Below are 47,351 nucleotides of genomic sequence, written 5' to 3' on the forward strand. Positions count from 1 at the left end.
AATTTTCAACTTTGATTTAGTTGCTTGTCAGTATTTCAGTGAACGTTTGTGCTTATTGCGGGTGCAAAACTACACCCTTTATTTACATTTACAATACTTTTTGTTACATAATTTACATCTTTTTTAAAACTTTTTCTTAACTCACTGGTAATGCAAAACTTATAATTTCTGCTATTTTAGTAATTGTAGGATTTTTGAGGGGGTCATTTCTGTTTTCGCAATTTTTGGGGGCTTAAAACTTGCCGTTTTATGGACTTCGCAGGTTTTATTCCTTATAATTTGTTTTTTTCTTTCACGCAAATGCGCTAAGGTGCTAAGGTTTTTTCTTTTTTGTGTTGTTGTTCTTGGCTCAACTGCTCCCATAGCCCCGATGGAAGTGGAAATCCTTTCGCTTTTTTCTTTAAAAAGCGAAAGATTGTAGCGCACAGCGGGAAACAGCTCCTGAAAAATATACTTCTTCCTTATATATCTACTATATCAAACCTAACAGGTTTGGGAAACCTGGTAGGTTGTTGGCTCCTTTATATAGTACTTCATAAGTTGGACTTATTTAAACCTACAAGGTTTGGGAAACCTTGCAGGATTATGAATAACATACTCCTTATATATAGGTACAAAAAAACCCGAGTCGCTTTTGCAAGCTTTCGGGTTTTTGATTTTAATCTTTGTACCTAGTATATAAGGTAACATTTTATTGAAAGCTTGGAATTACTTTATGATAAGTTTTTCTGTCGCGGTTTTACCATCTTGTTCTACATTTAATATATAGACACCTGTTGATAATCCTGAAAGGTTTATTTGTTGATCTTCTGTTTGTAGAGAGAAGACTTTTTTACCTGACATATCTGATATTCTAATATTCTTAGCTGTAGCAGATGCTGTTTCAACATATACTTTTCCGTTATTAACCGGATTTGGATAAATTACGAATCCTTCAATCGCGTTGGTTGGTAAACCTAAACTACAAGCTGTAGTTGAAACATTTACTGTACGTGTTATTGATGCTTCGTTATCTTTTCCATCTTTTACTGTGTAAGTCAAAACATAAGTACCTGGTGTATTCACATCTACTGTACCAGACACAGCAATAAATACAGTTAAATCTATATCTAAGTTGTCTTTTGCCGTAGCTCCCGGATCAGTAAACGGACATCCTTTATCTAATGCAACAACTGCATCACCCAATAATGTAATTGTTGGTTTTGCATATTCTATTGTTACTGTCCATTCTACTACATCTCCATTTTGTGCTACTACTTCGTAAACTACAGGTAAAGTATAATTCAATGTAGTTACTCCACTAATTTGAGGATCGACTCCGATTTGCAATGTTGCTAAATTAGATAACTGGAAAGTTGGAACTAATGCTGCAAAATCAACTAAGTTATCTACTAAAACAGTTACCGTTTTTGCAACCGGATCTATAATACTTGATCCTACTTGGTTTTGTACTGTATAGTTAATAATATTTGCTGCATTATTTTTAGCATTTAGCGTAACTACATAGTTTGTTACTGAAAGTTTATTTTCTGAAACTACGGTTACTACAAAACTATTTGTGTAATCTGCTGCAATTGTTTGCGAGTTTGACTGTAACACTCCATCTATATAAAGCGAAGCTCCTGGCGAAACTACGAAATCTGCAATTAAATTAGCAATATCAACTCCAAATAATACTGTTTTAGTAACATTACTTCCTACGATATCGGTATTGATTTCCTGAGCCAAAGTTGAATTCGCTGTCGTTTTGAAATCATACGAAAGTAATTTACTTTCATTACTTAAACCTGTAATGATTTTAATTGTATAATTTTCTACAAGTCCTGCATTAAATCCTCTTCCTTCTACTGTAAAAGTAACTGGATTTGTATAATCGTTTGCTGTTACTCCGTTTACTTGCTGATTTCCGTTAATTGTAGCAATACTATTCATCCCTAAAGAGAAATTTGCAACTGCACTTGTAACATCTGCACCATCGTTTAATACTACTGAATATGTTTTGGTTGTCGCATCATAAGATGATGATAATTGATTTACAAAATCTATACCTTGCATCAAAACCGGAACATTCCAGAATTTACCTTCTCCTAAACCATCTGTATCTGCATTTGTTACTACAGCTGTATTATCACTAATGGTACGATCGAAAACAAATTGCTTGTTTCCTTCTGAAAAAGGATAATAAGCTAATAATCCCGGCTCGTCTCCAATATATTTTGTTGTAGCATTAGCGATAATTGTTGCCTGACTACGAACACCTGACCAGATACGAACTTCATCTATGTTTCCATTCAAACCACGTGCTAAACCTGCATTGTTTCCGATATATGTCGCAGCTGATGCATTTGAACTAGCTGCTCCTGCTGTACCCGTACTTGTGTATACTACTTCTACTCCATCGATATAAACTTTGTAAACATTGGCCGCACTTACAGTGTAAGCAATATGGTGCCAGGTTTTTTGTTTAATAGAGTTTGCAGCTGTATTGATTACATACGAACCTGCAGCAGTAGTTATTGAAACTACTAAACTATTTTCTTTGTAGATACCTAAGTTACTGTCGTTATGAATAAATGCTAACGCTGTACTTTTATCTAAAAGTCTTCCGTATACTGTTGGCGCTTTTTGGTTTACCCAAGCTTCAAAAGTATAATCGTTTGTCAAGTTTAAAGCTGGCGTAACATCAGTTTTGATAAAATCATTTATTCCATCAAAAGTTCCTGTAACATTGGTTGCATAATCTGGAACATGTGAAATAACAATTGATTTCGAATCATTAGTTGGATCTGTGTCACCTGCTAACTGAGTATAAACTTCTAATGTATAATCCCCAGGTGTACCTAAATTAGCTTTTGTCGGGAATGTATAATTAGCAACTGAACCTGCAGGGATAGAAGCTGTAAATGTTCCTACAACTTCAGTACCTCCATTAATTTTATAAGCTACCGGGAAATTAGAAATTGGGGCATTCGATAAATTACGTATTACGGCAGTTACATTTACGGGTGCTTTTCCTGGCTTAAATGGTGCTGAAATTCTTTCTACACTTGCATTTGCTTCTGTGTACGGCAGTACGTTAACTGTATATTCCTCTACTTCAAAATCTTCTCTTGAGCTTGTTAACCCATCAAAAGTTGGCCCTAAAACCACATTGAAATATTCCTGTGATGAACGGAACATGTGTATTACACGCATTTGTTTTTCACCTGCTGTTGTTCCTGCCGGAATTGTCAGACCTCCCACAAGTGAGAAATTATTTCTAAAATAATGTGTACTAGTCGTTGAAGGAATTGCTGGCGATGCAGATGTCTGCAATGTGTTTACCCAAAATGTTCCTGCATAAAACTCATCTGTTAGGTTTCCATCACCATTTAAATCAATAACAATCATGGTAAATACCCCAACATTAGCTACCTGATCTCTGCTTATTGGCGCTTCTGGTTTTGTTATCGTTACTTCTGGCTGGTATGTAAATCCTGCATAAACAGGAATTTTAACTGATTTGAAATCCGAATAAGCTGTTGTTCCCGACGTATTTACAACATTATCCCATTTCAATTTAGAAATAGCATATCCATTTGTATTAGTGTGCGTTGGCAAGTCATTTTTGTTATATACCTTTTTTGCACGAATATCGTTACTTGCGTTATCATCTGCAATATCTACACCGCTTGTAATAATAAACTCTGCGTTAGCGGCTGATAAATCTGCTTTAGCTGTAAAAGTATAATTTACTGTAGCATAAGCAGCAATAGCTGGAACTAGTTCTGTTACTTTAGCTCCATTATCTACCTGATAAAATACCGGATAATCTATTAATGCATTTGGACCTAAGTTAGTAACTCTAATTGTAATATCATGTGCATTAGATTTCTTTCCTAAAACTTCCGGAGCTACTATCGAGGCAATAGTTACATCATTAATAGCTAGTTTAGGAACACAAGTTATAGCGGCAACCCATCCTTCTTCATTATAAATCTGATCAGAAACAAATCTAAATGTTAATTCTCCATTTATTGCAGAAGAAGTTAATGATGTAGGCAAATCATTACCTGTGAATGATCCTAACAAAGGTGAAGCAGTATTTGGCCCGTTATAAACATATAAGTAGTCGTAATCTTGTTCTAAATCAAATTCACTGAATTCAACTTTTATACTGCTACCTGGAGTTTGTGGCACAAAAGTAATCGTCTGAGTAAGCTGATCTCCATAATTTCCATAGCGAGAACCGCCGTCTGTAAATGCCGCTGAACAAGTTGTAAAAGTAGGTCTTGATCCCATTAAGATATCTGAACCAATATTGAAAACTTGTTTACTTAATGTATTATTGTCTTTCACTGCATCGTTAGGAAAATCTACATTTGCTATTACTGTAAAAATACCTTCTGCCGAAAAATCTGCTTTTTGAACGAAATCATAAGATACCTCGCTTAATGGAGCGATTGGACCAGCGATTGTTTCTGTTACTTCAGTTCCGTCATTAATTTTATATGAAACCGGTACATTGCTTACTGCAGCTGGTGAATGATTGTAAATTTTAATTTTTACTGTCTCAGCATTAGTATATGCTGCGTTAGTAACTAACGATGATAATTCAAGATCTGTTGAAGTTGCTTCAAAAATATTTACATTATCAATATAAACCGCACTGTAAACATTTTCACTGCTAACTACAATAACATCATTATCTATAACTGATTCAAAAGCTACACTAAATGTAGTTCCTGCGTAAGCTGATAAATCATATAATAGTTCTGTATCTCCTGATAAAGCTGCACCACCATAAACGGTTACGTTTTGAGTGCTGGCAACCGGAGTTCCATTTACTACAAGTCTGAAGAAGTTTTTATTTGCTGCTCCTACACTGCTCCAAAGTAAATTGAACTTAAGACGAAGTGCTTTTCCTGTAAGCGTTGAAGCATCAATATCACAAAATGATACCTTTTTTATATAATCCGGGTTGTTTGTAAATGCATCTGCAATTGTACTTGCTACCCATGGAGAAGCAGAAGGAGTTCCTGATCCTGCCATTTTTGCAGCATCTAATCTTACTGCATCAATATATTCATATTTTACTAATCCTGTAGATCCTGTTGAAAATACATAATTAGATGCTTTTCTTGAATTGAAATCTTCAATGAAAGGTAAGTTTACTGCGCTTAAAACCGGTTGAGAAACTGGCTCTACGTTTACCGCTCTTACTCTTTCAGAAACTATTCCAGTAGCTATATCAATAGCGCGTACAGAAAACCAGTTGTCCTCTCCTGGTGTAAGGTTCGGAAAAGTATAGGTTGGACTTGTAACTGTTGCTACTACATCAAACTTGTAACCGTTCATTTTTAGAACTTCATATTTAGAACCCGGAATTGCATCCCAATCTAATTGGTAAGAAGAAGTTCCACAAGCAGAAGGAGCAATAACTAAATTTTTCGGTTCTTGGATGATATTAAATACCTCTTTTGAAACGTCTACTTTAGAACCTGCGATAACTCTTATTTTGGCATTAGCAATTATTCCCGCAGGAACTTTCCATGCAAAATTTCTAGCTGAAGACGGAATATCTTTCGCAATTAATTGGTAGTTTACTCCACCATCAACAGAGTATTCAAGAGTGAAAGGTTTTGAATCTCCTTCATAATCCCAACGAATATATTCTGTTGTTTCTGTGTTGAATTTTTCTCCACCAACAGGATACGTTAAAATTAATTCCGGAGCTACATAATCGTAAACAACTGAAAATTGTTGTGTACCAAGAGGCACACGTGTTCCAGATACAATAATTTTGTAAATTCCCAGAGAAGGATTATCTAGTGTAATCTGTTCGATATTATTCATCTTGTCTACCCCACGTATTGCATTTGCATTTGGAGTTGTAGGATTTAAAACCCAAGGTAAAGTTGTAACACCATCTTTTACAATCTTAATGTCTAAGTCATTTACCTGAACTGATGTTGCTCCAGGAGTACCTTCAGTATCAGAATATGCAAGAAGTACTTTTAGCGAAACTAAACCTGCAGGAACAACAATATCCTTTTCGTAAGTAAGTCCATTACCAACTTCTGCTGTGTAAAACATATTTTTGTCCAGAACTTTAACTGCACGTAATCCGTTTAGATTTCCGAAGCCGTATTTATAATCAGGACCTGGATTTCCGGCATCTTTTGCTGTATTGGTAACCAATGCTTTCATTAAAGAAGCTAATGGTTTTTCACCATAAATATTTTTATATCTTTCATACAGTAATGCCAATGTACCTGTCGTTCCAGGTGTTGCCATGGAAGTTCCACTCATTACCTGATACGAGTTGCTATAATCCAATGAATACACATCTGTTCCTACTGCTGCGATTTGAGGCACTAAACGTCCGTCGATTGTTGGTCCGAAACTGCTATAATTACTAATTAAATCATTAGGATTGTTAGCAGCAACGTGCAATGAGTTTTTTGAATTTTTTGTAGAAGTATTAAAACCTCCCCCTGCCGGATAAGCAGCCTGCGCATTTCCATTAGAATATACATTTAGAAGATAGGGAAAATCTACTGTAACTTTATCATCTCCAAAATCACCAGTATTATATCTTCCCACATTAAAACCTGACGTTAAGTTTACTCCATAAGAATTTGAAGTCAATTCAATTCCGTCTTGAGTTGCAGCCAGTCTTCTTTCGGCTTGCACAGACAAATTGTTTGATTGTGTATTAAAATTCCATCCGAACATTTGTACTTCAGGAGCCATTCCTCTTGCTTTTGGATCTAGTAAACCGGCACCTCCTATAGTACCTGCTACGTGATCTCCGTGAGAAGAATTTGATTCATACTCTCTGTTTACAACTCTTCCTGTATGATCTTTATGCGGCTCAAGATTTCCGTCCCAAACCCCTACTTTCACACCTTTTCCTGTTAGGCCATAACCTAACCCCGGAATCGTTGAACCCAAAATATTTGCTTTGTGCGATGTTAATCCTGGTTTATTATCGCTTTCAACTGGTGGAGGAACTAATTGAATATTTTGAACCCAATTCAGTTTAGCTATTTCTAAAAGCTTTTCTTTAGGAACCTGTAAATAAACATTATTAAAATATACTTCTATTTTATTTGATTTAACAAACAAACCTGTTAGATCCTGATTAATAATGTTTGTTTGAACTCCTTTAAAATAAGTAACAACGACTTTTATACCATTACCTTCTGAAGCATAATCCGGAATGGCATTATCAACAATTAAAGGATCTATTTTAAAAGCAGGATCAACTGATACAATCGCCTTGATGTTATCCACCGTACTGCTTTTACTGTAGAAATCAGAGCTAATAGCAGCATAGTACGCATTTCCTGATAAATAGCTAAGCAGTGATATTCCTTGATTTTTTAATTTTTGTTGTTCTGCAACAGATGGAATTTTTGTAAATTCTAACAAAGTATATTCCATTTTCGGAATTTGTTTGTTTGTGCTTTTTTTAGCTTTAATCTGTTCTTTAAAATTTGCGGTAGTTTTAATTCTATTTCCATTAACAGAAATAGTTAAATCATTGTCTGACGCTTTCTGAGACCATACTGAGACGGCGAAAAGTATCATGATCTGACTAAGTATTTTTTTGATCATTAAATAGTTATTTTGGTTAATAAATTGTTAGGAAAGAGTAAACCTACAAATTAAACCATAATAAACAAACTAAATTTTAGATATTAATTGTTAAATATCACTACTTTATTTAAATTTAATGATAAAAATGTAACAAAATCGTAGTCTTAGAACATTTTTAACGAATAAAAACAATAAATATTTAAACACGTAAATTCCTTCAATTTATCAATAGTTGTAATCCAACAATTCCTTAAAACCAAAACAAAAAAAAGACTTACAAATCAATTGTAAGTCTTTAAGAAATTTGGTGTATTAAACTTTTAATTTTCTACTGGCTTAGGCTGACTGGCTTTTTGTTGCCAATGGTTTATAAGATTGTCATAATTAACAGGATTTGCTGCCTTTTGATTACTCAACCTACCCGATTCGAAAGCGCGAACCAGAATAGTTTCTATCAAATAATCTTCGTTTACATCATACGGTTTGTATTCTGTTTTTAAACTAATACTGAACATATTAGCAGTTGTATTAGAAACAAAAGCTTTGAATCCGCTTTTTAATGTTTTTATAAGATCGTAAGTTGTTGTTCCCGTTTGTCGGTGTACTAATTTGACCAAAATTTGACCTTGTTTGCGAGAAAGTTTTTTAAGTCGGTCTTCAAATTCATTATTCAAATAATCTTCTACGATTTTAAAATATTTCTTTTTTTCACGATTGGTTTTCAAACGTTCCATGCCTTTGTTTAAAGCTGTTAATCTATCAGCCGCTAATTTTGCATACGGATAGGTTTTGTAAACTCTATTTTGAAGAATTAAAAACTGTTTTTGCGATTCGGGATCCAGTTTTTCCTTCGTAATTATAATTTCTGGTAATTCTATTGTATCATTTGAAATAGAATCGTATTCGGTGAGTATATAACCCATTTCCTGATTTTCTTTAGGAACAACTTGTGCCTGAGCACTAAAGGAAATCAATATAAAAAACAAAACAAAGTAAGTAAATCTCATAGAGTCATAATTTAAATGTAAAATTATATATTTATATACAACTCTAATACCAAATTTATAAATTAGCAAAAAAATATTTTTATGAGCACTCCATCTATCTTAAAAGATACTTCTATTGCTTTCCTGGAAAGCTACCTTAATAATGCCTCACCAACTGGTTACGAAAGTGAAGGTCAAAAACTATGGATGAATTATTTAAAACCATACGTTGATACTTTTATTACGGATACTTACGGAACTGCCGTTGGTATTATTAATCCTGATGCTCCTTTTAAGGTTGTTATCGAAGGACATGCTGATGAGATTTCGTGGTATGTAAATTACATTACAGAAGATGGTTTGCTTTACGTTATACGAAATGGTGGTTCTGATCACCAGATTGCACCATCAAAAAGAGTAAACATTCACACCAAAAAAGGAATTGTAAAAGGTGTTTTTGGATGGCCAGCTATTCACACCCGCTTGCGTGATAAAGAAGAAATTCCAAAAATAAGCAACATTTTTATTGACTTAGGCTGTGAGACAAAAGAACAAGTTGAGGCTATGGGCGTTCATGTAGGTTGTGTGATTACGTATCCTGATGAATTCATGGTTTTAAACGAGAATAAATTTGTTTGCCGTGCTATCGATAATAGAATGGGCGGTTTTATGATTGCCGAAGTGGCACGTTTATTACATGAGAATAAAAAAACATTACCGTTTGGTTTGTATATCGTAAACTCTGTTCAGGAGGAAATTGGATTACGTGGAGCGGAAATGATTGCGCAAACGATTAAACCCAATGTTGCTATTGTTACAGACGTTTGTCACGATACAACAACTCCAATGATTGATAAAAAAGTAGAAGGCGATCTTAAAATGGGGAAAGGTCCTGTAATCGCTTATGCTCCGGCTGTACAAAATAAATTACGTGATCTAATTGTTGACACGGCAGAAGAGAACAAAATTCCGTTTCAACGTCATGCGACTTCAAGAGCTACAGGAACAGATACAGATGCTTTTGCTTACAGCAACGGCGGCGTTGCCTCTGCATTGATCTCATTGCCATTACGTTATATGCATACAACTGTAGAAATGGTTCATAGAGAAGATGTTGAAAATGTAATTCAATTAATTTATGAATCGTTATTGAAGATTGAAAATAACGAAACCTTCTCTTATTTCAAATAAGAAAAATTAAAATAGTAATTCGGTTATTATAAACTGTAGTAACCGAATTAACTTTATAAAAAGCAAAGCATGAAAATTCTATTACTCGAAGACGATTTTACTTTATCAAAAGAAATATCAGCATTCTTTACTTCAAAGCAATTCGAGTGCTTTCCCTATTATGATGGATCTCTGTTATTAAAAAAATATTTTCCTTACGAATATGATTTAATTATTCTGGATATCAATGTTCCCGGAATTAATGGTATCGAAGTATGCAAGGGAATTAGGGAAGTTGATAAAAAAACACCAATTATTATGCTAACGGCCTTCAGCCAGATTGAGGATAAATTGGCTTCGTTTAATAATGGTGCAGATGATTATTTAGTGAAACCTTTTCATTTTGAAGAATTATACGCTAGAATATCATCACTTTTAAGACGAAAAGAAATTCCACAACAAGTTGAGAAAAAAATTATTGTAAACGATTTAGAGATTCAGGAAGAGGAAATGAAAGTTTTTCGCGCAGGCGAAGAAATTAAACTGACACCAAAAGAATTTAAATTGATTTTGATTTTAGCACATGCGAAAGGCAAAGTTTTATCGAAGCAGTTTATAGCTGAAAAATTGTGGGATTATCACATCGAAACCAATCAAAATACAATTGAAGTTTATATTAATTTTTTAAGAAAAAAAATCGATAAAGATCACGAAATCAAACTTCTTCGTACGAAAATTGGTTATGGATATTATCTAAGCGATCACGAATGACATTAAAAAACCGAATATCACTTTTAGTAAGCCTGTTGTTTACAATCCTATTTGGATTGGCTTCTACATTGATATTCATTTTATACTCTAATTTTAGAAAAGAAGAATTTCGGGAACGATTACAGATCAAAGCTTTATCGAATATTAAACTTTTAGTGAACGTTAAGCGTGTTGATAATCAGCTTTTGAAGATGATTGATCAAAACTCCATCAATAAACTATATGATGAGAAAACATTAATTTTTGATTCTCATTTTAAACTCATTTACAGCAGTATTGATGATGCTAAAATTAACTGGTCTATTGACGATTTAAAATATCTGAAGAAAAATAAAACCTTTTTTAAGCAACAGGGAAATTATGAAGTTTATGGTGTGTTTTATGACACTAAAGACAAAGATTTCTATGCTTTAATCTCTGCTACTGACGATTACGGAAAAAGAAAATTACTTTTTTTACGCTACACACTAATTGTATCTTATATATTTTTTACTTGTTTGTGCTGGGTTGTTACTTCGCTTATTGTTAAAAAATTAATGAATCCACTGGGTGAGTTTCATCAGAAAATAAAAAATATAAATGAGAATAATCTGGATACCCGAGTTCAGACTAAAAGAGACAAAAATGAGATCGATTTGATTGCGAATGAGTTTAACTTCATGATGGACCGAATTGAAATCTCTTATCAAAAACAAAAAGAATTTACAGCTCATGCTTCTCATGAACTCAGAACACCCTTATCCCGAATTACGGCTCAGATTGAGAATACGATAACGGATAGTACAACTTCTGTAAGAACTAAAAACTTCCTGCAAAATATTTTATCTGACGTTAACCAATTAACGGCACTAATCAACTCTCTTTTAGTTCTTTCTAAAATAGATACAAATAAAAATGAAATAGCAGAAGTACATCGTATGGATGAAATTTTGTTTTCTGCCATAGCATTTTTAAAGAAAAGTTTGCCCGATTCTGTAATTCTATTTGAAATAGAAGAAAATGAAAATCTGGATCAGGCTTTAGAAATAGAAGGCAACAAAAACCTACTTGAAATAGCATTAGGCAATGTTTTGAAAAATGCTTGTATCTACTCAGACAATAATCAGGCTAAAGTAAAAATTAGCTGCGAAGAAGACCTTCTTATACTATCCATTTCAAATACCGGATCTACTTTAAGCCAAGAAGAGCAAAAAAATCTTTTTCAACCCTTTATGCGTGGTAAAAATGCCAAAGATACATCTGGATTTGGTTTAGGCTTGCGTATTGTTAACAGAATTCTGACGCTTCACAATGCTCAAATTTATTACAGCATTCCGGAAGAGAATACCAATATGTTTCAGCTTATTTTTGAATCAAAAGTATAATCTTTTCTTAAAATTACCTTTTTTAAGCATTTTTTAAGCTCATCATTAAGGTGTCTTAAAGTCTCCTGATAACATCTTTGTATCAAATAAAAATGATACAATGAAAAAGTTATTTACAGTACTATTTCTGGTTTTGATTTATCAGGTAGGTTTAGCACAAAAGGCAATCACTTTAGAAGAGTGTGAAAGTCAATTTTTAAAAAACAATCTCTTTTTACTGGCTTCTCAGTACAATATTGACGCCTCGAAGGCTTTGACTATTCAGTCGCGTATCTGGGACAATCCCGTAATAACTGCAGAGCTAAATGCTTATAATCCTGAAAGAAACAAATATTTTGATATTGGAACACAAGGTCAAAAAGTATTTGGAATCGAACAAATTATTCATTTAGGCGAAAAAAAACGTAATGAAATAAAGTTAGCTCAAACCAATGAAAAACTGGCTGAACTACAATTTAATGACTTACTACGAACTCTAAAACTACAATTACGTAAAAGCTTTTACACTGTATTCTATAATAGCAGAAGTATCGCAACTACCGATAAACAAATTGCTCATATCGAATCTTTAATCAACTCCTACTCTATTCAGGCCGAAAAAGGAAATATTCCTTTGAGAGACGTTGTACGCTTACAATCTTTATACTTAAACTTTAAGAATGAGCGTATGGAAGTTGTAAATAGCAATATTGAAGAGCAATCTAATCTTCAATTGTTATTAAACACAACCGAAGATGTAATACCGGATGTGCCTAAAGGTGAATTCGATAAGTACATACAGGAAATACCTTTTGATCTTAAAAATTTTGAAACCGAAGCTATTGCTAATCGTCCTGATTATTTAGCGAAACAAAAAGATATAGAATCAAACGAATTAAATGTAAAATGGCAAAAGTCGCTTTCTATTCCGGATATTACGGTTGGTGCTACTTACGATCAGCGAAGTGGAGCCTTTAATAACGAGGCCAATGTTCATGTTGGAATTCCTCTTCCGCTTTGGAATACCAATAAAGGAAACATTAAGTATGCTAAAACCATTTTGGAGCAATCAAAAATAGAAAAGCAAAATTTTGAGTTACAATTAAAAACTGAAATTACAGCTGCATGGCATAAATGGGATGAATCGAGAAAAAATTACATCGTTATAAAGCCAACTGTAAACTCAGATTTTGAAGCAGTTTATAATGGAATCTTAACCAATTTTCAAAAAAGAAATATAAGCTTACTTGAATTTACTGATTTCATGGAAAGCTACAATCAGGCTGCTGTACTCGTAAATGAAATGAGGAAAAAAGTAGCCTTCTCCGCTGAGGAATTAAATAGTACAATCAATAAAGACTTATTTTAAAACTAAATAAAGATGAAATATAAACTAATTATAGGAATTGCTCTTGTGAGTTTGTCAATTGCAAGCTGTAAAAAAGAAATCGAAAATCCGGACACTAATACGACTTTTGCGCTTAGTGATAATATGCTGCAAACCACAACAACTGCTGCAGCCAAAACACAGCCTGTAAAAAATGAACTAAGCTTTTATGGGAAAATTACGGCTGACAACAACAAAATGATTGATGTCTATCCGCTTGTGGGAGGAAATGTTATTAAAGTAAATGTTGAACTTGGAGATTATGTGCGTAAAGGACAAGTCTTAGCTACAATAAAAAGTACTGATGTTGCTGATTTTGAGAAACAATTCATTGATGCAAAAAGTGATCTTCTTGTAGCCAAAAACAGTTTGAAAGTAGCTCAGGAATTATTTGACGGTAAGTTAAATTCTGAAAGTGACGTACTACAGGCTAAAACAGAAGTAGAAAAAGCACAGTCTCAATTAGGTAAAATTCAGGAGACTTATAAAATTTACAATATCAAAGCGGGATCTATCTATGAAGTAACAGCTCCAATTAGTGGTTTTATTATCCAAAAAAGCATTAATCAGGATATGTTATTAAGAAGCGACCGTTCTGAAAACATTTTTGATATAGCAGAAATTAGTGAAGTATGGGCATTGGCAAACATTAATGAAACGGATATCAATCAGGTAAAAATGGGTATTGATGCTGCTGTTACTACCTTAAGTTATCCGGATAAAGTTTTTAGTGGAAAAGTAGATAAAATCTTCAATGTTATTGATCCGGAGACTAAAGCAATGCAAGCCCGTATCAAGTTACATAACCCTGGATATTTGCTTAAACCTGATATGAACGCCAACATTAAACTTTCTTATAACGAAGGTCAGTCCATGATTGCTGTTCCAAGTAAAGCAATTGTTTTTGACAAGAGCAAAAATTTTGTAATGATTTTTAAAGATCGTAACAATATCGAAACCAGACAAGTTGAAGTATACAGACAAGTGGGAGAAACTACTTACATCTCAAGCGGTTTAAAGGAAAACGAAAATGTTATTACCAACAATCAGTTATTTATTTACCGCGCATTAAACGAATAAGACATGAACAAATTCATAAGAAATATTATTGCTTTTTCGCTTAAGAATAAAGCATTTACCTTTTTTTGGGTCGGGTTACTGGCTGTTGCAGGATTTATTTCCTTTAAAAACATGCCAATTGATGCTTTTCCGGATGTAACAAATACGCAAATTATTATCATTACACAGTGGAATGGAAAAAGTGCTGAAGAGGTTGAACGTTTTGTAACTTCTCCTATAGAAATCTCGATGAACTCTGTGCAAAAAAAGACCAGTGTTCGTAGTATTACTATGTTTGGATTATCTGTTATTAAAATTATTTTTGATGATGGTGTTGATGATACATTTGCCCGTTTTCAGGTAAATAATCTTCTAAAAAATGTAGCACTCCCCGATGATGTAGAACCGGACGTTCAGCCTCCTTATGGTCCTACGGGAGAAATTTTCAGATATTTAGTAAAAAGTGACAGCAGAGACAGTAGAGAATTGCTAACCTACCAAAACTGGGTTATTGACAAACAATTGCGTGCTGTTCCCGGAGTTGCAGATTTAAATGTATTTGGTGGACAAACTAAAACATACGAAATTGGTGTTGATCCAGTAAAATTAGCAAAATACAATATTACACCTCTTCAGGTTTACAATGCTGTTGAGGCTGGAAATTTAAATGTCGGTGGAGATATTATTGAAAAAAACGGACAAGCATTTGTGGTTCGCGGTGTTGGACTTTTGCAATCTAGAAAAGACATTGAAAACATTATTGTTGATGATGCTAACGGAAATCCGATTTTAGTAAAGAACCTTGCAGCTGTTTACGAAAGTTCGATGCCAAGAGTAGGACAAACCGGAATTGGAAATAATGACGATGCTGTTGAAGGAATCGTGGTAATGCGTAAAGGCGAAAATCCACAGGAAACTTTAGCCTTAATTAAAGCAAAAATTAAAGACTTAAATGAAAATGTCCTGCCAAAGGATATCAAAATAGAAACTTTTTATGATCGTGATAATCTGATGAATTTCACGACAGAAACGGTAATGCATAATTTATTTGAAGGTATCATACTTGTTACCTGTGTTGTATTTCTTTTTATGGCCGACTGGAGGACTACTTTCACGGTTTCAATCGTTATTCCGTTATCGTTATTGTTTGCCTTTCTGTGCCTGAAAATGATGGGAATGAGTGCAAACCTGTTAAGTTTAGGTGCAGTCGATTTCGGAATTATTATTGATGGTGCGGTGGTTATGGTCGAGGGATTGTTTGTTGTTTTAGATCGCCGCGCACATCAATTAGGAATGACAGCCTATAACAAAATTGCCAAAGGAAGTCTGATCAAAAAGACTGGAGCAGAAATGGGTAAAGCTATTTTCTTTTCTAAACTTATTATCATCACGGCTTTATTACCCATTTTTGCTTTCCAAAAAGTTGAAGGAAAAATGTTCTCTCCTCTTGCCTACACATTAGGTTTTGCATTAATGGGAGCATTACTTTTTACCTTAACATTGGTTCCTGTGTTATCACATATCCTTTTAAATAAAAATGTAAAAGAAAAAAATAATCCTTTTGTTAATTTCTGGGATCGAATAGTTAGCAAAGGTTTTGCCTGGACTTTTAAACATAAAGTAAAGGCGTTAATTGGATCTACAGTTTTATTAGTTGCTGTTTTCTTTTCGGCCACATTTTTAGGTACTGAATTTTTACCGCAATTAAATGAAGGAGCTTTATGGGTTACTGCTGAGTTACCTATGAGCTCATCATTACCGGAAAGTGTAAAGACTGCAGCTATGATTCGAAAAGATCTTGAAAGTTTCCCGGAAGTAAAAAATGTACTGTCGCAAACCGGTAGAAGTAATGACGGAACAGATCCGAATGGATTTGGATTTATTCAGCTTCAGGTAGATTTAAAACCTAAATCAGAATGGACCAGAAAAATCTCTATGGACGAACTGATTAATGAAATGGATGATAAGCTAAAAATCCACCAAGGTATAACCTATAATTATTCGCAGCCTGTAATTGATAACGTTGCAGAATCAGTAGCTGGTTTTAAAGCTTCAAATGCCGTGAAAATTTATGGTGATGATCTTGACAAACTAGATGAATTATCAAACGAGGTTTTAGCTCAAATAAAAGATATTCCAGGTATCAAAGATTCAGGAATTCTTAGAAACGTTGGACAGCCTGAAATTAGTGTAATTCTTGATCGTGAAAAAATGGCTGCTTATGGTGTAACTTTAAGTGATGCTCAGGCTGTTTTAGAATTAGCTTTTGGAGGAAAAACGGCTACTCAAAAATACGAGGAGGAAAAGAAATTTGATGTACGAGTACGTTTCTCTAAAGATTACCGTAAAGATGAAAAGGATATTAGCGAATTAAAAGTTCCAACTATTAGTGGTGCAAAAATTCCATTAAAAGAAATCTGTGATATTAAAACGGTTACTGGACCTGCATTCATTTACAGAGATAATACGAAACGTTTTATTGGTGTAAAATTCTCTGTTCGTGACCGAGATTTAGGAAGTACCATTGCAGAAGCGCAAGCCAAAGTAGCAAAAATGAAACTTCCGGCTGGATATACTGTGGGATGGACGGGAGAATTTGAAAATCAGGTTCGTGCCAGTGCGCGTTTAGCTCAAGTTGTGCCAATAAGTTTAATTGGAATATTTGTTTTACTGTTTATTCTCTTTGGTAATTTGAAGGATTCATTATTAGTATTAGCTAATGTTCCGTTTGCCATTATTGGAGGAATTATCGCTTTACACCTTACGAGAATGAATTTTGGTATTTCGGCTGGTGTTGGATTTATTGCTTTATTAGGAATATGTATTCAGAACGGAGTAATTCTGATCTCCGAGTTCCATCATAATCTTAAAGCAAAACTTTCGCTCGAAGATGCCATTTTTACGGGAGTAAAAGCCAGAACAAGAGCTGTGGTTATGACAGCGCTTATGGCATCGATTGGTTTATTTCCGGCAGCAATTTCAACAGGAATTGGTTCTGAATCTCAAAAACCTTTAGCGATCGTTATTATTGGTGGATTAATAACTGCAACCATACTGACGTTATTAGTATTCCCGATTATTTTCTGGGTCTTTAACAGAAGAAAACACGCTCCTATTGAGTAACGATATTTAAGATAAATTAATTGAATGTTCAATTGATTGATTTGGTTTAAAAAAAGAAAAAGCATCATTGTATAATGATGCTTTTTTGATTCTATTAGTTTTAGTTGGTGGTTGGTGGTTGGTGGTTGGTGGTTGATGGTTGGTGGTTGATGGTTGGTGGTTGATGGTTGATGGTTGGTGGTTGGTGGTTTTTGGTTTGTGATTTAACTATTTACTTCTTAAAGCTATAAGCTTAATGCTTATAGCTCTCGTTATATTACAAACAAAAAATGCCCCTCATTTTCATGAGAAGCACTTTTATATACTAATTCAAAATATTTCTTATTTTACGTCTTTTAAAAGAGCGATAACTTCTGTAGCGTTAGATAATTGCGCTAATTTTAAAGCTGTGTAACCTTTTTCATTTTTATCAGTTGTACGAGCTCCGCTAGCTAATAAAAGTTTAACGATTTCAACTTTGTTATAACGTGCAGCAGTCATTAATGGAGACATACCATCTTCTGATTTCTCGTTTACATTTGCACCGTACTCAATAAATTTTTTCACTGTTTCAACATCTCCTTTTACAACTGCTACGTTTAATGGTGTTGCGTCATAAACTGATACTACTTCTTGTTTCGCAACAACTTTGTGACCTGAAGCCATTGAAACGTTTGCGAATGCTACTAATGCTAATCCTAAATAAATTACTGAATTTTTCATAATGATTTTGTTGTTTAATTGATTTGAATATATTTGATTGATAATGCGTTACTTCTTATTATTTGTAAATGTTAATTCAAAATTAGTAAATTGTATTACAAGCTACTATGTTTTGTTTAGCACTTAACTTTTTCTTAATGAATTCACAATATTATGTCCTCCTACTACTAATTCTCTACCAATAGACGCTGCAAATGTATAAATGTTACACCATATCGAATATTTTTTCAAAAATAATTGTCGCATTTTATCAAAAAATTAAAACCAATACTGTAATCTTTTAACTTTAGAATAATAATATGTATAAAAAAGTGCGAATTTGTTCATTAAAACTTAGCGATCGCCACTTAAATTATACATTTATCATCTAAATAAAATATTTTCAAAAAAATCTACAATGAAAGAAAATACTTAAACTAAAACGTTGTTTTTTATATTTCCATTTGTCTTATTTTAGTATTTTTACAACCTAATAAGACTTTTTTAATATCGAATTCTATCCATTCATCTGTTACAGGCTATTCAGTTCACCTTAAAACCAAAAATCATGAGAATATTAAAGAAAATTCTAATTGTACTTATTTTACTTTTTTCGATTGTATTAATTACGGCTTATTTTATGCCTAAAAAATATGAGGTAACAAGAGAAATAGTAATCAATAAACCTGTTGACAGCGTCTTTAATTATGTGAAATATTTAAAAAACCAAAATGAGTTTAGCGCCTGGGGAAAAGCAGACCCAAAAATAAAATTAACTTATACCGGAACAGACGGAGCTGTTGGAGCAATCGCGGCATGGGAAAGTAAAGTGAAAGAAGTTGGTGTTGGAGAACAAGAAATTGTAAAACTTACAGAAAAGAAACGTATTGATTATAATTTGCGTTTTAAGCAACCTTTTGAAGATACAGCAGCAGCCTTTATTTCAACGGAGAACATTGATTCTAATCAAACTAAAGTAAAATGGAATATTAATGGTGTTATTCCGTATCCTATGAACATAATGCTTCCAATGATGAATATGGATCAAATGCTTGGTAAAGATTTGCAAAAAGGACTTGAAAACCTTAAAACCAAACTAGAACAATAATTTATAAAATATAAAATCCGATACACTAGTTTATCCTTGAAGGATTTAAAAGTGTATCGGATTTTTTTGCTTAAAAAATAAGCGAATAATTATTCTTTCGTATTAAGATAGTCAACTACGTTTTTCTCAATACGCTCATCAATATTAGTAATATCTGCTTTTACGAATTTTTCTCCTAAGATGTTCTCGTATAATTCGATATATCTTTCAGAAACTGATTCGATATAAGCATCTGTCATTTCTGGTATTTGTTGTCCTTCCTGACCTTGAAAACCGTTCTCGATCAACCAGCGACGTACAAACTCTTTAGACAATTGTTTTTGCTCCTCTCCTTTTTCTTGCCTCTCTTTATAACCATCGGCATAAAAATAACGAGAAGAATCCGGTGTGTGAATTTCATCAATCAAAACAATAACACCTTCTTTAGTTTTCCCGAATTCGTATTTTGTATCTACTAAAATTAAACCACGCTCTGCAGCAATTTCAGTTCCTCTTTGAAATAAATCACGAGTAAATTTTTCTAAAACGATATAATCTTCTTCCGTAACAATTCCTTTAGACAAAATAGCTTCTCGAGAAATATCTTCGTCATGAGATCCGTTATCTGCTTTTGTAGTTGGTGTTATGATTGGTTCAGGAAATTTGTCATTTTCTTTTAATCCTTCTGCCATTGTTACTCCGCAAATTTGTCTTCTTCCGGCTGCATACTCACGAGCAGCATGTCCTGAAAGGTAACCACGAATAACCATTTCCACCTTAAAAGGCTCACATAAATGACCTACAGCTACATTTGGATCCGGAGTTGCAATCAACCAATTTGGTACTATATCTTCTGTTAATTCCATAAATCGAGTAGCAATCTGATTTAGAATTTGCCCTTTGTACGGAATTCCTTTTGGTAAAACCACATCAAAAGCAGAAAGTCTGTCTGTTGCTACCATTACCAAAAGTTCGTCGTTTATATTGTAAACTTCTCTAACTTTTCCGCGGTAAACTGATTTCTGATTTGGAAAATTAAAATTTGTAGTTGTGATTGTATTGCTCATTATGCTTAGTTGTGTTTTGTTTTATCCTGCAAATTTAAAATTATTTCAGAGAGTTGTGCTATGAAAACTAAGAGATACATCAATAAATATAATATTTTACCAATTTTAAACAAAAAAACCCTGAAAGTGAAATCAGGGATTGTACATTTAGATAATTTAAATAACTGTAATTTATGATGTTATGACCTTTTTATTTAAAATTTCGGAAGCAATATATCGTGCTACTCCATCTTCTGCATTTGTTTTTATAACTTCTAGTTCTGGTAATGTTTTTTTTAGTAATACAGGAGCGTTACCCATGATTAATCCTTTTCCGGATGCAGCTAACATCTGAACATCATTAAAACCATCTCCAAATGAAATTGCCTGTTCTAATGTAAATCCTTCTTTTTCTAGAACGCGTTCTATTGAAACTGCTTTATCAATAGATTTATCCATAAATTCCAGACATGTTGGCAAACTAAAAGCATGATGCAAAGTATCCGAAGAATTTGCCAAAATAGCATCTTTTACAGCTACTAACTTTTCATGATCATCACACGAGAAAAATATTTTAATAGCACCAAAATCTTCCAGTGTTTTATAATCTACTAATTCCGGAAGGTATCTTAAATCTGCCTGATATTCTTTTAATTTTTCGCTAATTCTGTTAGTCAGATAAATATTTTCTCTAAACAAAACTACAGTTACTTCAGGATCGATATCAACATTTAATGCTGCTTTTACGATATCACTTTCCAGATTAAAAGAAAAAAGTTCTTTATGATCGGGACTGTGCACTCTGGCACCGTTGGAACTTACTAAGTAAACAGGAATTTCAAGCGTTTCAATAATTGCCATTGCATCCAGATGATGGCGTCCCGTAGCCACCACAATTAGAAAACCTTGCTGATGTAATTCCTGAAAAATTGATTTGGTGTAATCTGATATTCTGTGTTGAGGATTGAGTAAGGTTCCGTCTAAGTCGCTTACTACAACTTTTATGTTTTGATGTTTTGAAGTCATATTTAAAATCGAATATTTATGATATGTAAATTTACTAAAATAAGGTCAGAAGAACAAAGTTCAGAAGCCTTTCCTACCGTAAATAAACTAAGTTTATTATTTATTTAACTATTTGATTAAATATTGAATTTTAAATAATTAAACTTTAATAATTCCCGATTTGTATAAATTTATTGCTTTCTGTAAAATCAATTTTATTTTTTGCAAAGGTAAATCTTGATCAGAATCTAGCATCATTATTTTCATCCTCGAACGATTTTCCTGTATCAAAAATGATTCATCAAAATGTTTTCCTTCTACAATTCCAATATACGGTTTTTGATTTTTTCTATTAATCCATAAGTAACAGAACATTTTTCCTTTATAACAAAAAAATGGCATTCCGTATTTCAGGACATTTGTTATGTCTTCATCCTGATTTAAGATAATTTCTTTCAATGCAAGAAATACACCTTTTACAGGCTCTTCTTGTTTTAAGTAAAAATCATCTATGTTTTTCATTGCTTTTATTTTAAAAAAAATATTCGTTTTATTCATTTCTAAAAAGAACAGGAATAAAACGAATACTAATAAATATCAAAACACATTTTACGATTTACATTTGATATTTGGGAAAACTAAACTTAATCGTGATTTTCAATTTGTTTATAAGCGTCAATTACTTTTTTAACCAATCGGTGACGTACAATGTCTTTATCATCAAGATAAATGATTCCAATTCCGTCTACGTCTTTAAGAACTAAAAGCGCTTCTTTTAAACCCGAAATAGTTCTGCGTGGCAAATCGACCTGTCCGGGATCACCTGTAATCATAAATTTGGCATTTTTTCCCATACGGGTCAAAAACATCTTCATTTGTGAATGTGTCGTATTTTGAGCTTCATCCAGAATTACAAAGGCATTATCAAGTGTACGTCCGCGCATAAAGGCCAACGGTGCTATTTGAATAATTCCCTTCAAAATGTAATCTTCCAGTTTTTCATTTGGGAGCATGTCACGTAAAGCATCGTAAAGAGGTTGCATGTAAGGATCTAATTTCTCTTTCATATCACCTGGCAGAAATCCTAGATTTTCTCCTGCTTCTACTGCTGGTCTGGTTAGTATGATCCTTTTTACTTCTTTCTCTTTTAATGCTTTTACAGCCATTGCAACACCAGTGTACGTCTTTCCTGTTCCGGCTGGCCCAACTGCAAATACCATATCATTTTTTTTAATGGTATCGACCAACAATTGTTGGTTGGGCGTCATTGCTTTTATTAATTTACCGCCAACTCCATGAACCAGTATTTTGTCATGATCGTATGCCTTTTTATCATCCTGACCATCACTCATAATTACGCGTTCAATTACATTATCATCAATGTTGTTATATCGGGTAAAATGCAACATTAACCTTTGGAATCTCTTTTCGAATTCATCTAAAACTTCTTTTTCGCCAAATGCTTTCAAAGTCGTCCCTCTCGCTACAATTTTAAGCTTTGGGTAGTACTTTTTGATTATTTCAAGATGAGTGTCTTGAGCGCCCCAAAAGTCTTTTGGAGCGATGTCTATTAGCTCGATTATTCTTTCGTTCAAATGCGGTAGTTTTAAATTAAAATTAAATCTTTTTTATTAGTCAAAGGCTGTCGGGTTTGTCTTTTTGTTTGCTCTTACATTAGTTGCAATATGTTGTACAAATCGTAGTTTAATAACAAGAGCAGAACTGCAATTTTTTAATAGCTATTTTCAAAACATAATCCTTTTTGTACAAACTAAAAATGAAACGCTTTTACTAGTCGTTCTATTTTAAAAAACACAATTTGTTTTTTGTTTCTTGCATTTATGAGATTAGTATTATTAGCTTTGCATCTCTCAAATTTAATAAAAATTAGATTTAAATACTATCAATAGTTATAAACAAAATGATGTCAATAATTACCCTCACTACTGATTACGGCTTAAAAGACCACTTTGTTGGTTCGCTAAAGGGTAAGATTTTATCTGAGTACTCTGATGTTCAGATTATTGACATTTCACACGATATTGATCCGTTTAATACCGCCGAAGCAAGTTACGTTATAGGAGCATCTTATCTAAGTTTTCCAAAAGGAACTGTACACTTAATTGGTGTTGATATTGAACGCAATAAAGAGAATCAGCATATCGCCATGCAATGGAACGATCACTACTTTATATGCGCTGATAACGGAATTTTGAGCATGCTTACGCAAAAGATTGTTCCGCAAAAAATTGTTTCGATAAATATTCATGATCGTTTTCCGGTAGAATCTACCGATTTGGATATCTTCATTCAGGTGGCCTGCCATATTGCAAAAGGCGGTTTACTAAATGTTATTGGTAAAGAAATTTCGACTATCAAAGAGGTTACAGAATTACAGGCTGTGGTTGCCAACGATGGAAACTCGCTAAAAGGATATGTAATCTACATTGATCATTTTGGGAATATTGTAACTAATATTTCTAAGAAACAATTTCTAGAAGTTGCAAAAGGACGTCCGTATGAAATTGTCATGAAACCTAAAAACATCAAAACAATTTTACCTAATTATTCGGCAATTGCATCTTCTGCAAAGTATCCTATCAAAACGTATGAAGGCGAGAAATTAGCCATTTTTAATGAAGCCGGTTTTTTAGAAATTGCCATTTTCAGAAGCAACCCTTCTAAAGTAGGTTCTGCAAATAGTTTATTGGGATTAAATTACAGAGACGTAATTACAATTCAATTCCTGACTTAAAAACAGTATATCATTTTTGGTCTGTTGATTTAGAATTAAAAACATCATTTATATCTAAAAAATATGACGAAAAGAGCAATCATTTTGGTATTTTTGCTCACTTGTACTGACTATTAGCTTTAAACAATCTAAAATCAACATAATTAAAATCGAAAATTATAATATGTTTGTTCGAATAGTAAAAATGAGCTTTCATCTAGATAAAATTCCTGATTTTCTGGAAAATTTTGAAACTGTAAAAGACAAAATACGAAATGCTGAAGGAAATCGTTTTTTAGAGCTATATCAGGATAAAAATGATAAATGCATCTTTTTCACCTATAGTTATTGGGAAACAGAAGAAGATTTAGAAAGATACAGACAATCAGAGCTTTTTAATACTGTTTGGACCTTCACTAAACAACTATTCAACGCAAAACCCGAAGCATGGAGTGTGGACAAGGTTGTCACTTTAAATTAATTTGTTTCAGGTTTCAAGTTTCAGGTTACATTCTAAATCTGAATATTGAAAACAATGAATCAAACAGTTCGCAAAACGAACAGAACATTAAACGTGAAACTTTAAACTTGAAACAATAAAAAACGATTAAACAAAAAAATATAAATGAAATCAATCATTCTACGAGAAATTAAATCTTTTTTCGGTTCTCCAATTGGTTATTTAGTCATTGGCGTTTTCTTAATTAGCAACGGACTCTTTTTATGGGTTTTCGAAGGAGATTATAACATCTTAAATACTGGTTACGCTGATTTGACGCCTTTCTTTACATTAGCACCCTGGATTTTAATTTTCCTGATTCCAGCTGTGACGATGAGAAGTTTCTCAGACGAAAGGAAACAAGGAACATTAGAGTTATTATTGACAAAACCATTATCGGTCTGGGAAATTGCCAACGGAAAATTTCTGGGATCTTTCTTTTTGATAATACTTGCCATCATACCAACTTTCGTTTATGTAAAAGTAATTTCAGGCTTAGGTGCTCCTGAAGGAAATATTGATATGGGAAGTACGATTGGTTCTTACTTTGGATTATTGTTTTTAATTGCCGCTTATACTTCAATTGGAATCTTTACTTCTACCCTTTCTGAAAATCAAATCGTAGCTTTTATTATTGCTGTTTTTCTTTGTTTTTTCTTTTATTTTGGATTTGAAGGTCTTGCTACATTGCTTCCGGAATATTCTTCTATAATTTCTGTATTTGGAATGCAAAACCATTTTAAGAGTATGAGCCGAGGTGTAATTGATACGCGTGATGTAATTTATTTCCTTAGCATTACTGTATTGTTTTTGTCTTTTACCGTTTATCAATTAAAATCATTTAAAGCGTAATGAAAGCATCTATTCAACAAAATATCAAAACATTAGGTGTTACTGTTTTTGTTTTAATTGTTTTAAACATACTTGGAACACTATTTTTCCACCGATTCGATTTAACAAAAGACAAACGTTATACCTTATCTGCAACTTCTTTACAAATTGTAAAACAGGTAAAAGATCCTTTGTCTATAAAAATATACATGCAAGGTGATTTGCCGGCAGATTTTAAACGTTTACAATTAGAAACCAAACAATTACTGGAAGAGTTTCAATCTTACAATAGTAATATTGCTTTTGAATTTGTTGATCCGTTAGAGAACAAAGCAGAAAGTACGGACATTATAAAATCACTTTATCAAAAAGGATTAACTCCAATAAACATTACAGTTGATGATAAAGGAAAACAATCTCAGGCAATGGTTTTTCCTTGGGCAATTGCAGTATACGAAGACAAAGAGGTTAATATTCCTTTGTTAAAAAACATTATGGGAGCTTCGACTACTCAAAAAGTAATCGGATCGATTCAGCATTTAGAATATTCGATTGCCGATGCCATCAACAAAATCAGTAAAGCAAAACAAAAGAAAGTTGCCATATTAAAAGGAAACGGAGAATTAAATGATGTTAACATTGCGCAAATGTTGAGACAAATTCGCGAAAGTTATTACATCGCTCCTTTTACACTAGATTCTGTAGCAAAAAATGCAACAGGAACATTAAGCGCTTTAAAAGAATATGATTTAGCAATTATTTCAAAACCAACTGAAACTTTTACAGACGAAGAAAAACAGGTATTAGACCAATACATCATGAATGGCGGAAAAACGTTGTGGTTGATTGATCAAGTTGCAGCTGATATGGATAGTTTATACAATCAATCCGGTGCTACTCTAGCCTATCCTAGAAACCTAAATCTTACGGATATGTTTTTCAAATACGGTTTCAGAATTAATCCAGATTTAGTAAAAGACGAACAAGGAAGTCCTATCAAACTGGCTACCGGCGAACAAGGAAGCGCTACAAGATATCAGGATTTTGTCTGGAAATTTGCACCGCAGGTTTATCCAACTAGTCAGCATCCTATTGTAAAAAACTTAGGTGGCATTAAATTTGACTTTGCAAGCCCGATTGACACTTTGAAAAACGGAATTAAAAAAACGGTTTTATTGCAATCTTCTCCGTATTCAAAAACTATTGGAACACCATCTGAAATTAATCTGAATATCGTAACGGAAAAAACTACGCCGGAAGAATATTTAAACAAAGGAAATTTACCATTGGCTGTTTTATTAGAAGGAAATTTTAAATCGGCTTTTGAAAATCGTGTATTACCTTTTAAAGAAAGTTCTTTTACAGCACAAGGCAAGCCTAACAAAATGATTGTTATTGCCGATGGCGATTTGGCGAGAAACCAAATTGATAAAAACCTGATGCCTGTAGAACTAGGTTACGATCAGCGTACTGGTAACTTATACGACAACAAAGATTTTATAATGAATTGTGTAAACTATTTGCTGGATGACACCGGACTTATTAACATTAGAAGCAAGGATGTTACTTTACCGCTGCTGGACAAAGAAAAAGTTTATCAAAATTATAGTCAGACCCAATTCATAACTATCGGACTTCCAATTCTTATTTTACTGCTTTTCGGATTAGCATTTACCTATATCAGAAAAAAAACGTATAGCAAGTAGATGTTAATAAAAAAAATTGCGAAACTAAGATTGTTTACGATATATTTGTAAAATGTATCTTAGTTTATAGCAGAACTAAAATATTTTCAAAAAAAATAAAACATAACAGATGAAATTTATAGTATCGAGTTCGTACTTATTAAAACAATTACAAGTTTTAGGTAGTGTAATTAACAGTAACAATACCTTGCCTATTTTAGATAACTTTTTATTTGAATTAGACAATAATGAATTGACAGTTTCAGCTTCAGATCTTGAAACTACAATGTCTGCTACATTATCAATCGATTCTAAAAGCAAAGGAAGTGTAGCTGTACCGGCAAAACTTTTACTTGAAATTTTAAAAACATTCCCGGAACAACCTTTAACTTTTACAGTTGAAGAAAACAACACTGTTGAAATTAGTTCAAACTCAGGAAAATATGCATTAGCTTATGCTGCAGGTGAAGAATTTCCTAAATCTGTAAGCCTTGAAGAGCCTTCTGTAACTTTAGTTCCTGCTGATGTTTTGGCAACTGCTGTAAGTAAAACAATTTTTGCTGCCGGTAATGATGATTTACGTCCTGTTATGTCAGGTGTTTTCTTTCAGTTCTCACCGGAAGGATTAACTTTTGTTGCTACAGATGCTCACAAATTAGTAAAATATGCACGTACAGATGTAAAAGCATCTCAGGTTGCTGATTTTATTATGCCAAAGAAACCTTTAAATATTTTAAAAAGTATTTTAGGAACTTCTGATGCTGAAGTAAAAATTGAATACAACGATTCAAATGCGACTTTCTCATTTGACAATTATATCCTAACATGTCGTTTAATTGATGGAAAATATCCTAATTACGAAGCCGTAATTCCGAAAGAAAATCCAAATAAATTAATGATCGACCGTTCTTTATTTTTAAGCTCAGTAAAACGTGTTGCTATTTTCTCTAACAAAACAACACACCAAATTCGTTTAAAAATTGCGGGAGCTGAATTAAATGTTTCTGCAGAAGATATCGATTATTCTAACAAAGCAGAAGAAAGATTGACTTGTGATTATCAAGGAGACGATCTTCAAATTGGTTTCAACTCACGTTTCTTAACTGAAATGCTGACTAACTTACAATCAGACATGATTATGTTAGAAATGTCATTACCAAACAGAGCCGGAATTCTAACTCCAGTAGATGGTTTAGAAGAAGGAGAAACTGTTACTATGTTGGTAATGCCGGTAATGTTAAATAGTTAACATCAAAACATCTTTTTGTTACAGGGATTTTTTTTAGTTTCAAATTAAAGACATATCATTGTAAAAAAAACAAGCATCGCTATTAACCAACCATTTTTTATACCTAAAAACCGCAATTCTTCATAAGAGTTGCGGTTTTTTTATTCTTTGTTGTTTTGAGTTGGTCGTTTGTTGTTGTTAGTTTCGTTATCCTCAATTCACATTTCACAGTTTACAGTTTACAATAAACAATTCACAATTTACTACTCTTTCCTCTTCTTAAAACCTAAATAATAATTCAGTCCTAAACCTAAAGTTCTGCTGTCGTATCTGTTTTCGCTTTTAGAGACATTATTCATTGCCTTACCCATGTCTACTCCTGTATAATACAAATTAATGGCCAAAGAATCATAAGTAACATCAGAAAGCATAATATCTACTCCAGCACCAATTCCAATGGAATGTTGCCATTCTGTTGCAGTTTTATTCGTTGTTAGTATTTGATTCTGATTGTTAGGATTTATTGTAGCATAATTTCCGTGCGCTTCAATTCGTGATATGTTATACATTGGCAGAATTTGAAGAATTGCATCACCAGCACCATCTTCTGAACTGTTTAAACATATTTTAGGTGAAAAACCAAAATTTAAAGCCGACGCATCTATGTTTGATGTACTTGTGACAATTCCGGATGCATTTACAGTATTATGATCTTCAAGTTTTCCGTAATAATAAGTAACATTGAAGTCAGGTTTTAGAAACTTAAACACTTTAACATCCAAACCAAGTCCACCTTGGATATAACCTGAATTCTGAAAATCAGTATGGCGGTAAACACCTAAATTAGCTGAACCTCTAACTTGTGCATTTAAAGAGGCAGAAAGTAGGATAAACAAAAAACAGAACGTATTTTTCTTCATTGAAAATTTTATGATGTTTATAGATTAGTAAGTAATTTTTACTGGAAATTTTGTGCTAAAATACTTCTTTCTACTATACAAAAACTACTTCTTTGAATTTGAAAACAGAATAATTTAATCTGAAAAAATATTTCTTATTTTTGTAGTATGAAAATAGAAATTTGGTCGGACATCATGTGTCCGTTTTGTTATATCGGAAAAAGACAATTGGAAACGGCTTTAGCTGAATTTCCTAATGAAGAATTTGAAATTGAGTGGAAAAGCTTTCAGCTAGATCCAAGCATTGAACCACAATCCGGCAAAGATGTATATACGTTTCTGGCAGAACGAAAAGGTATTTCAGTAGAACAATCTATACAAATGCATAAAGGTGTTGTAGAACGCGCAAAAAGTGTTGGTTTAGACTATCATTTTGACAAAGCTATCATTTCAAACTCTCTTACAGCGCATCGTATCATTCATTTAGCTAAGAGTAAAAAATTAGGCGATGAAATGGAAGAAATTTTCTTCAAAGCTTATTTCACAGAAGGACGAGATCTAAATGATGCTCAAACACTAATTGAATTAGGAGTTAAAGCCGGATTAGATGCTGCAGAAGTAAAAGAAGTTGTCGAAAATAACAACATCTACTTCAATGAAGTACAAGAAGACATAACTGAAGCACAGGAAATTGGCGTACAAGGCGTTCCGTTTTTTGTTTTTGATAGAAAATATGCCGTTTCAGGGGCTCAACCTGTTGAAGCATTTGTAAATACGATTAAAGAAGTTCTTTAGAATTTTAGATTTTATACTTTAGATTTTAGATTCCACTTTGATTTTGAAATATTGCTCATACATTGGATTATTTAGTAAAATTTAAATAATTAATAATCTAACAAATCCAACAATCTAAAATCTAAAGTCTAGAATCTAAAATTTTTAAATCACCCCCATCTTCTGCATCAAGAAAGTAGCACTTTTATTTTGGCATATTCCGTTACGGAGTTTATAGTCAAAATGAAGTTCGTTATTCTGAATTTGAACTTCAAAACATTGGTTCATTAAAATATCAGGATATTCATTTGTCGTTAAGCATACTTCAATATCATGTGTCGCAATAGCACCTACTGCTTTTTTAGCAATAATCTTTTTGACTACTTCAATTGTTCCATTTCGTTTATCATCAGAATTGGTTCCTCTTAGAATTTCGTCTAACAGAACAAACGCTGGTTGCTCTTCTAAAGCATCCATTATTTGTTTTAAACGTTTAATTTCGGCAAAAAAGTACGATTCACTATCTGCCAGAGAATCTGATAAACGCATTGAAACTAAAACAGGAAGCGGATGCAACGTAGCCTCTGAAGCACAAACTACAGAACCAATTCCGCCTAAAACCATATTTATTCCTAAACTACGCAAAAAGGTACTTTTACCAGACATATTAGAACCTGTTAGAATTATAAAACGCTCAGGATAAAAATGAGTGTCATTTCCTATTCTGGTTGCGGGATTCAATAAAGGATGACCTAAATCTTTAAAACCTATTTTATATTCAGCATTGATTTCAGGAAAAACAAAATCTGCATTATTATAGGCTAGATTTGCTAAACTGTTTAGCGCTTCAAACTCACCAATAACAGCAATCCATTTTTCAAGTTCAGGACTGTAATTTTGCTTCCATTTTAAAAGTGCTTTTAATACGTGAAGATTGAAGAGAAATGTTCCATTAAAAACAATTGCAGTTACAAAATTGTTAATCGTATCCATTCTAGAAAACAACTCCGAAAGATCTTTAAGGTGTTTACTTGCCGCTGCATTTTCAAAAATAAGTTGCTTTTGTAAATCGGATAATTTTTTTGATTCAAATTTTTCCGTTTCAATTTTCTCAACCAAAAAACTATATTGTCTTATGATTTTATCAATATTGTCTGCTTTAGCAATTTCAGATTGAATTTGTTTAAATGATCTTCCTAAAACCATTAAATTCCCAATAAAAATATAGGTCAAGTAAGATAGTAAAACTGTTTTTGAAGTAACAAGATAAGCTGCCAGAAATCCAAAAAATAAGGTTGGCATTACGATTGAAAGTGCAATAGTAACTTTAGATAAAACATTATTATTAAATGAATTCCAATGCATTAAAGAATCATACGCGCTTTTTGTGTCAGCACTGACAATACCCAAAGCTTGAAAATCCTGCCTCCACTCTATTTTAGTTTTAAGTTCATTTATGGCCTCCTGGTTTTCCAGAATCTGATCACCAGGCAATTGCTTTAATAATTGATGAGCAAGTGTTTTTTTTCCAACAAAAGTTGCGGTTCTGTTTAAATTTTGAAACAAAGAATGATCTCCAAAGATATCTAAATCATAAGCATAAGAATGGTGAAAATCATTAAACTCTACACCATTTTCAAAAGGAAGTTTTTCTCTTTTAAGAAATGAAATTTCATTGTTATTGATTTTTAACAATGCAGTAGTAATTTGTTTTTGAAGAGAAAGTCGAGAATGAATTCTCATTAAAAAAATAAAACCAACAAAAGACAGAATAGCAAAAGCAACGTAAAGTATCTCGTTTGTTTTTATGTAATAAAACAGTGAAAACAAGCAAACAAAAACACTTACTAAACGTAAAATACTTATGCTGTTGTATCTTTTGTTGATTTTATCAAAAAGTTCATTGTAATGCGTAACTTTATTTTGGTATGTTTCCATTTTATTAATTTGATGAAATACAAATATAACTTTTAGAATATAATTTCATCACGAATAATTAAAATTTAGGACTCATGCATGATCAATACCGGTACTGAAATTTCTTTTGACATTTTTTTTGTAAAACTTGATTCAAAAATACTTTCAAAAAAAGAACGTTTGTGGGTAATCATCGCCACAACATCAATCTCTTTGTAAAGCACAAAATCCAGAATAGTATCTTTTACTTCATCACTTGGTAATACCTGGAATTCTACATCTTCGTTTGCAAACTCTCTTTCCCATTCTTTTACAGTACTTTCAGCAACGTCTGAGCTTGTTGTTTTTACATATAAACTTCTCACCTTTGCATTCATTTTTTTTGCAATCTTCAATACTTTTCGAAGTTCTTCTTTGTCTTTTTCACGGTAACGCGTTGTAAATCCGATTGTTTTAATCTTCTTGAATTTAGCATCTACAGGAACACAGAAAACAGGAACATCAACACCGGAAATAACGGAGCTTGTATTGGAACCAACAAAAAATTTTGTCCAATCGGAGTTTCCTGTGGTACCCATAATTACAAAATCTACTTTATCTTCTTCGATCGCATTCTTTAAGTTGTAAATCAAATCACCATCCATTAAACGATGTTTAACTACAATATCTTCTGCATTTCGTTCGATCGCTATAGTTCTTAATTTTGGAATTTCTTCTTTAAAAGCTTCAAATTTCGCCAATTCAATCGAACTGTAAATTGATGCATAGTTCTCCGGAAAAAATTGACTGTCGTAAACCGGAATTTCAAAAGTATGCAGCAAAATCAATTCGGCATTGACAATTTTAGCAAATTCTAAGGCATGCACAAACGCATTTGTGGCAGCATCAGAGAAATCGGTGGGAAATAATATCTTTTTCATTTTGGTTTAGTTTTAAAAGTTCTTCTCTCAAATTTAATCATTCTAAAACCAAAACACCCTGACTATTATCAGTTATTTAACATTTAAAACCTTCTTAAAATTGTCTGTTTTCAATACTTAAAAACACTTTTAGTCTACTTGATCCTTTTAGAAACTTTATCGGTTTTTTTATACCTTTGCACCATGATAAATCAAGATTCTATAGTTGCATTGGCTACTCCGTCCGGAGCTGGAGCTATTGCTATAATTCGAATTTCAGGTGCCGATGCTATTAGTATTGGAAATTCGGTTTTTAAATCCATCAAAAACAAAGACCTGACGAAGCAAAAAACACATACGCTGCATTTAGGACATATTATAGATGATTCAAAAACACTAGATGAAGTCTTGATTTCTGTTTTTAAAGGACCAAACTCCTATACAGGTGAAAACACTGTCGAAATCTCGTGTCACGGTTCAACTTACATTCAGCAACAGATCATTCAGCTGTTACTTCGAAAAGGCTGTCGTATGGCTGATGCTGGTGAATTTACGCTTCGTGCATTTTTAAACGGAAAACTTGATTTATCCCAGGCTGAAGCTGTCGCTGATTTGATTTCTTCAGACAATGAAGCTTCACACCAAATTGCGATGCAGCAAATGCGAGGTGGTTTTAGTAATGAAATTGCAAAATTACGCGAAGAACTTTTGAACTTCGCTTCGCTTATTGAGCTGGAATTGGATTTTGCAGAAGAAGATGTTGAATTTGCGGACAGAACTCAATTTCATGAATTACTAAACAGAATTGAATTTGTTTTAAAACGTTTAATTGACTCTTTTGCTGTTGGAAACGTAATCAAAAACGGAATTCCTGTAGCCATCGTAGGAGAACCAAATGTTGGTAAATCGACTTTGCTTAACGCTTTACTAAATGAAGAACGTGCTATTGTTTCGGACATTGCAGGAACAACCCGTGATACTATCGAAGACGAATTGGTTATTGGCGGAGTTGGTTTTCGCTTTATTGATACTGCCGGAATTCGTGAAACTAAAGATGTTGTAGAAAGCATTGGAATCAAAAAAACTTTCGAAAAAATTGAGCAGGCACAACTTGTTATTTACCTTATTGATAGCTTAAAGTTTAAAGACTCAAGCGCTTCTTTTATTGTTGAAATTGAGAAAATAAAAAACAAATATCCTTTAAAAGAAATTTTAATTGTTTGCAATAAGATAGATCAACTTACTCCAGAAGAACTTGAAAATACACGTCACGAATTGGAAACGTTAAGTTTGAAACAAATTTTTCTAAGTGCCAAACAAAATATCGGAGTTGAAGAATTAAAAGACAAACTATTATCTTTTGTAAATACCGGAGCTTTACGCAACAACGAAACTATCGTAACGAATACAAGACATTACGATTCATTAATTAAAGCTTTAGATGAGATACAAAAAGTAAAATTCGGACTTGAAACAAACCTTTCAAGTGACCTGATTGCCCTTGACATTCGCGAAGCTTTATACCAATTCGGACTTATTACCGGACAGGTTTCTAATGACGAGTTACTTGGGAATATTTTTGCTAATTTTTGTATTGGGAAGTAGATCACACAAAACATCACAAAATAGAACGAAGAATCCCAGTTANNTAACTGGGATTCTTCGTTCTGCTTAAACAAATAATAAAAGGAACAGCAACTTATTTATATATGGAAAAAAACAGTAGATAGTTCATATAACATTAAGTACTGTCAATCAAAATTAGCTAAAAATTAAAACATCGAAAAAGTTTATTTGCATCGAAATATTTTTATCGTCTTTATTTTCACTTTCCAGCGAAATATCGTTTTTAACGATTTCTTCTAAAGTCACCGCCAAGCACAAAGCATCTATGATATCATCTTTAGCAACATCCTTTCGTTTAAATTTTTGAATGGTATTGTGATAAATAACATCAATATTTTCAGAAAATTGAGATAAAAGTTTTAGACGTTCCAGCTGACCTGCTTCCGTTTTTTTATTAAATTCCATTGAAAGTTTATGATTAAGAAAATGGAACGCAACCTCGGGATGAGATTCTCTGAATCTGGATTGAAGTTGCTGATTTTGAAGAAGTAATTCATCCAATTCTTTGATTTTGGAACAGATAAACCAGGTTTGTTTGGAGATTCCTTTTTGAAGAATTTTTCGATTAATCTGGCTTGCCTTTTCGTAAGTTTCAGCATAGGCAGCCTCACGACAAGGAACTGGAAAAAGGCTTGATTTTCTTTTGGCTGATAATTCTTTTCGTGCCATTATTTCGCATTTCCGATCTATATTTTCACTTGGTAATCCAATGGGCATATCAATCAGAAAAAGCGTTTCATCATCATAATATTTGGCTAAATCATTCAGGTTTTTGAAAAGAAAAGCGCAGTTATCACTTAATGAAACTGCTACCCAGCCAAATCGGCAACCGTCTATTCCTACTAATTTCATGATTCAAATTCTATCCCACGATTGAGAAAATCTACCAAAGGTTTCGAAGCTTCAAAAAAAGAAGTGACAATTTTTATGTTTTCTTTTACAGTATTATAACGTGCTTTATTTTCGGCCATCCACGGCTTGTTATTGTTAAGATTCAGGTCTTGTAAAAATAAAAAAGTTTCTTTATTGATCATCTTGAGAATTTCTTCAAATTAACGATTTTTTTCGCTCATAAAATTGATAAAAGTCAATTTAACTTATTTCTCAATTCTCCTTAAAGTTTGTAGAGATAATTCCTTTAGTTTTTCCCTAATTTTTAACCTCCAAACCTACTAAACAACTGTAATCTATATTATATTGATTGAGAACAAAAATGATTTCGCCAGCGTAAATTACGCTGGCTGCAATCATCATTACTTTTGATTCTTCTAAAAGTTTATAATCAAAACTGGAACTAATTTCTTCAAGATCTTCCCTAATCCAGAACTCATCGTAATTATCCCTAAAGTTTACCTGAAACAAATAAGTATCTTTTAATTTTTTCATAATCATCTTACCGTTAACTGTAAATATTTTGTCAAAGCTGTTCTATATTGGCTTTTGGCTTCGATAAGCTTATTTTCGGTTTCTATCTTTAAAGCTTGCGCTTCAAGAAGATCTGACAATTGAAGTATTCCATTCTTATAACTCTTCTGATTTACTGATAAATTCTCTTCGGTTTGAGCGAGGGTAGCTTCAATAAGCTGTATTTTTTCATATAATTCGGTCAAATCCGTCCATGCTTTTTCCATTTGCAAACTCAAGAGTCCTTTACTTTCTTCCAAGGTATTTTTAGCTATTGACTCCCTATTTTTAAGTTCTTTTAATTTATGCTTACCACCCCACCAATCAGAAATAGGCATATTAAGTGAAGCATACACCATTGCGTTAGCAGCTCCGTTACTATTGGTTTCAAACTGATCCATATAATATCCTGTTGCGCCTACACCCAAATTAGGCAGATAATCTGCCTTTTTGAGTTTTGTTTCCAGTTTTGAAGCTTCGACTGCTTTTTCAAAAAGCTGGTATTCTGCGCGGTTATGAAGTACCGTATTATTGGTTACAAAATAATTTTCAGGCTCCGAAAGATCAGTCAGATTACTTTCTAAATTTATATCGGTATTGTAATCAGTACCTATAGTCTGGCAGAGTTGCATAAGAGCCAGTTTTCTGCCATTGGCAAGCTGTATCTTATTTACTTGAAGTTCCTGTTGTTTTATGCTCACTTTCAGCAGGTCATTTTTTATAATCATCCCGCTTTTAAAAGCAACATTAACCTGTCTGTAAAGTGTATCCAAAAAAAGAATGTATCCTTCGAGCGTTTTTTGCTTTTCCTGTATGGTAACCACCTGCCAGTATTGCTGCTCTGTCATCAAAAGAACTTCATTGCTGGTTAAAAGTTGCTGTTTTTCTTTTACCTGTAGGTTTAAACTTGTAAGTTCGTTAGCTGTTTTAATTTTTCCACCGGCATATAGTGGCTGTAAAACATTTATATAACCTAATCCTACCTGATTAAACAATCCCACATTAACATCGGGCATATAAGCAAATTGGGATGCACTTGCCAAATTGGCTATATTACCATCATATACAGGCAGATTTCCCCCTTTCATTTTCATTTCCAGCAAAGGATCCAATGCCTGCATTCCTATTACTGATGCAGTAACTTTAGGAAAATAATTGGTAAACATTTCTTTTTTGGATTCTCTGGCAGCATCAAGATCCAGAGCGCTGTTTTTTATCTTATTATTATTTTTAACTGCCATACTTCTGCTATGCTCCAGAGTAAGCCGTGTCTGTCCATAACCATATTGTAACAGACAGAGCAGTAACATCATCATTTGTACTTTTTTCATCTTTTATTCCTTTTTTTATTTAAGCGTTTTACTTCAAATCTTCGTTTTTATAAGTCATCCAATAAATCAGCGGCAGCATCGTCAGGATAAAGACCATCGAGATTAAGGTCCCGAAAAAGATTACTGTGCCCATAGGTCCCCAAAGCGGACTTTTACTAATAATCATTGGTATTACACCCATTGAAGCGGCAAGTGAAGTAAGAAGTATTGGTCTCATTCTTCTTTTTCCTGCTTCGATACAAGCGTACAGTACTGTCATTTTTGAATGATTTCGTAGTTCTTCAATGTAATCGTACATGATTATTCCGTTTCTTACAATAATACCTATTAGGCTAACCAATCCTAAAACGGCTGTCATACTGAATTCCATATCCATAAGCCAAAGTCCAAATGCAGCACCAAAAAAACTAAACGAGGTTGATGCAAATACCAATGTTGCAAGGCTTATTTTCTTAAAGTGAAAAACCAGTATAAAGAAAATAATCAGTATTGAAATTAGAAGGCCTGAAACTATCTTAGGAAGTGTTTCGTCAGTGTCCGACTTAACTCCTCCGTAAGAAACCGTGATATTCTTGTCGTCTATTTCTTTAGAAAGATTCGCTACAATTTCCTCGACTTTTGCCTGAGTTACATTTGCTTTTTGTCCTCTTTTCAAATCAACATAGACTGAAAGTGTTCGTACTCCGTTTCTGCGAACGATCTGCCCTTCGTGCCAACCATTAGTCACTTTGGCTACTTGTCTGAGTGGTACTGCTGGAGTAAAAAGACCTGAGATATATTCATTTTCTACATCGGCACCTTGAGGATCTTTACCCTCCCATTTTGATTTTAGTACTACTGGAATTTTATAGTCTCCTTCCCAAATCGTTGTAATAGGCATTCCTCCAAATCTTGAAGTCAGTCCAATTCCCAATATTCCTTCATTAATTCCTAATCTATTGGACTCAACCGGATCAACGCTGATCGTTATATCTGGGAGTATTTCTTCATAATTGGTGTAAACTCGTAATGGCGTATCGAGCTTCTTTATTTCTGCCTGTAGTTTTGTTGAAACCTTTTTTAGGTCAGAAATACTTTCTCCACTCAAACGTACTTCTACATCGGCATCTACTCCTGCCTGATAATCCAGCTGTTTGAATTTAATAAAAGCCTGCGGGTATCTTTTGGCATATTTTTCAGTGTATTCATCCAGAAGCTCTATTGTTGCTTCACTAGAAACGGTGTTTACAATAAACTGCGCAAAATTAGGACCTCCTATTTTTGGGGCATAAGTGGTATGAAACCTTGGAGAACCTGTCCCCATAAAAGTGGTTATCGAAGTAATGCGTTTATCTTTTGAAAGTACATCTGCTAAATCTTTTGCCACAATTTCGGTCTGTGCCAAGGCGCTTGCCTGGGGAAGGAATATTTCTACTGCAAATTGATTTCTTTCTGCAGTAGGCATAATTTTCAAAGGCAGATTTACAAACATTGCCACTCCAACTACAACAAATAGAATTCCGATACAAAAAGTAATTTTCGGAAAATAAAACACTTTTTCAAGTACAGCATCATACAAAGACTGCACATAATCCATGAAAGATTTATTCCGTTTTTCCCCTTTTGGTGCAGAGTGAATTCCTTTTTTAATGAAGTAATATTGCAAAAACGGAACAAACAATACCGCAATACCAAGAGAAATAGACAAAGTGATGAGTATTGTCCATGGAAAAGCACTTAAAAAGTCATACATCATTCCTGTAAAAGTGATTAAAAAAGGAAAAAATGTAATCCCGATGGCTAATGTTGCCGAAAATATAGCCTTAAAATACTCCCGTGCACTGTCAATAGTAGCTTTTTTCGGTTCTACCCCTTCATCCAGCTTTTCCAAATAACTGTCGACTATGACAATGGAATTATCTACAATCATTCCCAGTACAACGATTAATGCTGCCAATGTTACTGTATTTAATTCTATTCCAAAAGCAAACATCAATCCCAAAGAAATGAATATAGTTATTGGAATAGTCGAAGCAGCAACACCTGCCACTCGTATCGGGAGAAAAACAACTGTTACCAGTATCACTGCAATAATAGCAATTCCTAATTCCTTTAAAAACGTGTTTATAGATGCATCTACCACTTCTGGCTGATCTGCAATGCGATAAATTTTAACATCAGCAGGAAGTGTTTTTTCAAAATCCTTCAATACCTTTTCTACATCGGTTCCGTACTGCACAATGTTATACCCTTCTCGCATTTCGGTAGAAAGCACCAAACATTTTTTATTATTACTAATAGTGTAGCTGGATGCTTTTGGATATTCACGTACTACTTGGGCTACATCCTTCAAACGAATATGATTGCCTTGAGGATCAGAGTAAATAATTTGTTCCTCTAAATCCCTTTCTGATGAAAAAGGTCGGGCAATATGAATTGGCACTACCATTTCGTCATTATCAATCACACCAGAAGGTCCAATCATTCCTTTCGTAAGCAGGGTTTGATACAGGCTGTAAATGTTAATGCTGTAACTGGCAACCTTTTCCTTGTCAACATAAATACTCAACTGCTCATCCTGAACTCCGTAGCGCCTAAGATTAGACACAGATTCTACTTTTCTTAATTTATTTTCCAATACTTCAAGATAATCTTTAAGCTGGCGGTATGTTTTTGTATCAGATTCTAAAGCGATAAGAAGCGCCGATGTATCCCCAAAATCATCATTAGCTACCACTGCAAGTACTCCCGAAGGCAGTTGCATTTTAAAAGTCGATAGACCGTGCTTGATTTTTGACCACACTTCGTCCTTTTTGTTTACTTCATCATTTAGTTCTACAAAAACATATACAATTCCGTCCCTAGACTGCGAATAGGTTTTTGACTTTTTTACTTCTTTATAGGTAAAAAGAAACTTCTCCAATGGTTTTGCCAATTGCTCTTCTACTTCTTCTGAAGTAGCTCCTGGATACAGCCCCACGACTACTCCCTGACGTATCGTAAAGACTGGAAATTCCTGTTTAGGCATTTTATACAGGGCGTACATTCCAAACAATACCATGGTTGTAATGAGCAGTAATACTATTTTACTATACTTTATAGCCCAAGCTATAACTGAGTTATCTTCTTTCATCTGTAATGCTTGTTAATAGTTAGCTTTTACTATTGTTCCTTCACTAATATTTTGATATCCAGCCGTAATTAACAGATCTCCTTCAACAAGACCGCTATTTACCTGAACGCCGTTCTGTGATAGATTGCCCAGCTTCACTTCCCTGTAAACTGCTTTGTCATTTTTATCTTTGAGCCAGACAAACCTCTTTCCTGAATAATCAACCTGTACGGAACGAAGCGGTACGATGATGGTACTTTTTGAATCACCACTACCTAGATAGGTACGGCAGACCATTCCTGGTACAATCTTGCCTGATGGATTTTTTACGCGTATTTTTATATCATAGGTATGTGAAACCGGATTTGCTGAAACTCCTTTCTCTGTCAAAATCCCTTGAAAAGGAGTATTGTCAAGAGCCGAAACAATTACTTTGGCTTTTGATCCTTCGTACAGATTAGAAATTTCCCTCTCAGGTATGGCTGCTTTAATCTTTACATTAGCAATATCCATTACTGTAAAAACTGGACTACCAGGCATAACATTAGCTCCTGCTTCAAAGTACTTTTTACCTATAACTCCAGTCAAAGGTGCATAGATGGCACACTGCTCCAGATTTTTTCTCGTAATCTCTTCACCTGCTCTGGCTTGTTCCAGTTTAGTTTTAACATCTATAAACTGAATCTCCGGAAGACTTCTTTGCTCGTACATCGAAGAAAGTCTTTTATAAGCATCTTCGGCTTGTTTTAAAGTTGCTACCGATACATCATGAGCATTCTTTACAGAGGTGGTGTTAAGTTTTGCCAATAATTGACCTTTTATTACTCTTTGCCCTTCATTTACCAATACCTGTTCAATTGTTCCAGGTAGAATAAAACTAACTTCTACTGTTTTATCACTTTCAACTGTGCCAATATATTCCTGCTGATAGGCACTGTCATCTAATTTAATATGTTGAATACTTACAGGAATAGCAGCCACCTCTTTTAGATCCACTTTAGAATTACAGGAGCATACAACCAAGAAAACCAATAAGGATCCCAAAAGTGTAAACGGAGTAAATTTTGATTTGTTCATTTTCTCTTTAATTAAGTTTAGTATGAAACAAAGGTCTTTGTTAAGTGTAAAGTAATAAGAACCATTTTTTCTTCAATACTGTTCAAAATGTCGCCATTATTATATCTTTGCCATAAAAAGATTTTTATTTATGATTAATAGAGAACACTACAGTACAATTTCTATAGCCCATTTTGCAAGCCAGCTCCATGTGGATGTTCTTACTGATCTGGAAGGTTTTATAGTATCGCGCAATGCTACCAAAGTTGAGGAACATGCTATCAACAGCAATCACCCGCATATTATGGATGGTATAGCACTGGTGTTTTGTAAAAAAGGAGCGGCTAAAATCAAAATAAATCTTATTGAACATGATGTTCGGGAAAATACATTAGCGATAATACTTCCTAATAGTATTGTACAAATTGATGAACAGGGTAAGGATTTACGTGTTGAATTTGTATTGTTTACATTCGATTTTATCTCCAATATTAAGCTTACCAAAGAGGTGGGAAACATTATAAAATTAGTAGAAGAAAAAACATGCTGGCATCTTGACGCAAAGCAATTTAATGAAATGCTGGCCGTACATGAACTCATTGTACAGCAATATCAAGAACATCTTTCTCACCGCGAAGAAATTATACGAAGTTTTTTGACGGCGCTGCTTTATAAAACGTTACAGTTGTATTCTATAGAAAATAACAGTTCTGCGCCAAAATATAAAAATCGGAAGGAAGAGATTCACATGAAATTTACAGCACTTTTGTATGAATACTATAAAACAGAACGAAGCGTACAATTTTATGCTGATAAACTTCATTTAACCCCAAAGTATTTTTCAAAAATAATCATGGAAGTTAATGGACAATCAGTAATGCAATGGATTGATGAAATGGTAATTATGGCAGCTAAAGCACTTTTGAAAAGTTCTAATTTAACAGTTTCGCAGATTGCCGATGAGTTAAATTTTGCAAACCCATCTTTTTTTGGAACTTATTTTAAAAAAAGAGTTGGACTGACGCCTTTGCAGTATAGAGGTTATTGAATATTTAGATTTTTATAAATACTTTATCTCTTTTTCTAAAACAGCAACGCTACTAAAATAAAAAAAACAAATACAGTACCTCGAAAATAATCCGAGGTAACTGTTTCGTTTAAACTAAGGCTTTATATACTTTTTTCAGAAGTTCTGAAATAAGACATTACAATTTTAATTTTAGAGACAAAACTATCTGACGAAGGGTTCCCGGAGTAATCATACCACGACCGCCGTACCAATAGTGCTCATTCAGTAAGTTATTGGCAGAAAGCGAAAATACATAACCTATTTTCTCAAAACTTACAACAGAGTTAATCAAAGTGTAAGGATTCGTGTAAAAAGAACCATTGGTATTGTTGATAATCAAATCTTTACCATAATGACTACCTCCTATACCTAATGAAAAACCATTTAAAGCTTTTGACTGTGGAGCATAATTAACGTACCAGGTTCCAGAAAGTTTAGGACCAGCATCTACAGGTCTTAAACCTTGAGTGACTGCATCAGAAACAATAAATTTACTGTCATTATAAGCAAAACCTGCATGCAAAAACAGTCCTTTTATTGGATTTGATTCTAAATCTGCTTCAAAACCTTTACTGCGTTGCTCGCCATCTTGCAAATAGGAAGCCGTATTATTTGGGTTTTGTCTTACTACATTGGTTACATCAATATTATAGTAACTCAAAACGGCATCTAACAGGTTTTTTTTCAAGGAAACTTTAACTCCCGATTCCCATTGATTTCCATAGATGGGCTGAAAATTAGTCATTTCCCCATTTATTGATTGCGGTGCTTGCGCCTGAAAACCATTCATATAATTAGCAAACAATGCTATTCTTTCAGAAATGATCTGATAATTAATTCCCAATTTCGGAGAAACAGCCGTTTGTGTATAATCCCCGGTAGTTGTAGCTATTAATAAATCCTCTGTCCCTTTGTTGTTAATGTAATTGATTCGGGCACTAAGCATTACACTTAAACTCTCCAGCGGGTTAATAACATCTGAAACATATACTGAATAATGATCCTGTATTGCCTTATAATTCTCTCCATACGGTTTTGAAGCCAATTGATCAGAAATATATTCATTATTAAAATTAGCATTTTGAGGATCTGTAGCGGTAGCCGAAACTTTAGTAAAATTCATAGATTTACTGGCAATCCCGTAGAGATAATGGTAATATTCAACACCTGTAATTAATCGGTTTTTCATATTACCAATTTTAAAATTCCCAACAAAGTCTTGTTGAATTTGTTGACTGGTAATATTTTCCGGATACATTCTGTACACTCTTCGTGTCACATTTTGACTGTTATCATCTAATCTTAATCGGATGTAATCACCCGGAGTTTTATTATTGACTAAAATTAAATTGGTTTCGGATTTCCAATTCTCTGAAAGTCTGTAAATGATTTTTCCGTAAATATTTAATGCCTTATTATTCAACGTAACCGAGTTATCATTGAAAGAGCTGTAATAATCTAAATTGAGTTCATTAGCCGATTTAGCAGTCCCCAAAGCTACTTGATAAAGCGGATTGTTCGTAGCCGTTTTGTTTAAAATTTCAGCATCAAGCTGGATATTTAAATCATCGCTAAGCTTGTAAGAAATACTGGGAGCTAAAAAAAATGTTTTTGAAAAACCCTGGTCCTGAAAAGTATCATTGTAGTTGTAAGCACCGGTTAATCGAGCAAGAACCTTTCCGTCTTTGTCAAGAGGTCTGTTGATATCAAGCGTTGCCCGTTGCAGATTGTAAGATCCGCCCATTACAGTAATGTCGGCAAAAGTGGTCTGTTGGGGTTTTACGGTAACACGATTAATTAGTCCACCGAAGGTAATCATAGTAGCACCACCACCTCCAAAAATTACGGCGCTTGGTCCTTTGATCACTTCTAACTGAGCGATATTTATCGGATCCATATCAGAAGCAACATAACCGTTTACACCATTTCTGAAGCTGGAACGAGTACGAAATCCCCGGATGGAATAATAAGGTGAAATTCCCGCCCAACTTGGGGCAACGCCAGTTGCATTTTTTAGCATTTCGCCTTGATTGAAAAAATTTCTGTTTTTAATAAGCTGTGGTGAAACTGACGCGGTCACCTGAGGATTTTCTAAGTTTTTAAGTGGCAATTTAGAAGCTAATTCACTGGAAACATCTTTGGACTTTCTAACTCCTTCAATAATCACCTCGTCCATTAAGGTATACTTATTGGCTATGCTATCTGTTTTTTGTGCATAGATTTGTAGTGTAGCCGCCAAAGCTACTACAAAATATATCTCTTTTCTCATTATAAGTAATGATTTTAGTGTGCTGTCAATAGGTCAAATGCAGCTATGTACATTTGAACTTTAGTCAATGTTAAAATTAAAATATTCATCAAACCGTTACAGGAATTATGAAGTATAAATAATTCTTAATCTATTGGCGGACGAAAGACTTTTAAGAGATAATCAATTAATGAGTGGGATACGCTGCGGGGAGAAAATATTTTTTTTGTATCTCTTAAAAAAGAAAATCCAATAACCTTGAGATAATCATACGTAATAACAACGTCGAAATTAGTTAGATTACTTTTAAAATTTCCGGATTTATTGTCTTCTTTAGATGAATTCGAAAGATCTTTTTTTAGCTGGCATTTACCACGACAACAGTTGTTTTTTATATTCCTTTGTTCACAAAGATTTTTGCTGATGTATTCATAATTAATGACATAGTTAATGACAGGCAATACAGGACGTATAACCATCATCAAACTAAAAAACAGGAACAATAAATTTTTCATTATAATTTCGAACTGCGAAATTATCATTTTGATGCAAATAAAACAAATGAAAATAATTTTATGAAAAACTCCTATACTTATCCATTATATTTTTAAACAATTCTTTATTAGAAGGAGGCGAAAGCACAACAGCCATAGATCCTGTAGCAACAGCCTCTTCAATACTGCTTAACGTTTTGCCCCCTGTTGCCATAACAGGAAACCCCGGAAATTTAAGCGTTATTTGTTCTAAGATTTTATTGGTATGAATTCCTGCGGTGACATGAAAAATATCTACGCCAGCTTCAATTCTGCTTCTTAAAAAATGATAGTCACAGGAGGCAACACTTGCCGCAATTGAAATAGATATTTTTTCTCTTATTTTCTTCAGATCTTTATTTTGAAAAGGTATATTAACAATAATACCTGCCGCTCCTGCCTGCTCCGCATAGATTGCCATTTCCAATGACTTTTTCCCTTGTGTAGTTCCTCCACCGACACCACAAATAACAGGCTTACCCGAAAAATCGATTAGTGCCTTAATTATCTTTGGAGACGGGGCAAAAGGATAAACCGCCAGAATAGCATCTGCATCGTTATTTTCAATCAATGCCATATCTGTTGAAAAGAGAAAAGATTTTACTTTTTATTCCCAATCAACAAGCCTTTGCATTGCTCCTTAATTATGTTTGGAGTATTAAGCGGTTTCTCCTTTTTTGTATTTCCAAAAAATTTTGTCCAAAGAGAAATTTTTTTTCTGACTGTCCAAATTGAATCTGAATTTAACTGCATATTCTGTTTTTTTGATCAAATTTAGAATACCGAATTTTAAAATTTCTTAAAATTGAAAGCTAAATTTCATCCATTGTAATGAGACAGAAAAAAATTGTAGTAAAGCGTGAAGGAGCCAAAATATTTATATCATAAACTTATTTAAATTATGATATTTTATTAGAAACTAACAAAAAAAAGCAACTATAAACATTAAATTTCATTTGTTCATAGTTGCTCTGTGATTCATTTGGTAAATTATTTTTTTATAAACTTATTTGTTTGTCCATTTAGTTTGTAAATATAAACACCACTATTTAATTGAGTTACGTCTAAATTTATTTCGTCACTTCCTCCCGTTATATTTTTTGTAATTACTTTTTTTCCGTTTGTATCAAAAACTTCTAAAATCCCTTTCTCTCCGTTAGCTAATTTGTTTGTGATATTTATAATGCTATCTGTAGGATTAGGATAACCAACAAATGATTTCTTTAAATACTCTTCTTGTTGAGGCACTGACAAACTACCGGAAAGTGAGTACACATCATATAAGAGCTTATTATCAGATGAATTTGTACTAGCTACCAACTTATAATTATTATTGGTCGTTTTGATTATCCGTACATGTTGTCTGTCCTGAATTGTTTGTAATACAGTACTATTTTCATTTATAAGTGTTAAATTACTGCTGCCATCGTATAAAATTTCAATCAAATTATCCTGATTAAACAATTTATCTGTAATAAAATGAATTCTTCTTGGTCTTGTCGGTAAATTTACTGTTTTAACTAATGTATGTTGTTCATTGTATATTCTCATTATATTAATAGCTAAATTATCATAAGGAATTTCTAGCGTATAATAATAAATACCACTTTCAACATTAAAGGCATTCAAAGGACCTCCTGTAGAATCAAGAACGCCCCAATCTTTTTGACTACTTGCCCAATCTGAAGTATAAGAGTTTTCTAATGTAGCTTGTCCAAAAGACATGGCTGAAATTGAAATTGTGGCGATTAGGCCTAAAGTAATTTTCCTCATAGTAGTTTTGTTTGTTTTGCAACACTTTTTTTGTATTGCGTTGGGTTTTAATTAGTATTTAATGCTTCCAAACTTACAAAATCATTTTAACATTTTTTTGCGATTTCTCATAATTTGTATCATTTCAAGTTCACTTATGTAAGTGAAAAATACATAACCATTAACTAATAACGAAGAAGTATTTGTCTAATGTAAATTAAGCAATACTTTAAAAAAATTATATAAAATCTACGAAAGTTAAATGGGTAATTTTAGATTATACGCTAAACAATTGTTACAGTGATGATTTATTAATTTTAAAACTACTTTTATGACATTTCACAACTACTTTTATAATGCTCAAGAAAACACAGATGACACAAAGTCTTATGAAGAACAATTATTATTAAACTATGAAGACTATCTTGATAGTGGCTTGGGAAGCGAAGGAAAACCACATCCTCTTTACAACCTTGATATTGGCAATTTAGAAGATTAACATTATAAGTTTGTAATTTAAAAAACCGAATCTC

The 47,351-nt window shown here is 33.3% G+C and carries 35 protein-coding genes; 16 read left to right on the forward strand and 19 right to left on the reverse strand.

What is annotated here, in order from left to right:
* Positions 1–708: 708 nt before the first annotated feature.
* Both B0A66_RS06710 and B0A66_RS06715 read right to left on the reverse strand, forming a co-directional pair.
* Entirely contained in the window at positions 709–7,602 is a 6,894-nt protein-coding gene (locus B0A66_RS06710; protein ID WP_089049086.1) for a S8 family serine peptidase, read from the reverse strand.
* Between the two features lie 302 nt (positions 7,603–7,904).
* The gene (locus tag B0A66_RS06715; protein ID WP_089049087.1) at positions 7,905–8,591 is read right to left on the reverse strand and encodes a DUF4294 domain-containing protein; all 687 of its coding nucleotides are present in this window, start codon (positions 8,589–8,591) and stop codon (positions 7,905–7,907) included.
* Between the two features lie 81 nt (positions 8,592–8,672).
* Between B0A66_RS06715 and B0A66_RS06720 the strand changes: the two genes are divergently transcribed.
* The 6 genes from B0A66_RS06720 to B0A66_RS06745 all read left to right on the forward strand — a co-directional run bounded on the left by B0A66_RS06720 (position 8,673) and on the right by B0A66_RS06745 (position 17,423).
* Positions 8,673–9,761: a M42 family metallopeptidase gene (locus tag B0A66_RS06720; protein ID WP_089049088.1), complete on the forward strand. Its 1,089-nt coding sequence runs from the start codon at positions 8,673–8,675 to the stop codon at positions 9,759–9,761.
* Positions 9,762–9,830: 69 nt separating this feature from the next.
* A complete protein-coding gene (locus tag B0A66_RS06725; RefSeq protein ID WP_089049089.1) occupies positions 9,831–10,511 on the forward strand; it encodes a response regulator transcription factor in 681 nt (226 codons plus the stop codon).
* The gene (locus tag B0A66_RS06730; RefSeq protein ID WP_089049090.1) at positions 10,508–11,875 is read left to right on the forward strand and encodes a HAMP domain-containing sensor histidine kinase; all 1,368 of its coding nucleotides are present in this window, start codon (positions 10,508–10,510) and stop codon (positions 11,873–11,875) included. Before B0A66_RS06725 ends, B0A66_RS06730 begins: the two co-directional genes overlap by 4 nt.
* A gap of 100 nt (positions 11,876–11,975) precedes the next feature.
* Positions 11,976–13,223 (forward strand): TolC family protein, encoded by a 1,248-nt coding sequence (locus tag B0A66_RS06735; RefSeq protein WP_089049091.1) that lies wholly within the window; start codon positions 11,976–11,978, stop codon positions 13,221–13,223.
* Positions 13,224–13,235: 12 nt separating this feature from the next.
* Entirely contained in the window at positions 13,236–14,321 is a 1,086-nt protein-coding gene (locus B0A66_RS06740) for an efflux RND transporter periplasmic adaptor subunit (RefSeq protein WP_089049092.1), read from the forward strand.
* A 3-nt stretch (positions 14,322–14,324) separates the two neighbouring features.
* Positions 14,325–17,423, forward strand: a complete 3,099-nt coding sequence (locus tag B0A66_RS06745; protein ID WP_089049093.1) for an efflux RND transporter permease subunit — start codon at positions 14,325–14,327, stop codon at positions 17,421–17,423.
* A 321-nt stretch (positions 17,424–17,744) separates the two neighbouring features.
* On the opposite strand, the gene B0A66_RS06750 is transcribed toward B0A66_RS06745, so the two are convergent.
* Entirely contained in the window at positions 17,745–18,125 is a 381-nt protein-coding gene (locus B0A66_RS06750) for an ankyrin repeat domain-containing protein (RefSeq protein WP_089049094.1), read from the reverse strand.
* A 547-nt stretch (positions 18,126–18,672) separates the two neighbouring features.
* Between B0A66_RS06750 and B0A66_RS06755 the strand changes: the two genes are divergently transcribed.
* Positions 18,673–19,212, forward strand: coding sequence for an SRPBCC family protein (locus tag B0A66_RS06755; protein ID WP_089049095.1), 540 nt, complete (start codon positions 18,673–18,675; stop codon positions 19,210–19,212).
* Between the two features lie 89 nt (positions 19,213–19,301).
* Here B0A66_RS06755 and B0A66_RS06760 read toward each other — a convergent pair whose 3' ends face one another.
* The 4 genes from B0A66_RS06760 to B0A66_RS06775 all read right to left on the reverse strand — a co-directional run bounded on the left by B0A66_RS06760 (position 19,302) and on the right by B0A66_RS06775 (position 22,837).
* Complete coding sequence (locus B0A66_RS06760; RefSeq protein ID WP_089049096.1) at positions 19,302–20,258, reverse strand: phosphoribosylaminoimidazolesuccinocarboxamide synthase; 957 nt, start codon at positions 20,256–20,258, stop codon at positions 19,302–19,304.
* A 171-nt stretch (positions 20,259–20,429) separates the two neighbouring features.
* The gene (locus B0A66_RS06765; protein WP_089049097.1) at positions 20,430–21,263 is read right to left on the reverse strand and encodes a Cof-type HAD-IIB family hydrolase; all 834 of its coding nucleotides are present in this window, start codon (positions 21,261–21,263) and stop codon (positions 20,430–20,432) included.
* A 138-nt stretch (positions 21,264–21,401) separates the two neighbouring features.
* A complete protein-coding gene (locus B0A66_RS06770; protein WP_089049120.1) occupies positions 21,402–21,764 on the reverse strand; it encodes a DUF1801 domain-containing protein in 363 nt (120 codons plus the stop codon).
* A gap of 122 nt (positions 21,765–21,886) precedes the next feature.
* Positions 21,887–22,837: a PhoH family protein gene (locus tag B0A66_RS06775; protein WP_089049098.1), complete on the reverse strand. Its 951-nt coding sequence runs from the start codon at positions 22,835–22,837 to the stop codon at positions 21,887–21,889.
* A gap of 329 nt (positions 22,838–23,166) precedes the next feature.
* Between B0A66_RS06775 and B0A66_RS06780 the strand changes: the two genes are divergently transcribed.
* From B0A66_RS06780 to dnaN, 5 genes are all read left to right on the forward strand, one after another.
* Positions 23,167–23,997, forward strand: coding sequence for an SAM hydrolase/SAM-dependent halogenase family protein (locus B0A66_RS06780; protein WP_089049099.1), 831 nt, complete (start codon positions 23,167–23,169; stop codon positions 23,995–23,997).
* Between the two features lie 163 nt (positions 23,998–24,160).
* Positions 24,161–24,457: a putative quinol monooxygenase gene (locus B0A66_RS06785; RefSeq protein ID WP_089049100.1), complete on the forward strand. Its 297-nt coding sequence runs from the start codon at positions 24,161–24,163 to the stop codon at positions 24,455–24,457.
* 144 nt (positions 24,458–24,601) lie between these two features.
* Positions 24,602–25,327 (forward strand): gliding motility-associated ABC transporter permease subunit GldF, encoded by a 726-nt coding sequence (gldF, locus tag B0A66_RS06790; protein ID WP_089049101.1) that lies wholly within the window; start codon positions 24,602–24,604, stop codon positions 25,325–25,327.
* Complete coding sequence (gene gldG, locus B0A66_RS06795) at positions 25,327–27,012, forward strand: gliding motility-associated ABC transporter substrate-binding protein GldG (RefSeq protein ID WP_089049102.1); 1,686 nt, start codon at positions 25,327–25,329, stop codon at positions 27,010–27,012. Before gldF ends, gldG begins: the two co-directional genes overlap by 1 nt.
* A gap of 109 nt (positions 27,013–27,121) precedes the next feature.
* Complete coding sequence (gene dnaN / locus B0A66_RS06800; protein WP_089049103.1) at positions 27,122–28,240, forward strand: DNA polymerase III subunit beta; 1,119 nt, start codon at positions 27,122–27,124, stop codon at positions 28,238–28,240.
* Between the two features lie 242 nt (positions 28,241–28,482).
* On the opposite strand, the gene B0A66_RS06805 is transcribed toward dnaN, so the two are convergent.
* Positions 28,483–29,139, reverse strand: coding sequence for a hypothetical protein (locus B0A66_RS06805; RefSeq protein WP_089049104.1), 657 nt, complete (start codon positions 29,137–29,139; stop codon positions 28,483–28,485).
* A 147-nt stretch (positions 29,140–29,286) separates the two neighbouring features.
* Here B0A66_RS06805 and B0A66_RS06810 point away from each other — a divergent pair, with 147 nt between their 5' ends.
* Positions 29,287–29,913, forward strand: coding sequence for a DsbA family oxidoreductase (locus B0A66_RS06810; protein ID WP_089049105.1), 627 nt, complete (start codon positions 29,287–29,289; stop codon positions 29,911–29,913).
* Between the two features lie 144 nt (positions 29,914–30,057).
* Here B0A66_RS06810 and B0A66_RS06815 read toward each other — a convergent pair whose 3' ends face one another.
* Positions 30,058–31,830 (reverse strand): MutS-related protein, encoded by a 1,773-nt coding sequence (locus tag B0A66_RS06815; RefSeq protein WP_089049106.1) that lies wholly within the window; start codon positions 31,828–31,830, stop codon positions 30,058–30,060.
* Positions 31,831–31,895: 65 nt separating this feature from the next.
* Positions 31,896–32,729, reverse strand: a complete 834-nt coding sequence (locus B0A66_RS06820; protein ID WP_089049107.1) for a universal stress protein — start codon at positions 32,727–32,729, stop codon at positions 31,896–31,898.
* A gap of 183 nt (positions 32,730–32,912) precedes the next feature.
* Between B0A66_RS06820 and mnmE the strand changes: the two genes are divergently transcribed.
* Positions 32,913–34,313: a tRNA uridine-5-carboxymethylaminomethyl(34) synthesis GTPase MnmE gene (mnmE, locus tag B0A66_RS06825; protein ID WP_089049108.1), complete on the forward strand. Its 1,401-nt coding sequence runs from the start codon at positions 32,913–32,915 to the stop codon at positions 34,311–34,313.
* Positions 34,314–34,469: 156 nt separating this feature from the next.
* On the opposite strand, the gene B0A66_RS06830 is transcribed toward mnmE, so the two are convergent.
* From B0A66_RS06830 to B0A66_RS06855, 6 genes are all read right to left on the reverse strand, one after another.
* Complete coding sequence (locus B0A66_RS06830) at positions 34,470–35,186, reverse strand: DUF429 domain-containing protein (RefSeq protein ID WP_089049109.1); 717 nt, start codon at positions 35,184–35,186, stop codon at positions 34,470–34,472.
* Positions 35,183–35,368, reverse strand: coding sequence for a DUF2461 family protein (locus B0A66_RS06835; protein ID WP_089049110.1), 186 nt, complete (start codon positions 35,366–35,368; stop codon positions 35,183–35,185). The genes B0A66_RS06830 and B0A66_RS06835 overlap by 4 nt, the downstream gene beginning before the upstream one ends.
* 115 nt (positions 35,369–35,483) lie before the next feature.
* Positions 35,484–35,720: a hypothetical protein gene (locus B0A66_RS06840; protein WP_089049111.1), complete on the reverse strand. Its 237-nt coding sequence runs from the start codon at positions 35,718–35,720 to the stop codon at positions 35,484–35,486.
* Between the two features lie 2 nt (positions 35,721–35,722).
* Positions 35,723–37,069 (reverse strand): TolC family protein, encoded by a 1,347-nt coding sequence (locus tag B0A66_RS06845; RefSeq protein ID WP_089049112.1) that lies wholly within the window; start codon positions 37,067–37,069, stop codon positions 35,723–35,725.
* Positions 37,070–37,097: 28 nt separating this feature from the next.
* Positions 37,098–40,181, reverse strand: a complete 3,084-nt coding sequence (locus B0A66_RS06850) for an efflux RND transporter permease subunit (RefSeq protein WP_089049113.1) — start codon at positions 40,179–40,181, stop codon at positions 37,098–37,100.
* Positions 40,182–40,193: 12 nt separating this feature from the next.
* Positions 40,194–41,237: an efflux RND transporter periplasmic adaptor subunit gene (locus tag B0A66_RS06855; protein WP_089049114.1), complete on the reverse strand. Its 1,044-nt coding sequence runs from the start codon at positions 41,235–41,237 to the stop codon at positions 40,194–40,196.
* Positions 41,238–41,367: 130 nt separating this feature from the next.
* Here B0A66_RS06855 and B0A66_RS06860 point away from each other — a divergent pair, with 130 nt between their 5' ends.
* Complete coding sequence (locus tag B0A66_RS06860; RefSeq protein ID WP_089049115.1) at positions 41,368–42,264, forward strand: helix-turn-helix domain-containing protein; 897 nt, start codon at positions 41,368–41,370, stop codon at positions 42,262–42,264.
* Between the two features lie 157 nt (positions 42,265–42,421).
* On the opposite strand, the gene B0A66_RS06865 is transcribed toward B0A66_RS06860, so the two are convergent.
* The 3 genes from B0A66_RS06865 to B0A66_RS06880 all read right to left on the reverse strand — a co-directional run bounded on the left by B0A66_RS06865 (position 42,422) and on the right by B0A66_RS06880 (position 46,839).
* Positions 42,422–44,554: a TonB-dependent siderophore receptor gene (locus B0A66_RS06865; protein ID WP_089049116.1), complete on the reverse strand. Its 2,133-nt coding sequence runs from the start codon at positions 44,552–44,554 to the stop codon at positions 42,422–42,424.
* Between the two features lie 552 nt (positions 44,555–45,106).
* Entirely contained in the window at positions 45,107–45,643 is a 537-nt protein-coding gene (locus B0A66_RS06875) for a hypothetical protein (RefSeq protein WP_089049118.1), read from the reverse strand.
* Positions 45,644–46,056: 413 nt separating this feature from the next.
* Complete coding sequence (locus tag B0A66_RS06880; protein WP_089049119.1) at positions 46,057–46,839, reverse strand: T9SS type A sorting domain-containing protein; 783 nt, start codon at positions 46,837–46,839, stop codon at positions 46,057–46,059.
* Positions 46,840–47,149: 310 nt separating this feature from the next.
* Between B0A66_RS06880 and B0A66_RS22830 the strand changes: the two genes are divergently transcribed.
* The gene (locus tag B0A66_RS22830) at positions 47,150–47,317 is read left to right on the forward strand and encodes a hypothetical protein (RefSeq protein WP_165766590.1); all 168 of its coding nucleotides are present in this window, start codon (positions 47,150–47,152) and stop codon (positions 47,315–47,317) included.
* Positions 47,318–47,351 lie beyond the last annotated feature (34 nt).

The organism is Flavobacterium hercynium, assembly GCF_002217285.1.
Lineage (GTDB): Bacteria > Bacteroidota > Bacteroidia > Flavobacteriales > Flavobacteriaceae > Flavobacterium > Flavobacterium hercynium.

Bases quoted from the DNA above. Each gene is read 5' to 3' on its own strand.
- mnmE (WP_089049108.1), top strand. From the start codon at position 32,913: ATGATAAATCAAGATTCTATAGTTGCATTGGCTACTCCGTCCGGAGCT.
- B0A66_RS06875 (WP_089049118.1), bottom strand. From the start codon at position 45,643: ATGGCATTGATTGAAAATAACGATGCAGATGCTATTCTGGCGGTTTAT.
- B0A66_RS06840 (WP_089049111.1), bottom strand. From the start codon at position 35,720: ATGAAAAAATTAAAAGATACTTATTTGTTTCAGGTAAACTTTAGGGAT.
- B0A66_RS06710 (WP_089049086.1), bottom strand. From the start codon at position 7,602: ATGATCAAAAAAATACTTAGTCAGATCATGATACTTTTCGCCGTCTCA.
- B0A66_RS06820 (WP_089049107.1), bottom strand. From the start codon at position 32,729: ATGAAAAAGATATTATTTCCCACCGATTTCTCTGATGCTGCCACAAAT.
- B0A66_RS06855 (WP_089049114.1), bottom strand. From the start codon at position 41,237: ATGAACAAATCAAAATTTACTCCGTTTACACTTTTGGGATCCTTATTG.
- B0A66_RS06755 (WP_089049095.1), top strand. From the start codon at position 18,673: ATGAGAATATTAAAGAAAATTCTAATTGTACTTATTTTACTTTTTTCG.
- B0A66_RS06735 (WP_089049091.1), top strand. From the start codon at position 11,976: ATGAAAAAGTTATTTACAGTACTATTTCTGGTTTTGATTTATCAGGTA.
- B0A66_RS06835 (WP_089049110.1), bottom strand. From the start codon at position 35,368: ATGATCAATAAAGAAACTTTTTTATTTTTACAAGACCTGAATCTTAAC.
- B0A66_RS06770 (WP_089049120.1), bottom strand. From the start codon at position 21,764: ATGAAAAACATAGATGATTTTTACTTAAAACAAGAAGAGCCTGTAAAA.
- B0A66_RS06715 (WP_089049087.1), bottom strand. From the start codon at position 8,591: ATGAGATTTACTTACTTTGTTTTGTTTTTTATATTGATTTCCTTTAGT.
- B0A66_RS06880 (WP_089049119.1), bottom strand. From the start codon at position 46,839: ATGAGGAAAATTACTTTAGGCCTAATCGCCACAATTTCAATTTCAGCC.
- gldF (WP_089049101.1), top strand. From the start codon at position 24,602: ATGAAATCAATCATTCTACGAGAAATTAAATCTTTTTTCGGTTCTCCA.
- B0A66_RS06865 (WP_089049116.1), bottom strand. From the start codon at position 44,554: ATGAGAAAAGAGATATATTTTGTAGTAGCTTTGGCGGCTACACTACAA.
- B0A66_RS06720 (WP_089049088.1), top strand. From the start codon at position 8,673: ATGAGCACTCCATCTATCTTAAAAGATACTTCTATTGCTTTCCTGGAA.
- B0A66_RS06745 (WP_089049093.1), top strand. From the start codon at position 14,325: ATGAACAAATTCATAAGAAATATTATTGCTTTTTCGCTTAAGAATAAA.
- B0A66_RS06815 (WP_089049106.1), bottom strand. From the start codon at position 31,830: ATGGAAACATACCAAAATAAAGTTACGCATTACAATGAACTTTTTGAT.
- B0A66_RS22830 (WP_165766590.1), top strand. From the start codon at position 47,150: ATGACATTTCACAACTACTTTTATAATGCTCAAGAAAACACAGATGAC.
- B0A66_RS06860 (WP_089049115.1), top strand. From the start codon at position 41,368: ATGATTAATAGAGAACACTACAGTACAATTTCTATAGCCCATTTTGCA.
- B0A66_RS06810 (WP_089049105.1), top strand. From the start codon at position 29,287: ATGAAAATAGAAATTTGGTCGGACATCATGTGTCCGTTTTGTTATATC.
- B0A66_RS06845 (WP_089049112.1), bottom strand. From the start codon at position 37,069: ATGAAAAAAGTACAAATGATGATGTTACTGCTCTGTCTGTTACAATAT.
- B0A66_RS06760 (WP_089049096.1), bottom strand. From the start codon at position 20,258: ATGAGCAATACAATCACAACTACAAATTTTAATTTTCCAAATCAGAAA.
- B0A66_RS06750 (WP_089049094.1), bottom strand. From the start codon at position 18,125: ATGAAAAATTCAGTAATTTATTTAGGATTAGCATTAGTAGCATTCGCA.
- B0A66_RS06850 (WP_089049113.1), bottom strand. From the start codon at position 40,181: ATGAAAGAAGATAACTCAGTTATAGCTTGGGCTATAAAGTATAGTAAA.
- B0A66_RS06740 (WP_089049092.1), top strand. From the start codon at position 13,236: ATGAAATATAAACTAATTATAGGAATTGCTCTTGTGAGTTTGTCAATT.
- gldG (WP_089049102.1), top strand. From the start codon at position 25,327: ATGAAAGCATCTATTCAACAAAATATCAAAACATTAGGTGTTACTGTT.
- B0A66_RS06830 (WP_089049109.1), bottom strand. From the start codon at position 35,186: ATGAAATTAGTAGGAATAGACGGTTGCCGATTTGGCTGGGTAGCAGTT.
- B0A66_RS06780 (WP_089049099.1), top strand. From the start codon at position 23,167: ATGTCAATAATTACCCTCACTACTGATTACGGCTTAAAAGACCACTTT.
- B0A66_RS06785 (WP_089049100.1), top strand. From the start codon at position 24,161: ATGTTTGTTCGAATAGTAAAAATGAGCTTTCATCTAGATAAAATTCCT.
- B0A66_RS06730 (WP_089049090.1), top strand. From the start codon at position 10,508: ATGACATTAAAAAACCGAATATCACTTTTAGTAAGCCTGTTGTTTACA.
- B0A66_RS06725 (WP_089049089.1), top strand. From the start codon at position 9,831: ATGAAAATTCTATTACTCGAAGACGATTTTACTTTATCAAAAGAAATA.
- B0A66_RS06805 (WP_089049104.1), bottom strand. From the start codon at position 29,139: ATGAAGAAAAATACGTTCTGTTTTTTGTTTATCCTACTTTCTGCCTCT.
- dnaN (WP_089049103.1), top strand. From the start codon at position 27,122: ATGAAATTTATAGTATCGAGTTCGTACTTATTAAAACAATTACAAGTT.
- B0A66_RS06765 (WP_089049097.1), bottom strand. From the start codon at position 21,263: ATGACTTCAAAACATCAAAACATAAAAGTTGTAGTAAGCGACTTAGAC.